50 protein-coding genes, 3 tRNA genes and 1 pseudogene (2 of these 54 running past the window's edge) are annotated in these 57,671 nt (G+C 57.5%); 32 read left to right on the top strand and 22 right to left on the bottom strand.

Annotated elements, in window-relative coordinates; genetic code table 11:
• On the top strand, positions 1 to 557 hold the 3' portion of the coding sequence (locus MED193_RS08565) for a SulP family inorganic anion transporter (RefSeq protein WP_009809297.1). It extends 1,159 nt beyond the left edge of the window; 557 of the gene's 1,716 nt are visible here — the last part of the coding sequence; its start codon lies beyond the left edge, outside the window; it ends in the stop codon at positions 555 to 557.
• Between the two features lie 671 nt (positions 558 to 1,228).
• Here the strand turns inward: MED193_RS08565 and MED193_RS08560 are convergent.
• Together MED193_RS08560 and MED193_RS08555 are read right to left on the bottom strand one after the other, a co-directional pair.
• On the bottom strand, positions 1,229 to 1,870 hold the full coding sequence (locus tag MED193_RS08560; protein ID WP_009809296.1) for a CatB-related O-acetyltransferase: 642 nt from the start codon (positions 1,868 to 1,870) through the stop codon (positions 1,229 to 1,231).
• A 9-nt stretch (positions 1,871 to 1,879) separates the two neighbouring features.
• Positions 1,880 to 2,485: a flavin reductase family protein gene (locus MED193_RS08555; protein WP_009809295.1), complete on the bottom strand. Its 606-nt coding sequence runs from the start codon at positions 2,483 to 2,485 to the stop codon at positions 1,880 to 1,882.
• Between the two features lie 92 nt (positions 2,486 to 2,577).
• Between MED193_RS08555 and MED193_RS08550 the strand changes: the two genes are divergently transcribed.
• The 4 genes from MED193_RS08550 (at position 2,578) to MED193_RS08535 (ending at position 5,359) form a co-directional block, all read left to right on the top strand.
• Positions 2,578 to 3,132, top strand: a complete 555-nt coding sequence (locus tag MED193_RS08550) for a GNAT family N-acetyltransferase (protein ID WP_039966048.1) — start codon at positions 2,578 to 2,580, stop codon at positions 3,130 to 3,132.
• Positions 3,133 to 3,180: 48 nt separating this feature from the next.
• Positions 3,181 to 3,954 (top strand): EcsC family protein, encoded by a 774-nt coding sequence (locus MED193_RS08545; RefSeq protein ID WP_009809293.1) that lies wholly within the window; start codon positions 3,181 to 3,183, stop codon positions 3,952 to 3,954.
• 138 nt (positions 3,955 to 4,092) lie between these two features.
• A complete protein-coding gene (locus MED193_RS08540) occupies positions 4,093 to 4,641 on the top strand; it encodes a DUF1178 family protein (protein WP_009809292.1) in 549 nt (182 codons plus the stop codon).
• Positions 4,642 to 4,717: 76 nt separating this feature from the next.
• On the top strand, positions 4,718 to 5,359 hold the full coding sequence (locus MED193_RS08535) for an SDR family oxidoreductase (RefSeq protein WP_009809291.1): 642 nt from the start codon (positions 4,718 to 4,720) through the stop codon (positions 5,357 to 5,359).
• A 129-nt stretch (positions 5,360 to 5,488) separates the two neighbouring features.
• Here the strand turns inward: MED193_RS08535 and MED193_RS08530 are convergent, their stop codons facing one another.
• Entirely contained in the window at positions 5,489 to 7,294 is a 1,806-nt protein-coding gene (locus MED193_RS08530; protein WP_009809290.1) for a trypsin-like peptidase domain-containing protein, read from the bottom strand.
• 349 nt (positions 7,295 to 7,643) lie between these two features.
• Here MED193_RS08530 and MED193_RS08525 point away from each other — a divergent pair, with 349 nt between their 5' ends.
• From MED193_RS08525 to folP, 8 genes and pseudogenes are all read left to right on the top strand, one after another.
• On the top strand, positions 7,644 to 8,579 hold the full coding sequence (locus MED193_RS08525; protein ID WP_039966777.1) for a glycine--tRNA ligase subunit alpha: 936 nt from the start codon (positions 7,644 to 7,646) through the stop codon (positions 8,577 to 8,579).
• 96 nt (positions 8,580 to 8,675) lie between these two features.
• Entirely contained in the window at positions 8,676 to 9,203 is a 528-nt protein-coding gene (locus tag MED193_RS08520) for a DUF6446 family protein (RefSeq protein ID WP_009809287.1), read from the top strand.
• Between the two features lie 82 nt (positions 9,204 to 9,285).
• Positions 9,286 to 10,497 carry a sodium/glutamate symporter gene (gltS, locus tag MED193_RS08515; protein ID WP_009809286.1) on the top strand — a complete coding sequence of 404 codons (1,212 nt, stop codon included), beginning with the start codon at positions 9,286 to 9,288 and terminating at the stop codon, positions 10,495 to 10,497.
• A gap of 9 nt (positions 10,498 to 10,506) precedes the next feature.
• Entirely contained in the window at positions 10,507 to 12,732 is a 2,226-nt protein-coding gene (glyS, locus tag MED193_RS08510; RefSeq protein WP_009809285.1) for a glycine--tRNA ligase subunit beta, read from the top strand.
• Between the two features lie 315 nt (positions 12,733 to 13,047).
• Positions 13,048 to 15,619 (top strand): annotated as a pseudogene (locus MED193_RS08505) (putative PEP-binding protein).
• A 178-nt stretch (positions 15,620 to 15,797) separates the two neighbouring features.
• On the top strand, positions 15,798 to 16,445 hold the full coding sequence (locus MED193_RS08500) for a cell wall hydrolase (RefSeq protein ID WP_009809283.1): 648 nt from the start codon (positions 15,798 to 15,800) through the stop codon (positions 16,443 to 16,445).
• Between the two features lie 225 nt (positions 16,446 to 16,670).
• Positions 16,671 to 17,591 carry a dihydroneopterin aldolase gene (locus tag MED193_RS08495; protein ID WP_009809282.1) on the top strand — a complete coding sequence of 307 codons (921 nt, stop codon included), beginning with the start codon at positions 16,671 to 16,673 and terminating at the stop codon, positions 17,589 to 17,591.
• Positions 17,588 to 18,583, top strand: a complete 996-nt coding sequence (gene folP, locus MED193_RS08490; protein ID WP_039966044.1) for a dihydropteroate synthase — start codon at positions 17,588 to 17,590, stop codon at positions 18,581 to 18,583. Before MED193_RS08495 ends, folP begins: the two co-directional genes overlap by 4 nt.
• A 15-nt stretch (positions 18,584 to 18,598) precedes the next feature.
• On the opposite strand, the gene MED193_RS08485 is transcribed toward folP, so the two are convergent.
• The 4 genes from MED193_RS08485 to ilvC form a co-directional block, all read right to left on the bottom strand.
• Positions 18,599 to 19,504 carry a DMT family transporter gene (locus MED193_RS08485; protein ID WP_039966042.1) on the bottom strand — a complete coding sequence of 302 codons (906 nt, stop codon included), beginning with the start codon at positions 19,502 to 19,504 and terminating at the stop codon, positions 18,599 to 18,601.
• Positions 19,505 to 19,587: 83 nt separating this feature from the next.
• Entirely contained in the window at positions 19,588 to 20,499 is a 912-nt protein-coding gene (locus MED193_RS08480) for a DMT family transporter (protein ID WP_009809279.1), read from the bottom strand.
• A 20-nt stretch (positions 20,500 to 20,519) separates the two neighbouring features.
• Positions 20,520 to 21,155: a GNAT family N-acetyltransferase gene (locus tag MED193_RS08475; RefSeq protein ID WP_009809278.1), complete on the bottom strand. Its 636-nt coding sequence runs from the start codon at positions 21,153 to 21,155 to the stop codon at positions 20,520 to 20,522.
• A 94-nt stretch (positions 21,156 to 21,249) separates the two neighbouring features.
• Positions 21,250 to 22,272 (bottom strand): ketol-acid reductoisomerase, encoded by a 1,023-nt coding sequence (gene ilvC / locus MED193_RS08470; RefSeq protein WP_009809277.1) that lies wholly within the window; start codon positions 22,270 to 22,272, stop codon positions 21,250 to 21,252.
• Positions 22,273 to 22,404: 132 nt separating this feature from the next.
• Here ilvC and MED193_RS08465 point away from each other — a divergent pair, with 132 nt between their 5' ends.
• The 3 genes from MED193_RS08465 to MED193_RS08455 all read left to right on the top strand — a co-directional run bounded on the left by MED193_RS08465 (position 22,405) and on the right by MED193_RS08455 (position 24,614).
• A complete protein-coding gene (locus MED193_RS08465) occupies positions 22,405 to 22,860 on the top strand; it encodes an Lrp/AsnC family transcriptional regulator (protein WP_039966040.1) in 456 nt (151 codons plus the stop codon).
• Positions 22,857 to 23,333 carry an Lrp/AsnC family transcriptional regulator gene (locus MED193_RS08460; RefSeq protein ID WP_009809275.1) on the top strand — a complete coding sequence of 159 codons (477 nt, stop codon included), beginning with the start codon at positions 22,857 to 22,859 and terminating at the stop codon, positions 23,331 to 23,333. Before MED193_RS08465 ends, MED193_RS08460 begins: the two co-directional genes overlap by 4 nt.
• Positions 23,334 to 23,489: 156 nt before the next feature.
• On the top strand, positions 23,490 to 24,614 hold the full coding sequence (locus tag MED193_RS08455) for an aminotransferase class V-fold PLP-dependent enzyme (RefSeq protein WP_009809274.1): 1,125 nt from the start codon (positions 23,490 to 23,492) through the stop codon (positions 24,612 to 24,614).
• Between the two features lie 104 nt (positions 24,615 to 24,718).
• Here the strand turns inward: MED193_RS08455 and MED193_RS08450 are convergent, their stop codons facing one another.
• The 3 genes from MED193_RS08450 to MED193_RS08440 form a co-directional block, all read right to left on the bottom strand.
• Positions 24,719 to 25,915: a UbiH/UbiF family hydroxylase gene (locus MED193_RS08450; protein ID WP_009809273.1), complete on the bottom strand. Its 1,197-nt coding sequence runs from the start codon at positions 25,913 to 25,915 to the stop codon at positions 24,719 to 24,721.
• 98 nt (positions 25,916 to 26,013) lie between these two features.
• Complete coding sequence (locus MED193_RS08445) at positions 26,014 to 26,265, bottom strand: hypothetical protein (RefSeq protein WP_009809272.1); 252 nt, start codon at positions 26,263 to 26,265, stop codon at positions 26,014 to 26,016.
• Between the two features lie 133 nt (positions 26,266 to 26,398).
• Positions 26,399 to 27,055: a pyrimidine 5'-nucleotidase gene (locus MED193_RS08440; RefSeq protein ID WP_009809271.1), complete on the bottom strand. Its 657-nt coding sequence runs from the start codon at positions 27,053 to 27,055 to the stop codon at positions 26,399 to 26,401.
• Between the two features lie 168 nt (positions 27,056 to 27,223).
• Here MED193_RS08440 and MED193_RS08435 point away from each other — a divergent pair, with 168 nt between their 5' ends.
• On the top strand, positions 27,224 to 27,868 hold the full coding sequence (locus MED193_RS08435) for a GntR family transcriptional regulator (protein ID WP_039966037.1): 645 nt from the start codon (positions 27,224 to 27,226) through the stop codon (positions 27,866 to 27,868).
• Between the two features lie 57 nt (positions 27,869 to 27,925).
• Here the strand turns inward: MED193_RS08435 and MED193_RS08430 are convergent, their stop codons facing one another.
• Positions 27,926 to 29,809: a glycosyltransferase gene (locus MED193_RS08430; RefSeq protein ID WP_009809269.1), complete on the bottom strand. Its 1,884-nt coding sequence runs from the start codon at positions 29,807 to 29,809 to the stop codon at positions 27,926 to 27,928.
• 332 nt (positions 29,810 to 30,141) lie between these two features.
• Positions 30,142 to 31,305: a glutamine-hydrolyzing carbamoyl-phosphate synthase small subunit gene (gene carA / locus MED193_RS08425; RefSeq protein ID WP_009809268.1), complete on the bottom strand. Its 1,164-nt coding sequence runs from the start codon at positions 31,303 to 31,305 to the stop codon at positions 30,142 to 30,144.
• A 233-nt stretch (positions 31,306 to 31,538) separates the two neighbouring features.
• On the opposite strand from carA, the gene MED193_RS08420 reads away from it, so the two are divergent.
• Positions 31,539 to 32,012, top strand: a complete 474-nt coding sequence (locus tag MED193_RS08420) for a GatB/YqeY domain-containing protein (protein WP_009809267.1) — start codon at positions 31,539 to 31,541, stop codon at positions 32,010 to 32,012.
• A 63-nt stretch (positions 32,013 to 32,075) separates the two neighbouring features.
• On the opposite strand, the gene MED193_RS08415 is transcribed toward MED193_RS08420, so the two are convergent.
• The 3 genes from MED193_RS08415 to ctaD all read right to left on the bottom strand — a co-directional run bounded on the left by MED193_RS08415 (position 32,076) and on the right by ctaD (position 35,158).
• A complete protein-coding gene (locus MED193_RS08415) occupies positions 32,076 to 32,699 on the bottom strand; it encodes a tetratricopeptide repeat protein (RefSeq protein ID WP_009809266.1) in 624 nt (207 codons plus the stop codon).
• Positions 32,700 to 32,831: 132 nt separating this feature from the next.
• Positions 32,832 to 33,326, bottom strand: coding sequence for a DUF2244 domain-containing protein (locus MED193_RS08410; protein WP_009809265.1), 495 nt, complete (start codon positions 33,324 to 33,326; stop codon positions 32,832 to 32,834).
• A gap of 158 nt (positions 33,327 to 33,484) precedes the next feature.
• Entirely contained in the window at positions 33,485 to 35,158 is a 1,674-nt protein-coding gene (gene ctaD / locus MED193_RS08405; protein ID WP_009809264.1) for a cytochrome c oxidase subunit I, read from the bottom strand.
• 350 nt (positions 35,159 to 35,508) lie between these two features.
• On the opposite strand from ctaD, the gene MED193_RS08400 reads away from it, so the two are divergent.
• Positions 35,509 to 35,940, top strand: coding sequence for an HIT family protein (locus MED193_RS08400; protein ID WP_009809263.1), 432 nt, complete (start codon positions 35,509 to 35,511; stop codon positions 35,938 to 35,940).
• Between the two features lie 518 nt (positions 35,941 to 36,458).
• The gene (locus tag MED193_RS08395; RefSeq protein ID WP_009809261.1) at positions 36,459 to 38,216 is read left to right on the top strand and encodes an alpha/beta fold hydrolase; all 1,758 of its coding nucleotides are present in this window, start codon (positions 36,459 to 36,461) and stop codon (positions 38,214 to 38,216) included.
• A gap of 62 nt (positions 38,217 to 38,278) precedes the next feature.
• On the opposite strand, the gene lipB is transcribed toward MED193_RS08395, so the two are convergent.
• A complete protein-coding gene (gene lipB / locus MED193_RS08390) occupies positions 38,279 to 38,983 on the bottom strand; it encodes a lipoyl(octanoyl) transferase LipB (RefSeq protein ID WP_302621675.1) in 705 nt (234 codons plus the stop codon).
• 81 nt (positions 38,984 to 39,064) lie between these two features.
• On the opposite strand from lipB, the gene MED193_RS08385 reads away from it, so the two are divergent.
• The 7 genes from MED193_RS08385 (at position 39,065) to MED193_RS22915 (ending at position 46,030) form a co-directional block, all read left to right on the top strand.
• Positions 39,065 to 40,843, top strand: a complete 1,779-nt coding sequence (locus tag MED193_RS08385) for a caspase family protein (RefSeq protein WP_009809259.1) — start codon at positions 39,065 to 39,067, stop codon at positions 40,841 to 40,843.
• A gap of 189 nt (positions 40,844 to 41,032) precedes the next feature.
• Positions 41,033 to 41,119 (top strand) — tRNA-Leu (locus MED193_RS08380).
• 141 nt (positions 41,120 to 41,260) lie between these two features.
• Positions 41,261 to 42,223 carry a site-specific integrase gene (locus MED193_RS08375; RefSeq protein WP_009809258.1) on the top strand — a complete coding sequence of 321 codons (963 nt, stop codon included), beginning with the start codon at positions 41,261 to 41,263 and terminating at the stop codon, positions 42,221 to 42,223.
• A 219-nt stretch (positions 42,224 to 42,442) separates the two neighbouring features.
• A protein-coding gene (locus MED193_RS08365; protein ID WP_085978289.1) for an IS3-like element ISRosp1 family transposase occupies positions 42,443 to 43,572 on the top strand; the annotation gives its coding sequence in 2 pieces (ribosomal slippage) (positions 42,443 to 42,674 and positions 42,674 to 43,572; 1,131 coding nt in all).
• Positions 43,573 to 43,634: 62 nt separating this feature from the next.
• On the top strand, positions 43,635 to 45,578 hold the full coding sequence (locus tag MED193_RS08360) for a DUF4781 domain-containing protein (RefSeq protein WP_039966034.1): 1,944 nt from the start codon (positions 43,635 to 43,637) through the stop codon (positions 45,576 to 45,578).
• Positions 45,579 to 45,587: 9 nt separating this feature from the next.
• On the top strand, positions 45,588 to 45,857 hold the full coding sequence (locus tag MED193_RS08355) for a deaminase (protein ID WP_009809256.1): 270 nt from the start codon (positions 45,588 to 45,590) through the stop codon (positions 45,855 to 45,857).
• Positions 45,857 to 46,030, top strand: coding sequence for a hypothetical protein (locus tag MED193_RS22915; RefSeq protein WP_009809255.1), 174 nt, complete (start codon positions 45,857 to 45,859; stop codon positions 46,028 to 46,030). Before MED193_RS08355 ends, MED193_RS22915 begins: the two co-directional genes overlap by 1 nt.
• 130 nt (positions 46,031 to 46,160) lie before the next feature.
• Here MED193_RS22915 and MED193_RS08350 read toward each other — a convergent pair whose 3' ends face one another.
• Positions 46,161 to 47,615, bottom strand: coding sequence for a diguanylate cyclase (locus MED193_RS08350; protein WP_009809254.1), 1,455 nt, complete (start codon positions 47,613 to 47,615; stop codon positions 46,161 to 46,163).
• Between the two features lie 115 nt (positions 47,616 to 47,730).
• On the opposite strand from MED193_RS08350, the gene MED193_RS08345 reads away from it, so the two are divergent.
• From MED193_RS08345 to MED193_RS08325, 5 genes are all read left to right on the top strand, one after another.
• The gene (locus tag MED193_RS08345; protein ID WP_009809253.1) at positions 47,731 to 48,015 is read left to right on the top strand and encodes a DUF3572 domain-containing protein; all 285 of its coding nucleotides are present in this window, start codon (positions 47,731 to 47,733) and stop codon (positions 48,013 to 48,015) included.
• Between the two features lie 83 nt (positions 48,016 to 48,098).
• Positions 48,099 to 48,788, top strand: coding sequence for an HAD family hydrolase (locus tag MED193_RS08340; protein WP_009809252.1), 690 nt, complete (start codon positions 48,099 to 48,101; stop codon positions 48,786 to 48,788).
• A 280-nt stretch (positions 48,789 to 49,068) separates the two neighbouring features.
• Complete coding sequence (locus tag MED193_RS08335; RefSeq protein ID WP_009809251.1) at positions 49,069 to 50,622, top strand: trimethylamine methyltransferase family protein; 1,554 nt, start codon at positions 49,069 to 49,071, stop codon at positions 50,620 to 50,622.
• A 556-nt stretch (positions 50,623 to 51,178) separates the two neighbouring features.
• On the top strand, positions 51,179 to 51,766 hold the full coding sequence (locus tag MED193_RS08330; protein WP_009809250.1) for a heme NO-binding domain-containing protein: 588 nt from the start codon (positions 51,179 to 51,181) through the stop codon (positions 51,764 to 51,766).
• Positions 51,763 to 52,785 carry a GGDEF domain-containing protein gene (locus MED193_RS08325; protein WP_009809249.1) on the top strand — a complete coding sequence of 341 codons (1,023 nt, stop codon included), beginning with the start codon at positions 51,763 to 51,765 and terminating at the stop codon, positions 52,783 to 52,785. The genes MED193_RS08330 and MED193_RS08325 overlap by 4 nt, the downstream gene beginning before the upstream one ends.
• Before the next feature lie 251 nt (positions 52,786 to 53,036).
• On the opposite strand, the gene MED193_RS08320 is transcribed toward MED193_RS08325, so the two are convergent.
• The 5 genes from MED193_RS08320 to MED193_RS08300 all read right to left on the bottom strand — a co-directional run.
• Positions 53,037 to 53,111 (bottom strand) — tRNA-Glu (locus MED193_RS08320).
• Positions 53,112 to 53,299: 188 nt separating this feature from the next.
• A tRNA-Glu gene (locus MED193_RS08315) sits at positions 53,300 to 53,374 on the bottom strand.
• Positions 53,375 to 53,494: 120 nt separating this feature from the next.
• On the bottom strand, positions 53,495 to 55,240 hold the full coding sequence (recJ, locus tag MED193_RS08310; RefSeq protein WP_009809248.1) for a single-stranded-DNA-specific exonuclease RecJ: 1,746 nt from the start codon (positions 55,238 to 55,240) through the stop codon (positions 53,495 to 53,497).
• A 125-nt stretch (positions 55,241 to 55,365) separates the two neighbouring features.
• Positions 55,366 to 56,337 (bottom strand): class II fructose-bisphosphatase, encoded by a 972-nt coding sequence (gene glpX, locus MED193_RS08305; protein WP_083790470.1) that lies wholly within the window; start codon positions 56,335 to 56,337, stop codon positions 55,366 to 55,368.
• A 150-nt stretch (positions 56,338 to 56,487) separates the two neighbouring features.
• A protein-coding gene (locus tag MED193_RS08300) for a homoserine dehydrogenase (RefSeq protein WP_009809246.1) crosses the window boundary here: on the bottom strand, positions 56,488 to 57,671 show its 3' portion. 103 nt of this gene lie beyond the right edge of the window; 1,184 of the gene's 1,287 nt are visible here — the last part of the coding sequence; the start codon falls outside the window, past its right edge; its stop codon occupies positions 56,488 to 56,490.

The following is a 57,671-nucleotide window of genomic DNA, read 5'->3' as shown; positions in this document are numbered from 1 at the left end:
TGGACGCCTTTGTCATTGTTCTGGTCACTGTGGTCACCGTGATGAGCGATCTGGCGATCGCGGTTGTGGTTGGGGTGATTGTCTCGGCCCTGGCCTATGCCTGGAGCAATGCGCGCCGCATCCATGCGATCACCCGCGAGTCCGAGAGTGAGCAGGGGGCCAAGGTCTATGAGATCGAAGGGCCGCTGTTCTTTGGCTCCACCGACGGGTTCATCGAGCTGTTCGACGTGGAGAATGATCCTGAAAAGGTCATCGTTGAGTTTGGCCGTAGCCGGGTGGTGGATCAGTCCGCCTTGCAGGCGATCGAAGCTATCGCTGGCAAATATGAGGCTGCGGGCAAGACCTTGATGCTGCGCCACCTCAGTCGCGATTGTCACCAGCTACTGACCAAAGCAGGGCATCTGGTGATCGATAGCGATGATGACCCTGAATATCACGTTGCGGCGGATTATTCAGTCAAAACAGGATACTGGGCGGCCATTGAGCCAAACCCCAGCCGCTGTTGTAAAACGGTCGCGCCCCTGACGGGGCGCGGCTGTTTTCTTTTAATGGGCTAGTGGGGTTTACCCAATCAACATCTGATGCCCCCGAGCCGCCCTCTGGCCATTGATCAAGGGTTTTCTAACGCTTTTTATGGCTTTATGGCTTTATGGCTTTATGGCTTTATGGCTTTATGGCTTTATGGCGTAAAGCACGTGGTTGATGAACTACCCTGTTTGAATGGGGAAAACGTCGCGGTCCCGCTTCTCCCATCAGAAAGGGTGGCCGTGGCATCCAATGGAATGAGGAAATCTCCCTTCGGCAAGCGCTTGGTTATGTATTCACCTGTGGTGCCGTCCGAACATGAGAATGAACCCGAAATTCGCCGACTGATGTTTGCGGAGTATTTGCCGGAGCATACCAAGTCACCGGCCTGGAGGCAGAAATTTCCACGGGTATTACCTATGGTAAGCCAGCTTTTCCCACTCACGGTTGTACCATCTGAGAGCTCTCCGGTTATATCATTATAAAAGGTCGAAAATGATGCTTCCTGAACTATGGGTTCTGCTTGTTCTATAGTGGTACAGCCGGTCAAGCCGATGGCGATAGCAACGCTTACCAGGATAGAGTGAGGGTTCAGCCGGATCATAAATCTAAATTCCTTTTGTAAATGAAATTTCTGAAAGGCCAGAGTACTGGAGTAGGCGATAAGACCACCTGGTCAAAGCAGCGGAGCGTGTTGATTTTGTTAATCAGGGGCGAGGCTTTCCAGCATGTCGAGATCCCCGGTCAGAAGTGCCGGTTCGGCGCGGGCCAGAAGCTCCTGCGGCCAGTGCCACCATTTCAAGGACAGCAGGCGGGCGATCTGAGGTTTGGGAAAGCGATACCGCGTCACGCTTGCCGGGTTTCCGGTGACGATTGCATAGGGAGGCACGCTGCCACGGACGACGGCTCCTGCGCCGATAATGGCCCCATCTCCAATGCGGGCACCGGGCAGGATCAGGGCGCCATAGCCGATCCAGACATCATGTCCGATCACGGTATCGCGGGTGTCTGGCTGGAAACCTGCCATCTGGGCGGGATCAAATACCGGAAAGGGATAGCAGCTGATCCCATCTTGGGCATGGTTGGCGGAGGCGGTGATAAAACGCACCCCATGGGCGATCTGGCAGAACCGTCCAATCACCAGGCGCTCGCGGGCGCCAGCAAAGAGATAGGGGGCCAGATGCGCTGCCCAATCTGAGGGGGGCTCAAAATCAGACGCATAGGTGAAGGCGCCAACCTGGAAGTTGGGGTGATCAAGGGCTTGTGACAGCATCACGGTGCCTGCATGGGCCTGACCATCGGGGAGCACAATTGGATTGCGTAAACTCGGGTTTGGCAGGGGCATCAGCGGGGCTCAATCGTCTGGGCGCGCCAGCGAGAAGGTCTCGCGGACCACCGTGTAATCGCGATAGCCCATACGGGCGAGCGGTTGAAAACGGGTCACATCAAAGATTCCATCCCGCAGGCAGTCATCGCGCAGGTGAATACCGGTGACCTCTCCAAATGCAACGCGGTTTGCGGCACCGGGTAAAGTGACGATCTGGGTCAGCTTGCATTCCAGCGCGGCAGGCGCGCCCTCAATGCGGGCACAGTTGATTGTGTCACATTCCACTGGCGTGAGACCGGCATGGGAGAACTCATCCACTTCTTTGGGTAACATTTCAGAGCTGGTATTCATTGCATCCCGCATTTCAAAGGCGACGATATTGACGCAGAAGACGCCGGTTTCTTCGATATTTGCAAGGCTGTCCTTGGTGCCTGGCTGGTCGTCCTTGGTGCCGGTGGAGGCAAACATCACCTGGGGTGGCGTATAGGCCACGCCATTAAAAAAGGAATAGGGCGCCAGATTGTTGTTGCCATCCGCTGCGCGGGAGGAAATCCAACCGATGGGGCGTGGGGTAATTAGGGCGTTAAAGGGGTTGTGCGGCAACCCATGGCCGTCCTCTGGGCGATAGAACATATGGCATCTCCAATTGTTTGCCCCAGGCTTACGCGCGTGTTAGGGCGATTTCCAGCCCCTTGAGGTGAGGGCAGGGACGGAGGTCGCAAGGCGTGATCGAACTTATGGCAGAACAGCCCGGCGATCGCTGGGAGGTGGAAGCGCTTTATGATTTGTGTTTTGCGCCGGGGCGTGAGGCCCTGTCGTCATACCGTTTGCGCGATGATGTGCCGCCGGTTCCTGGTTTGAGCCAGGTGGCCCGAGACGAGCTGGGCATACTGGCCGGTGCTATTCGATTTTGGCCAGTTCATATTGTGAGCCCTGAGGGGGCTGCCGGGGGGGGCAGTAAAGACTCGCTTCGGGTGACGGCCTTGTTGTTGGGGCCGGTAGCGGTTCATCCCACCCACCAAGGTGAGGGGTTGGGGGGCTCGCTAATCCGTGACAGTCTGGCCAAGGCGGCGGAGCAGGGCTGGCACCGGGTCATGTTGGTTGGGGATGCGCCTTACTATCGCCGCTTTGGCTTTGAACGGCTGGAGAAGGTGGAGATGCCGCCCCCGACCAACCCGGAGCGCGTTCTGGGACTGGCCTCGGATCGTGGTGCCTGGGCGGGAGTCGAGGGGCGGGTCACCCGATGGCAAGGGGCTGATCTGGATGTAGGTAAACCTTGAAACTGCTGCGATCATGGCCATCTTTTTGTCAGAGGGAGGCGAAGGGGCATGATTGAAATTCTGCAAGAACGGCGCAGCCTGTCATCGGTTGAGATCGATGCAGAGCTGGATGCGTTGGCGCGGCGCTATCAGGCGGCGAGCGGTTTGGGAGTGAATCTGCTCAACCTAATTGGCGGGCAGGTGGAGAACTTGCTGGCGCAACTCCCTTCAGGGCCGCGTGGGCAGCTCAGCCAGGCGACCGAACAGGCGCTGCATCTGGCGATGCAGGCGGCCCGCCACTCACGACGGCTGGTGCCAGGACAGTCACCCCGGATGAATCGTCTGGTCAGCACCGCGATGGGGGCGGCTGGGGGCGCGGGCGGATTGCCGGGAGCCTTGGTTGAATTGCCCGCTACCACTGCGTTTTTGCTGCGCACGATACAGGATGCGGCGTCGGCCGAAGGGTTTGATCCCAATACCGAGAGCGTGATGTTCGATTGTCTGCGTGTCTTTGCCTCTGCCGGCCCATTGGCGCGGGATGATGGCAGCGACACTGCGTTTGTTTCTTTGCGGTTTAGCCTGTCGGGCCAGGCGCTGAATCAGATCATCACCACCGTAGCCCCCCGCCTGGCCACAGCGATGGGGCACAAGCTGGCGGCGCAGTCCGTCCCCATCCTAGGAGCGGCGGCTGGGGCAACGGTGAACTACGTCTATTCGGGTTACTACCATGAGGTTGCTCTGGTGCATTTTGGCCTTCGCCGTCTGGCGATAGACGCGGACAAATCAGAAGCAGAGCTGCTGGCGGAATTTGTCGCGCGCCTTCCGCTGCAGCCTAGCCTCTAGGTTTGGCCTTGTGGCTCTTCCCTGGCAGCGGCAGCCTGTGGCTCCAGGAGGGAACCTTTCAGGGCGGAGAGAGAAATTCACCCCTTGATCTTGTATTTGTTGCCCCGTTAATCAGCAAAGCCTGCTACGAGTAAGAGAATGATAAACTACAGCCTAAAATGCGCCCAGGGCCATAGCTTTGATAGCTGGTTCCAATCCGCTTCTGCTTTTGACAAATTGTCGGCGGCGGGCATGGTGGCCTGTGCCTATTGTGGCAGCACCGAGGTGGAAAAAGCCATCATGGCGCCACGGGTGCGGACTGGGCGCAAAGCGGTGTCCGGTATTGGTGAGCCTGAGAGCAAAACACCAGAACCACAAGGCGTGCCGTCTCCTGCAGCCCCGACTGATGGCTCTGTTCCTGCGGTCGCCGCTGAGGCCCCTGGCGCTGGTCCGGGGGCGTTGAGTGGGCCTCAGAGCGGGCAGGCCGCAGAGATGGCAAAAGCCCTGGGAGAATTACGTCGTCAGGTGGAAGCCAACTCTGACTACGTTGGTAAGGATTTTGCCGATGAGGCTCGCGCTATGCATCTGGGGGATACCCCAGAACGCGCAATCTACGGGGAAGCCAAACCGGAAGAGGCCAAGGCCTTGATTGAAGACGGGATCCCAGTATTGCCCTTGCCATTTGGGCGGGGCCGGAAAACGAACTAGAGACCTGAACGGATTGGTTCGCTACAAAGCAAGCAGACAGTTGTAAGTTTTCCGACCTAGTAAGGGGCAAAGTCTGATGCATGTTGTGATTACCGGCGCTAACCGTGGGATTGGGCGCGAAATGGCCACCCAATTGACGGCAGAGGGCCATGAGGTCTCAGGAACCGCACGTGATGGGTCCTGTGATGTGGCGCTGGATGTGACAGACCCGGCGCAACAGGCGCAGTTTGCCGCCCAGCTGGGGGATCGACCCATTGACCTGCTGGTCTGCAATGCGGGTGTTTACCTTGATAAAGGTTTGCCTCTTGAGGAATACACAGCCGAGATCTGGAGCCAGAGCCTCGCTGCAAATGTGACCGGTGTCTTTCTCACCATCCAGGCACTGCTCCCCAATGTGCGTTTAGGCTCCACGCCGAAGATCGCCATCATCTCATCGCAAATGGCCAGTCATGCACGTGCGCCCGGAGGCAGCTATGCCTATCGGGCGTCAAAAGCCGCTGTGCTAAATCTCGGTCGCAATCTCTCTACCGACTTGCGGCCTGAAGGTATTGCTGTTGGCATCTATCACCCCGGTTGGGTGCGGACCGAAATGGGGGGCGATGAGGGTGACATCAGCGTGGACGAATCCGCCAGCGGTTTGATCCGGGAGTTTGATGCGCTGACGATCGAGACCACCGGTTGCTTTCACACTTGGGATGGCCGCATCCACGCCTATTGAGGGGCTTGGTCCTTCGGGGCTGCACGAAAAAGACGCTGGCGGATCTTACCGCCAGCGTCTTTTTCGTTTGTGGGCCTTCTCGCCCGTGGCTGCCAGCCAGCAGTTTTCCTGGGCCCAAGGCCTGCGCGCTTATTCCCAGCAGCTGACCAGAACGGTCATGCCAGTTGCCTGGATTACCAGGGCCTGGTTTGGCAGTGCCCCGCCTGTAGGCAGGGACGACTGAACAGCCAGTCCGGCAGCATCCATGGCGTTGCGAATGGTCTCGGCATTGACTGCAAAACTTACATCAGCTGGAAGCTGGCGCCCCTGTGCCGACTGGGGCAGCAACATACCAAGCACCGCACCTGACGTATCGACCACTGGCCCGCCCGCATCGCCGGGTTGCGCCGTAAGTGCTAGACGCGCAACACGGGTGTCGCCCTCTAGGCTTTTGACATCAGCCAGCTTGCCCCAGGTGAGGCTAGGGGCCCCAAGGACACCTTCATAAGAAAAGCCGGAAACGGCGACCTCAGATTGCAGGCGCGGGCTTTGCGGGCTCAACGCAGCCACGGCCATCGGAGCCAGAGACTGGGTTGGACGCAGCAGCGCCATACCGGACTGGCTGTCATTGGTCAGAACCTCAGCTGGGTAGCCGTGGTCCAGTGTGACCCTGGTGCAGCCTTGCACAACATCTGCGGTTGTCACAACGACGCCATCCGCGCTGACAAAAAAGCCTGACCGGGACATCCTGGGCTTGCGAATTTCCAATCCAGATAGCAGATCAATATCCTGCTGAATATCGGCACCAGCAGCATCATCAAGGACTCCATCAGTGCGCTCAAAGCTGGCCTGCATGGCGCCTAGAACGCGGGTGCGACGGGCCTCGTCTCCGGCGGGCCAAAGCAGGGTGAAGCCTTTGATCTCACCGTTTTTGACGCTGGCCTGAGTAAAGGAAACAAATCGGCTGTTGCGGCCCTCCAGGGTGAAGCTGGTATCGGCGCGCTCACGCGGGCCTTCCAACGGCACAATCTCCAGGGTCTGCATGATGTCATAAAGGCCATAGAGCGTGCTCTTGTCGCCGCGCTGACTGATCAACAACACCCGGACACCCAGATCGCCGGTGCTGTCGTAATGGGCAAAGGGAGGCTCATATCTATTAAAAGCCACCTCGCCAGCGGGGATTTCCAGCGAAATACCAGCCTGTTGATCGGTGATCCGGCGCATGCCGACCGAAATCAGCGGCGCGTTATAGTCATCCAACAGGACCTGACGCTGGGCTGTGGTCAGAACGCCGGTGATGTCAAAACCCTTGGCGGCTTGCCAGTCTGACATGGAGCGACGGGTGCCGCGGCCAAAGGCGCCATCAATGGCTGAAGCATAGAACCCGGCGGCCTTGAGGGCGATTTGCAGGTCTTTGCGTTCATCACGGCTCAAAGCCCGCTCACTGCGCCGGGCCTCGGCGGGGCTTTCATCGGGCAGGGTCGGGGTGGGGGGCACAATCACCACAGGTTCTGCCGTCACTGTTTCAACAGCAGCTTCGGCGGTTTCCGTCGCAGCGGGGACTGTAGCCTGTGGGGCCTGTGCCGGCTGAGTTGCCTGTGCTGCGTCGTCACCCAAGGGGTAGAACTGATTGCGCAGGTTATTGGGAAGGGCGATAAAGCTGTCGCGCGGGATTTGCCCTTCAGAGCGATAGACTTGCAACACCCGATTCGCATCTTCGCGGGTATAGGGACCGATCAGGACGCCGTACCAGCCACCGCCAAGGGAAAAACCGGCAACATCCGGGATCTTGGCCGCAAAAACCTGTGCCTCTTGATTGGCGGAAGCGAGGGTGGGACGCGCCGCCACCTGAATCCAGACCGTATCCTGTGGATTTTGCTGCGCCTGCGCCGGTGCAATGAGGAGAATGGTAAGCGCATTGAGCGACAGGACCAATGCGGCAATCAATTTTTTCATTATCAGGACCCTATCCCGGTAGACCAAATTATTGCCGCGCAGATAAGCATTTTACGGCAGCAAAGGAAACGCCCCTTGCAGGGGGGAATTCCCCACTTGATGCAGCAATCTGGTGATTATGACCTTAATGCCACGGCAAAATGTCATGTTGAGACGCCCATTCTTCCGCCAAGCGGGCCGCTTGACCCTTATTGCCAAAGAACTGACCCTGGTTCTGCGCTTCTAGCCGTTGACCCTGCCGGGGGGCTTGCATAGGAAGAAACCCGCATTTGCTGCTTATACGAGGGATTTGGACATGACCGAAACCGCCACTAAGACCGACGGTCAGACCGTGGGGCAGACACCCGCGATGACAGCTGGTGAGACCAGATCCACTCCGCGCTCTTTCCAAGAGATCATTTTGCGACTGCAAAGTTATTGGGCCTCCAAGGGCTGCGCCATCATGCAGCCCTATGATATGGAGGTTGGGGCCGGCACTTTCCACCCAGCGACCACGCTACGCTCGCTTGGCAGCAAGCCCTGGGCGGCGGCCTATGTGCAGCCCTCGCGCCGCCCGACTGATGGGCGTTACGGCGAAAACCCCAACCGGTTGCAGCACTATTACCAGTTCCAGGCGCTGATCAAACCCAGCCCGCCCAATCTTCAAGAGCTCTACCTCGGTAGTCTTGAGGCTATCGGTGTAGACATGGCTCTGCATGATATCCGTTTTGTTGAGGACGACTGGGAAAGCCCGACACTGGGCGCTTGGGGGCTGGGCTGGGAAGTCTGGTGTGACGGTATGGAAGTCAGCCAGTTCACCTATTTCCAGCAGGTTGGTGGCCATGACTGTCACCCGGTCTCGGGTGAGCTGACCTATGGTCTGGAGCGTCTGGCCATGTATGTGCTAGGGGTCGATCACGTGATGGACATGCCCTTTAATGACCCGAATGCGCCCATCCCGCTGACCTATGGCGATGTCTTCAAACAGACCGAAGAAGAATATGCCCGTTGGAACTTTGATGTGGCCAACACGGATGTTTTGCTGCGCCACTTTGAGGAGGCCGAGGCCGAATGTGCCACTATTCTGGCGCAAGAGCACGACGACCCCAAGACCGGCAAGCGTATCATCATGGCGCATCCCGCCTATGATCAATGTATCAAGGCCAGCCATATCTTCAATCTGCTGGACGCGCGCGGGGTGATCTCGGTGACAGAACGCCAGGCCTATATCGGCCGCGTGCGCAATCTGGCCAAACAATGTGCAGACGCCTTTGTACAAACCAGTGCCGGCGGTTCTGTCGGCTAAACTGCTGTTTTTAAGCGTAACGACCTACCAATTCAGCGGTTTGCCCGAAACGGGGCGTTGGATATCGGGCTGGCTAGAAAAAGAGGGCTATTGCCAATGTTGGGTAAGTTTCTTGCAATTGTACTGGTGGTTTCTGGCCTCGCGGCGGGCGGTGCCATGTATTACCTACAGGTCTATGGCTACTATGATGAAGTGGCCCTGCAACCGGGAGAGGACGTGGTTTTGCTGCCTCTTGGAGCGCAGACGCCCAAACCGATTGCCTATGGGGACTTTCAAGCGATTGATGCGGGCAGTTCCCCTATTCGGTATCGTGCTTGTTTCACCACATCGCTGAAACCAGAGGCATTGGCTCAACTGTTTCAGGTGTCAGACCAAAAAAACCCGCGCAACGCCCCGGGTTGGTTTGACTGTTTCGATGCCGAGGCCATCGGCGAGTCCTTAAAGGCGGGAACCGCGACGGCCTTTATCTCAGTCAAGAATATCTCTTATGGGGTCGACCGCATCGTTGCAGTGACTGACCAGGGGCTGGGATTTGTTTGGCATGAGCTGAACGCCTGCGGTGAAAAAGCCTACGACGGCACCGTTGTCGGGGAAACCTGTCCTCCGCGCCCGCAGGAAAACTGACTGATCCACAATCTGACGCAAAGTCAGTACTGCCCAAGCAAAGGCAAGGGAAGCGCAGTGCAATTGGCAAGAGAAGAAGGCCATGACGGAAACTGTAATCACTATTCCTGATTTCATCTCAGTGACGCTTGGCTTTGCTGTTTTTCTTCTTGGCGCTCAGCTCAACAGTCGTCTGCAGATCCTGCGGCGCTATAGTATTCCGGAGGCCGTAACCGGTGGTTTGCTCACAGCCGCGGCTGTGATGTTTATCTATGATTTTTCGGGATGGAAAATCAGCTTTGAGATGGGAAGCCGGGATTTGTTTCTGGTGCTTTTCTTTGCGGCAATCGGACTGAATGCACGGCTGTCGGATCTCTTGGCGGGGGGGAAACCACTGGCCATTTTGCTGGTTCTGACCTTTCTGACAATCCTGGCGCAAAATGTGATTGGCGCGGCGGGAGCTGTTGCCTTTGGCTACCCTGCTCAGGCGGGTGTGCTGATGGGCTCTGCGGCGCTGATTGGCGGCCATGGCACCGCGATTGCCTGGGCACCGGAGGTGGCAATGGTTACCGGGCTGGCCGGTGCGCCCGAACTTGGCGTGGCGGTGGCTACTTTAGGTTTGGTGCTGGCAGCCTTAGTTGGCGGGCCAATTGCTCGGCGATTGATCACGCGCCATGGATTGACCCCCAACCGTCCAGAAGAAGAACACACCATCGGGGTTGCCGATGATGAGACGGGGAGCGCGGTGATCGATCACCTGGCCTTGATCCGGGTGATGCTCTACCTCAATTTGGCAATTATCCTTGGCTACGCCCTGCATGCGTTGACGCAGGTGGCGGGGCTGAAGCTGCCGCTCTTTGTCCCCTGTCTGGTGTCTGGAATTGTTCTGGCCAATCTGCGGGCGCTCATAGCGCCAAAGGCTCCACCTGTGGCGCGCACCCCCGCGTTGGCCCTGGTGTCTGAATTCTCGCTCGGGACGTTTCTGGCCATGTCCTTGATGAGTCTGCAACTTTGGACGATTGCCGATCTTGGTTTGGTAATCATGGCGATTTTGGTTGCACAGACCCTTTTTGCGGTGGCTTTTGTGCTTTTTGTTCTGTTCCCCCTGCTGGGCCGCAATTATCGCGCAGCTGTGCTTTCAGCAGGATTTGGCGGTTTTGCCCTTGGGGCAACCCCCACAGCCATTGCAAATATGACCGCAGTAACCAAACGCTATGGACCCTCTCCTATTGCTTTTGTAGTACTGCCCCTGGTTTCCGCCTTTTTCGTGGATATCGCCAATGCCATCGTCATCCAGGCGATTGTGAACTTCTGAGGACCCCAGATGCCCGACCTGCTGATTGAACTGTTTTCCGAGGAAATCCCGGCCCGCATGCAGGCGCGTGCGGCGGAGGATCTGAAAAAGCGCATGACCGATGGTCTGGTCGAAGCGGGGCTCACCTATGCGGGGGCTGCGGCTTTCTCGACCCCGCGCCGCTTGACCCTGGCGCTGGAAGGCCTGCTGGCCGAAAGCCCTACCGTGCGCGAAGAGCGAAAGGGGCCCAAAGTCGGCGCGCCGGACAAGGCAATCGAGGGCTTTTTGCGCGGCGCTGGGCTGACGCGCGATCAGCTGGAAGAACGTGAGACCCCCAAAGGTGCTGTCTATTTTGCTTTGATCGAAAAGCCAGGTCGCCCTGCTGCCGAGATCATTGCTGAGGTTCTGGAAGCCACCATTCGAAATTTCCCCTGGCCCAAATCCATGCGTTGGGGCGCGGGATCTTTGCGCTGGGTACGCCCATTGCATTCGATCCTGTGCCAGCTCAGCGATGAAAATGGATCCGAGGTGGTACCGCTGGAGATCGACGGGATCAAAGCGGGCACTGTGACACAGGGCCATCGCTTTATGGCGCCGGGTGAGATCACAGTGAGTGGGTTTGAGGACTACGCCGCCAAACTGAAGCGTGCCAATGTGGTACTGGACCCTGTCGAGCGCCAAGAGGCGATCTGGCAGGAGGCCGGCAATCAGGCCTTTGCCCGTGGGCTGGAACTGGTCGAGGACAAGGGGCTTCTGGCTGAGGTTGCCGGGCTGGTGGAATGGCCGGTGGTACTGCTGGGAGATATCGACGCGGAATTTCTAGAGCTGCCGCCTGAGGTGCTGCAGACTTCGATGAAGGAACACCAGAAGTTTTTCTCGGTGAAAAACCCCAAGACCGGGCGGATCGAGGGCTTTTTCACTGTTGCCAACCGCGAAACTGCGGATCAGGGGGCGACCATTCTGGCGGGCAATCAAAAGGTCCTGTCGGCGCGTCTGGCCGATGCCAAGTTCTTTTGGGAGAATGACCTGCGCGTTGCCAAATCGGAAACCGGCATGGAGGCCTGGACTGGGCAGCTGAGCAATGTGACTTTCCACAATAAGCTGGGCACGCAGGCCGAACGCATTGACCGCATTGCCGCCCTGGCACGCGAGATTGCACCGGTCGTTGGCGCCGATGCCGATCTGGCTGAACAGGCGGCACGGGTGGCTAAGGCGGATCTCAGCTCCGAGATGGTCTATGAATTCCCCGAGCTGCAGGGGCTGATGGGGCGGTATTACGCCGAGGCCGCAGGTCTGCCGCAGGAGGTCGCCAATGCCTGCGAAATGCACTATTCCCCCTTAGGCCCATCGGATGATGTTCCAACCGAGCCGGTTTCGGTCGCCGTAGCGCTGGCGGATAAGCTGGATACATTGACTGGGTTCTGGGCTATTGACGAAAAACCCACGGGCTCCAAAGACCCCTTTGCCCTACGCCGCGCCGCGCTGGGCGTGATCCGGCTGGTGTTGGAAAATAACGCGCGGATGTCTCTTGATCGGTTTTTTGACGGGCAATTGCTCCGGATTGAAAGTGCGTTGGATGCCTCTTTGCCTGATGCGGGGATTGCCTCCCTGCTGAAGGAGATTGCAGAGCACGGTGTCTTTGGCGCCGCCTTCCGGGTGGTTCGTGACCGTCTTGGTGAGAACGCAGAGCGGGCCTTTTTGGATCTTGAAACAAAGGTGCCGGATCTGTCGGATGATCTTCTGTCCTTCTTCCATGATCGCCTGAAAGTCTTCCTGCGCGATCAGGGCATTCGTCATGATGTGATTGACGCCTGCATTGCCATGGCGGGCAATGACGATCTGACCCTTCTGGTGAAACGCGCGCGTGCGCTGGAGGATTTCCTCAATTCCGAGGATGGCACAAACCTGTTGCAGGGCTTTAAGCGGGCCAACAATATCCTGACCCAGGCGGAAGAGAAAGACGGGGTGGAATATTCCTACGGGGCGGATGTGAAATTTGCCGAGGACGACAGCGAAAAGGCGCTGTTTGCGGCGCTTGAGGCGAGCGAGGGAGCGATCTCCGCGGCCATCGAGGCCGAGGATTTCGCGGCCGCAATGGGCGGCATGGCGGCGTTGCGTGGCCCTGTAGATGCATTCTTTGAAGCGGTGCAGGTGAATTCGGACAAAGAGGTTGTCCGCCGCAACCGGTTGAACCTGCTGAGCCAAATCCGCAAGGTCTGTGGGCAGGTCGCAGATCTGAGCCGTATCGAGGCCTGATTTTGATCTGATGTAAAATTTGCGGGGCTGCGCTTAGGCGCGGCCCTTTTTCTTTTGCTGGGGAAGCGTTTCAGGGTCAGATCTGCCCCTGAAAGCGCCTGAGCAATTATGGGAGGGCCAAAGCCCGCCTCAAGGCTGACCCCTGCCCGGGGCAGGGCCGCTTTCGCGGGCCTTGACCCGTTCTTTGGCCCGAGGGACAGCGGCATATGCTGTGGTATCGAAGAGATCCTGAGGGAATTTCCTCTTTGGCTTAGGGCTTGGGCCTTGCGATGTTGCTGCCCGTGCTTATGCTGCAGGCAACTAAAAGGTGCCGCAGTGCAGAAAAACCATGTCTGATACCCCGCTTGCTTCGTTGATCACCGCCACAGCACCGATTGAGGCGGCAAAGCACGGTGGCCGCGCCAAGTGTCTGCAGCGCCTGGTGCGGTTGGACCTGCCTGTTCCCTGTACTGTGGCTCTGTCTTTTGCTGCGGTGCAGAGGGCAGCGGCGGGAGATCTGCCAGATATCCGCGCCATCCTATCTGAGTTTTCTGAGGATGCGCTGCTCTGTGTGAGACCCTCCTCTGAGGTGCCAGATTGGGGCGGACCTAGTGCGATTCTGAATATCGGTATGAATGATGCACGCTATGTGTCGTTGAGCGAGACCCTGGGGGCCGCAGCTGCGTCCTCACTGTATTTGCGGTTTGTGCAGTCCTATGCGGTGCATGTGGCCCGGCTGGACCCAGATGTTTTTGACGATGTCGAGGATGGCGGGCCGGATGCGCTGCGCGAAATCTTGCAGGCCTATGAGGCAGAGACCGACGAGGTTTTCCCGCAGGATCCCGGGGAACAACTGGCGGCTGTCTTGCGATCTATGGCCCGGGCCTGGGAGGGGACTTCGGCACGCCTGCTGCGGCAGGCCAAGGGGGCGCCAGCGGATGCAGGCCTGGGGCTGGTGGTGCAGGAGATGATTCCTGGCTTGGGCCAGGGGGAATGTGGCTCTGGCGTCTTGCAGCTGGTGGATTCAGATACTGGGCTGCCGCAGTTGACTGGTCGTTATCTGAGCCAGAGCCAGGGCCGCGAGGCCCTGGGCGCAGGCACAGAGGCGTTGTTTCTGGAAAAAGACGCACGCGGTCCCTCGCTAGAGGAACAGGCGCCAGAGGCCTTTGCCTCGCTCAAGGCGGATGCGGCGTTGATGCGGGAACGGCTGCGTGAAGAGATGCAGGTAGAATTTGTGATCCAGAATGGCGATGTGCATATTCTGGATGGGGTACGGGTGCTGCGCTCATCGCGGGCGGCGGTGCGGATTGCCGTGGCTCTAGCGCAGGACGGGATCATTCCGCCGCATGAGGCGGTGATGCGGGTGGATGCCCATGTGTTGAATGAGCTGCTACACCGTCAGGTGGCGCCAGGGGCTCAGCGGGACGTCATTGGCTCGGGTATCGCGGCCAGCCCCGGCGCGGCGACAGGGCAACTGGTGTTTACGGCGGCAGATGCTCAGGCGAGTGCTGCCCGTGGCGAACCCTGCATCTTGGTGCGGCGCGAGACCTCGCCAGAGGATGTGCGCGGCATGCATGCCTCTGTGGCGGTTTTGACCGGGAAGGGCGGCATGACCAGCCATGCGGCGGTGATCGGCCGTGGGCTTGGCCTGCCGAGTATCGTCGGCGCCTCTGATATGAAATTTGATTCTCGTAAGAAACAGCTGGTTAGCGCCCAAGGCCGGGTCTTTCGTTCAGGCGACATTGTGACCATCGATGGCAGCAGTGGCGAAGTTCTGGCAGGAGAGCCAGAAATGTTGGAGGCTGCACAAGACGATGCCTTTCAGGCACTATTGGCCTGGGCGGACGAGGCGCGCGACATTGGAATTCGGGCCAATGCTGATACCCCCGCAGATGCGCAGACCGCGCGAAATTTCAATGCGCAGGGCATCGGGCTGTGCCGGACCGAACATATGTTTTTTGATCCTGGTCGCCTAACCGTGATGCGCGAGATGATCTTTGCCGATACCTCCAGCGGTCGCGCGGCTGTTTTGGCGCGGCTTTTGCCGATGCAGCGCGAAGATTTTCTTGAGCTGTTTCGTATTATGGAGGGGCTGCCTGTCTGCATTCGCTTGTTTGACCCGCCATTGCATGAATTCCTGCCAACCTCCAAATCGGGCCAACGCGAACTCTCGGAGGCACTCGACATCCCCGTGAGCGATGTCACCCGGCGGGTGGAAGAAATGGCGGAATATAATCCGATGTTGGGCCTACGCGGGGTGCGACTAGGCGTCACCGTGCCTGAGATCTACGATATGCAGGCGCGGGCGATCTTTGAAGCCACTGTTTTGGCCTCCAAAGATGGGGCCCCCGTGGTGCCTGAGGTGATGATCCCACTGGTCTCTGCCAAGCGTGAGGTGGAATTGGTGAAGGCGCGGATTGATGCCGTTGCCGCAGCCGTCGCTGCCGAACAGGGGCAAAGCTTTGAATACCGTCTGGGGGTCATGGTTGAGACCCCCAGAGCGGCCCTGCGTGCCGACGAGATTGCTCAACACACGTCGTTTCTGAGCTTTGGGACCAACGATCTTACGCAGATGACCTATGGGTTGTCGCGCGATGATGCGGGTCGGTTTATGTCCAACTATGTGCAACAGGGGGTCTTTGCAGAAGATCCCTTCCATGTGCTGGATGTGGACGGTGTTGGCGAGCTGCTGAAGCTGGGCGTTCAGCGGGGCCGCGGGGCAAATCCGGAGGTCACCCTGTCGATCTGTGGAGAGCACGGCGGCAACCCCGAATCGATTGCCTTTTGCCGTGAGGCTGGCTTTGACTACGTGTCCTGTTCGCCCTTCCGGGTTCCAGTGGTTAGATTGGCAGCAGCCCAGCTGGCGATTGGCGAAAAAACCGGCACTGTCTCTCCAACATACATATAAAATTAAGAAAAACTTGTTTTTTCCTGTCGCGACACAGCCAGGTCTGTGATCGCCCCTAGCGGCGCGTTTTGCGCTTAGAAGCCCCAGAACTGGACGTTTTGCCAGAATGTGGTTAAAGGGAGCGATCACATCGGACTGGGGAGGCCGTGTGCAAGTGGACAATTTGAGGATCCTTGACATGAAATTCCTGACCTTGGCTGCCCTGCTGGCGGCAACAACATTGACGGGACAAATGGCCAAGGCCGAAACCGGCTTGAGCGCCCTTTTCAAGCGCGAGCAATCGACCCTGAACACAGTTCCTGGCGCGCGCCTGTCCAGCTTCTTGGGGTTTAAAATTCGCCCCAAGACAACCAAACCTGCGGAGATTACTTTCTCTAAGGCCTGGTTGGATGAGCAGCCTGTGGCCACCGGAGACGAAAATTTCGCCTGCCTTGCTGAGGCGCTGTATTTTGAAGCACGTGGCGAGACGGTCAAAGGCCAATTTGCTGTGGCTGAGGTGATAATGAACCGGGTCAATTCCGCGCAGTTTCCCAACTCGCTTTGTGGTGTGATCAATCAGGGAACCGGACGGCGCTATCAGTGCCAGTTCACCTATACCTGTGATGGCCACGAGGAGGTGATACGGGAGAAAAACGCCTATGTTCGGGGTGCCAAAATCGCGCGGATGGTGATCGATGGGGCTGCGCCCGATCTGACCCAGGGGGCAACCTATTATCACACCACGGCAGTCAGCCCGCGCTGGAGCCGCAGCTTCACCAAAACCACCCGCATCGGTGTACATTTGTTTTACCGCGATGATCGCTACCGCACCGCCTCGAGCGAGTGAGGGGCTAAGCTTGCAGTCACAAGGGGTGATCCGCCTTTCGGGGGTGGTGGCTAAACGGTTGGAAAAGCAAGATCGCCATGGCTTAGCAGGGTAAAACACCTGTCACGCCGCATTCTGGGCCTAGTCTGGCGTTAGCGGGCCTGTTAAGGCACGGTCAAATGCGTAGAGTGTGGTCTACGTGTCGAATGACGTCAAAGTTCTTGCCAGCCAAAGGCCCGATTTACCATGTCTTCAGATGTCCGCCTTGCCTTTGAGCATCCCTCTGAACGAGCCGCCGCTACGGCCAAGCCTGGTCCTCTGGACCGGATTTCATTGCGGGATCATCTGGTAGAGGTCGAGATTGGTGCCTTTCAGGCCGAGCGCGGCAATACCCAGCGGATCAGCTTTAACGTTGTTGTAGAGGTGACGCCGCCGCCCGCAGATCTGGATGATGATGTGGATCGTATCCTGTCCTATGACAAGGTGACGGAAGCCATCGCATATGAATTGGCGGCTGAGCGGCTCAACCTGCTGGAAACCCTGGCAGAACGTGTAGCGGAACGCATCCTGCAAGAACCCCAGGCGGTGCGGGTTTTTGTGCGCATTGAAAAACTGGACCGTGGCCCAGGTGCATTGGGGGTGGAGATCGTCCGCTCTACTGATCAAGTCAGCCACTCCGTCGAAGAGGACGAGCCGCCGCATCCGCGCCTGATGTATCTGTCAAACGAGGCGATCGAGAGTGCGAATTTCAAAGCCTGGATCGATCAGATGGAAAGCCGCCAGCGTCCGCTGATTCTCTGCGTCGGTGCGCATCCGCTTGAGGCGCCCCAAACTGGTCACAAGATGACACAGCGTCGAATTGATTTACTTTCTATCGAACAAAATGCCTGGCGCCTGGCCGCCAAGGATGATCGTTGCGTGGTTGTTGCCACCCGCACCGAGCTTGATTGGGCTATGAAAAATGGGCAAATTTGCGTCTGGGCCCCGTCCAAAATTGTTCTGGACGCTGTGGATGGCCCCTCGGCGGCTCCTTCTGAATCGGTTGCATTGGCCGCCTGGTTTGCGGCAACCTTTGAGGCGGGCGAAATGATTGTTATTGGCGCTGAGTCTCCTGATAGCCCGCAGGTGCCGCTGCGCGTCGTCAATGTGGAGCAGACCCAGTTGTGATGTATTACCGGCCACTGGTACGGCATGGCGAGACCCGCCCCGAAGGGGCATTGCCGCTTGCAGGTGGCTCGCTTTGGTTTTCAGAAGTGGAACTGCTGACTCGCGAGGCACCGCCGCGGATTGTGCCGGTTGGGCTGGTTCCGGCTGAGGTTCGCCATAGGCTGACCTTCCGGCGTGCCGCCATCGCGGGCCTGGATATGACCCGCCCCAAAATCATGGGTATTCTGAACGTAACGCCAGATAGTTTTTCCGACGGCGGTCGTCATGCGGGTGTGGATGCGGGGGTCGAAGCGGCGCAACGAATGATGGCGGAAGGGACTGATATTCTCGATATCGGCGGTGAATCCACCCGACCTGGCGCGGCTTTCGTGCCAGAAGACGAAGAAATCGCTCGCACCAGCCCGGTGATTGCCGCTATTCGCACCATATCCGAAGTGCCGATCTCGATTGACACCCGCAAAGCCTCCGTGGCGATGGAGGCATTGGATGCGGGGGCGCAGCTGGTCAATGATGTGTCTGGTTTCACCTTTGATGCCGCGCTGGCCCCGCTGGCGGCCCAGGCCGGTGCCCCGGTATGTGTGATGCATTCGCAGGGTGACCCTGAAACCATGCAGAATGATCCCCGCTATGACCACGTGCTGCTCGATGTCTATGATTACCTGGAACAGCAGGTGGACCGGCTGGAAGCAACGGGGATCCTGCGGGATCAGATCGTGGTTGATCCCGGCATAGGGTTTGGCAAAACTCAGGCGCATAATCTGACCCTTCTCAAGGGGTTGAGCCTGTTTCATGGGCTGGGGTGCCCGATTTTGTTGGGCGTGTCGCGCAAGCGGTTTATTGGTGACATTGGGCAGGAGCCTCAGGCGGACAAACGCGCACCGGGCTCCATCGCGGTGGCCCTGGCCGGGGTGGCCAATGGGGTGCAGATGCTGCGTGTGCATGATGTCGCTGAAACTGCTCAGGCTCTTCGTCTGTGGCAGGCCACGCGGTAGGCCAAGCGCTAAACCCTACGAGGATTTTCCAAATAGCCGGGTCAAGGCGCCCCATTGGCTGATGCAAAGCCCGCTGAGGATCAAAACCATCGCCAAGAGCATTGAACTGGGCAGCGCTTCCTCCAGAAAGACAGCCCCCAGAACAACAGCCCAGACTGGCACCTGGTAGTTGGTCAGGGTCATAAAGGTCGGTCCGGCTTCGCGCACCACGATGACTCGCAGAAAATTGGCTGCCGCTGTTGGGATCAGCCCGAGCAGGGCGATGATTGCGAGGGTTTGTCCATCCGGCATCGCTGGCGGGCCCTCTATGGCCCAGGCGGTGGGCAGGATGATCGCAGCGCCAATCACCAGCAAAACTGCGGCGAGGCCGAGAGGATCCACCGGCGGCAGACGGCGCGTGAGGATGGAGCTGACAGCATAGCAGCCGGCAGCTGAAATGCAGGCAAGACGGCCCCAAAGCTCCAGCCCGGAGCTACTGCTCTCAAAGGCCTTTCCTCCGATCAAGATAGCGACGCCGACAAAGCCGATCACAAACCCAAGGGTGCGGCGCAAGACCATCTGTTCGCCTGGGACAAACAGATGTGCCAAAGGGAGGACGATGAGCGGGATAGCGGCCATGCTGAGGCCAGTAAACCCAGCAGAAACATGCTGCTGCCCCCAATTGATCAGCATAAAGGGCAGGGCGGTACTGAAGGTGCCAATCACGAGCACCGCGCGCCAGCTGGCCTCTCCCTTGAACAGGGTGAAGCCGCGCCAAGCCCAAATCGCGCCAAGCAAGACTGAAGCAAACCCGATACGCCCGGCAGCAAGCCAAAAGGGTGTCATCCCCTCGAGAGCAAATTTGATCAGCGGAAAAGTCCCGCCCCAGACAAACCCGAGCGTGGCGATCATCAGCCAGTATTTTGCCATTCGATCTGGCATAGATTCTGCGCTCCTATTAGGTCTGCACAAGAGGGGCTTGCGACCCTGAGGTCAATGACTTTTGCTTCGCGCTAGGTGAAGCGTCAGGGGCGTTGCCGATGGGCTGGCGCCCGGCTTAGCAACAGCCCGCCAAGGATGAGAACAAGAGCAGCAAAGAGCTGAGGTGGTAGGGTCTCATCGAGCAAGAGTGCGCCAAAAAATACTGACCAGACAGGGACTTGGTAGTTTACCGTTGACAGGAAACTGGGACCAGCACTGCGCGCGACCTGCACCAGCATAACCTGCGCCAAAGCCGTTGGGACCAGTCCAAGATAGAGCACAGCCAATAGTGAGCGCCCCTCTGGTAGGCTTGGCAGTCCTTCCTGCCAGAGCGCGGTTGGGATAATCATCACTGCGCCACAGCTGAGGGCCGCTGCGGAAAGGGAGAGCATATTCACGCTTGGGCAGAGGCGGGTGATGATCGAACCAATGGCATAGCAGAGCGCCGCAGCCAGGCAAGCCAGCCGCGCCAGAGATTCAAAGTCGCTGCCCGCAGAGGCGAAAGCCTTGAGCCCGATGAGAGTCAAGACGCCGCCAAAACCGATGGTAAAGCCCAGAGTGCGGTGCAGGGTCATGCGTTCTCCAGGCACCATGAAATGCGCTAGCGGCAAAACAAACAATGGCACCACGGCCATACAGACCCCGGCAAAGCCGCTGGCCACATAGGTCTGTCCCCAGCTGAGCAATGAGAAGGGCAGCGCATTGGTAAAGAAACCCATCCCCAAGGCACACAGCCAGACCTGACGCCCGATCCGGTTCTGGAGGGAGGGCAGGCGTATCCCCATGAGGGAGATCATGATCAGCAGCGACACCGCCCCCAGGGTGATCCGTGCGGCGGCAATGCTCACCGGTCCCAGTCCGTTGAGTGCGATGGTAACGGCCATAAAGGAAGACCCCCAGATCAGGCCGAGGATGATCAGTTTGATCCAGTTGCTGGCGCCGGGGGCGGTTGTCATTTGGTCTTCCTTTTTGAAAATCAACTTCCGGAAAGAGAGATGCCTAAGGCAACGGCAATTTGAAGGGCCACAATGTATAAAGCGGCCGTTTTGAGGAAAGGCAGGATACGACTTAGGATGCCTCCGTTCTGCGCTGGCGCAGGGGGCAGGTCAATCGCCTGATTTGTCGGTCCGAACCGAAAACAGGTACTTTGTATCGTGAAGCCTTCTTTCTCAAATAATCGGGCTGACGCTTGGTTCGGAGCCCAAACCGTCGCGGTCAAATTGCTCCATCGGTTTTCTATTGCGAGCTGCTTAACATGGCTGAGTAACTGGCTTGCTAGGCCCTGTTTGCGAAACTCGGGCAAGACGAAGATATCTGAAATGACGCAGAGAGGGAGTGTTTGCGGTGTATCAAGGGCAAACCGGCTGAGTTGCACGTAGCCTGCAAAGGTTCCTTTGACCTCTGCGACAAATATGTTTGGGCTCTCCGGCAGGGGGGCACCTCTGTCGTTGACAAACGACTCTTCGATCGAAGGGGCGATCAAAGCTGTATGCATGTTCTCAGGGAAGGCAAATGGTTGGCTAGTTCGGTGTGCTTCGTATGTTGAGAAACTGCACTCTAGGATTTGCTCTTTCATGCCGTAGGCGGCATTCCTGATAGTGGCATGTTCCATTGAGAGCTTCCCAAACCATTAGAGAGAAAAAGGGCGCCCCAATTGCTTGGAGCGCCCCTGCAGAGTAAGGGCTGCAGCCTGCGCTGCGGGCCCCTTAGTTCTTTGCTTTGTCGACCATTTTACCGGCCGAGATCCAAGGCATCATGTCGCGCAGTTTCTGACCAACAACTTCGATCTGGTGCTCGTCATTGGCACGACGCGAGGCTTTGATGGTGGGCTGACCAACGGCGTTTTCCAGCATGAAGTCACGCACGAACTTACCGGACTGGATGTCCTGCAGGCTCTCTTTCATCGCTTTCTTGGTCTGCTCGTATGGCAGGATGCGTGGGCCGGTGACATACTGGCCGTATTCCGCAGTGTTGGAGATCGAGTAGTCCATGTTGGCGATGCCGCCTTCATAGATCAGGTCAACGATCAGCTTGGTTTCGTGCAGGCATTCGAAATAGGCCATCTCTGGCGCGTAGCCAGCTTCAACCAGAGTTTCAAAGCCGCAACGGATCAGTTCAACGATACCGCCACACAGAACCGCCTGCTCGCCGAACAGGTCGGTTTCGCATTCTTCACGGAAGTTGGTCTCGATGATGCCGGAGCGGCCGCCACCGATGGCGGAGCAATAGGACAGGCCGATTTCCAGGGCTTTACCGGTGGCGTCGGTGTTCACAGCAACCAGGCAGGGCACGCCGCCGCCTTTGGTGTATTCGCCACGCACGGTGTGACCTGGGCCTTTGGGCGCCATCATGATGACGTCGATGCCTTCTTTGGGCTCAATCAGGCCAAAGTGCACGTTCAGGCCGTGGGCGAATGCAATAGCAGCACCTGGCTTGATGTTGTCGTGAACGTATTTCTTGTAGGTTTCGGCCTGCAGCTCGTCGGGCATGGTGAACATGATCACGTCACACCAGGCTGCGGCTTCAGCGATACCCATAACCTTCAGGCCTTCGCCTTCGGCTTTTTTCGCAGAGGCAGAGCCTTCGCGCAGCGCAACCACGAGGTTCTTTGCACCGGAATCGCGGAGGTTCAGCGCATGGGCGTGGCCCTGGCTGCCGTAGCCCAGGATGGCCACTTTTTTGTCTTTGATCAGGTTAACGTCGCAATCGCGGTCATAATATACGCGCATATCAGAGATCCTCTTGGGTTGTCGTTTGCTGGCATCATAGATTGCCTGTCAGGAAAAGCACCGCTGATTTCCGCAGTTCTTTTACAACTTTTGCAACTATCATTCGTCAATTTGATGATTTATGAGGTAAACATGCTAGATGATCTGGATCGGCGCATATTGCGTCACATGCAAAGCGACCCGGAACAATCGATTCCGGATTTGGCGGAACGCCTCGGTCTCACGCCATCGCGCCTGTCGCGGCGGTTGGACAAGCTGCGCGAGGCGGGTATTCTTCTCGGCCAACGTGCGGTGATCGACTGGCGCGCTCTTGGCTATGCGGTAGAGGTCTCTTTGCGCTTTACTCTGGACAAGACCAACCCGCGGGCCTTTGACGAATTTATCACCCAGGCCCGGGAGATCCCCGAGGTGCTGGAGATCCAGACATTTCTTGGCCAGGTGGATGTGCGCCTTTCGGTGATTGCCCGCGATATGGCGCATTATCAGCAGATCTATCGCAGCGCCATTCTCACCCTGCCGCATATCGCCGACATCGAAGCGCTGATGCATGTGGCGCGGATCAAAAGCAACGAAAGCCTGCCGCTATGAGCGACCTGGATGAGATCGATTTTGCCCTGCTGCGAGCGCTGAGCCAGGATGCCAGCCAATCGGCCGGGGCCCTGGGGCGAGAACTTGGCCTCAGCCAACCTGCCACTTGGCGCCGGATCAAACGCTTGCAGGATCTTAAGATCCTTGTCGGGCGGCAGCTGGATCTTGACCGCGAGAAACTGGGCTTTGGTGTCACCGTGTTTTTGGGGGTCAAATTGGGGACAAAGGGCCGTGTCAGCCTAGAGGACTTTGAACGCGCCGTGTCCGCCATTCCCGAGGTGCAGACGGTAGAACATGTGCTGGGGCTCTATGACTATCGTCTGCGGGTTACTGCCCGTGATATTGCTGATTTCGAACGCGTACTGCGCCGCCGGATCATGCTCTTGCCAGGCGTAGGCTCGGTGGATGCCAATGTTCTGCTCAGCGAAGAGCGCCGGCCAGGGCCACTTGGTCCACTGAACAGGGCGCGCTGATCCTGGGCCGTTGCCTATGGGCTCCGAAACAGTGCTGATCGGATCATTCCTCGCGATTTTTAGACAGTCTTGTTGCGGGAAGCGGGCTAACCCGGCGAGGCTGACCGATATAGGCTGGGCCCAGATACCAGCGTGCACAGATTTAGGGAGAGTTAGATGGCACTATTGGACAGCGTAGACCCGCAGGGGCTGGATGAATTCTCGGTGGTTTTCACCGACCGCTCACTCAACCATATGTCCAAGGCCTTTCAGCAGGTGATGCTCGACATCAATGCGATGTTGAAAGAGGTCTATCAGGCCCAGGCTGTGGCGCTGGTCCCCGGTGGCGGCACCTATGCGATGGAGGCCGTGGCCCGGCAATTTGCCAAGGGGCAGGATGTCTTGGTGGTGCGCAATGGCTGGTTCTCCTATCGCTGGAGCCAGATTATCGAGGCCGGTGGCGTGGCCGCCTCAACCACGGTGCTGAAGGCCCGCCAAAGCGGCAATACGGCGCAGTCGCCCTTTGCGCCCGCCCCCATCGACGAGGTCACCGCCGCAATCCGCGCGCAAAAGCCAGGCATCGTCTTCGCGCCACATGTGGAAACCGCCGCTGGGGTTATCCTGCCCGATGACTATGTCACCGCCATGGCTTCTGCGGCTCATGAGGTTGGCGCACTGATGGTGTTGGATTGCATTGCCTCGGGTTGCGCCTGGGTGGATATGCAGGCCAATGGTGTGGATGTGCTGATCTCGGCGCCTCAAAAGGGCTGGAGCGCCTCTCCCAGCGCAGGGCTGGTGATGTTCTCGGACAAGGCACTGGCGCGGCTTGAGGAAACCACCTCTGACAGTTTTGCCCTGAACCTCAAACAATGGCGCGCTATCATGCAGGCCTACGAGGACGGCGGCCATGCCTACCACGCCACCATGCCCACGGATGCGCTGCGCGCCTTCCGTGATACCATGTTGGAAACCAAAGAATTCGGTTTTGAGAAACTGCGCGATGCGCAATGGGCGCTTGGGAATGGGGTGCGCGCCTTGCTTCAGGAGAAAGGCGTGACCTCGGTTTCGGCCGATGGCTTTGGCGCGCCGGGTGTGGTGGTGAGCTATACCAGTGACCCAGAGATCCAGACCGGCAAGAAATTCGCCGCCCTGGGCATGCAGATCGCCGCCGGTGTGCCGCTGCAATGCGATGAGCCTGCCGAATTCCGAACCTTCCGCTTGGGTCTTTTTGGCCTCGACAAACTCTATGACGTCGAAGCGACGCTGCAGCGCTTGAGGAACGTCCTAGATAAAGTGCTCTAGGCGCATCATCTTTCCTAAAATATTCCCGCCGGAGGCCCCAGCTTTCCCGGCGGGAAAGCTGGTTCCCTTAACTTGATCTCGGGGGAAATGAAGGGGGGCTCGGTTTACTTAACCCCAAGTCCCATCTGCATCAGAGTGCGGCGTACCGGGGCGAGAGAGTAGAGCGCGTTGAGACCCATTGCCCGCAGATCCCGCAAGGGGCGGGCCTCGATCATTGAGCTGCGGTTGAGCAGATCAATGCCCTTCACCCGCAGCATGATCTCATTGTGTCGGGCCTTGTGATAGGCGCTGAGCATCTGTGCATCCCCTAGGCCTTCGAGGCGGGCTTCGGCCAGTTCCAGCAGCACCCGCAGATCACCCAAAGACATATTCAGCCCCTGAGCACCGATCGGGGGCACCACATGGGCAGCCTCGGCCATCAAGGCCAGGCGCTGGCCGTCCATCCGTTCAGCAGATTGGCTGATGATCGGCCAGATGCTGCGGCGCGACGCCAGGGAGAGATCGCCAAACAGCCCACAACTGCGCTGGGTCATCTCCGCCTCAAAGGCTGTGGCCTGCATTCTCTGCAGAGCGTCAGCCCGCGGGCCCCGTTCCATCCAAACCACGGCAGAGGAGGGTTTGCCCTGATAATCTGGCAGCGGCACCAGGGTGAAAGGCCCGCCAGATCGGTGGATTTCGGTTGAGACATTGTCATGCGGCACAGGGTGGGTCACCGCAAAGGCCAGGGCTTTTTGTCCGTAGCGTGTGGTTTTTACCCCAATGCCTGCGGCTTGGCGCATGGGCGAGTCCCGGCCATCACAGGCGACAACCAGTTTGGCCTGGATCTGCGCGCCATCGCTTAGGGTGACACGGGCTTCATTTGTGCGCGTAAACAGCGATTTGGTACCGGTGCCTGGGCGAAACTCCACATTCGGCAGGGCCTCGATCCGGGCGAGGATCTCGCGTCGCAGCAACCAGTTGGGCAGGTTCCAGCCAAAGGGTTTTTCCGAAATGTCGGCTGCGTTGAAATCCTTGATCACGCGGGGTTCAGGCTTATCGCCCCCAGCATCCACAATCCGCATGATCTGCAAGGGGGCGGCATGGTCGGCCAGCCGCTCCCACAAGCCAAAGCGCTGCAACAGCTCCTGGGCGGGTTGCAAAAAGGCTGTGGTGCGCAGGTCAGAGCCATGGGCATCGCGCTGGATCACCGGCGGGGTCGGATCAACACAGATGACCTTGAACCCAGCCGCGCCAAAGGTGGCCGCCGCTGTCAGCCCGGCGACGCCGCCACCGGAAACCAGAATATCACATGTCTCTGCCATTGCCGTGCCTTTCGTCTTTCTGTTCCAGATAGGCCCGCGGACAGGGCAAAGACAAGCGGCATGTCGCCCCACCACGGGGTATGAGCCAAAGTCGGCCTTTAGCCGCGTGAAATTGCGATGAGCAGGGTAAACATCACTGGCACCAGCGCCACGGCAGGAAGATAGAGACCTGGGATGCCAAACAGCAGTATGGAACTTCCCCAGAGGCAGACCAGGATGCCAAGGGCATAGTAGAAATTCTCTGCGTCACCATAGGCGACCTCTTTGGAGATCCGCCCTAACAGGGGAACAGCAAAGAGAATGCGTTGCCAGAGTGGGAGACGGTCAGGGAGGGTATAGGCAAGGGCCATGCGCGCGATCCTTATGGAGTGTTAGGCCCAAGTAATATGGGTCTATAAAGATGCGTTTTTGAGGTCTCTTTGTTGCCTTTTTCGCGGGCTTACCTGCGGCAAAGCGTCCAAAGGCAGCGTTGTTGGTGAACGCCTAGAGAATTTTGGCAAGGAACCCGGCCAGATCATCGGTATGGTGATGGATGTGGCGGGTCTCTGTATCGCACTCAAGCGCCTCAGGGGCCACATGCACGGTGCGCATCCCCATGGCATATGGGGCGGTCAGGTTGCGGGGATCATCCTCGAACATGGCGGCGGTTTCCGCGTGAATGCCGGCCTTGTCAAATACCATATCAAAGGCCGCGCGCTCGGGCTTGGGGCGAAATTCGGCGTGTTCAACGCCGTAGATCCCGTCAAACAACCCGTCCAGCCCCCGGGCTGCGAGAACCCGTTTGGCATAGGGTGCGCTGCCATTGGTATAGACAATGCGCTTACCGGGCAGGGCCTTAATACAGGCCGCCAGGTCGGGGTCCTTGGGCAGGTGGTCCATGGAGATATCATGCACCGCCTCCAGGTAGGGAAGCGGATCCATTTTATGTTCCCGCATCAGACCGGCCAGGGTCGTCCCATGGTCGCGCCAATAGCTGCTGCGCAGATGATCCGCCTCTGCCTGATCGACGCCCAGCTCCGCCATCACATAGTTGGTCATCTTGACCTCGATCTGATCGAACAGCCGGGCGGACGGATGATAGAGCGTATTGTCCAGATCAAAGACCCAGTGACGCACGTGAGAGAATGCTTTCTTGACCATAGGGAGGCTGTAGGCAGGCTGGCTTTGTTTTGCAATGGGGTTTGGTTGCCGAAAGGATCAAATTGCAGCTGCTTCTTTCGTGGCTTTCTTGCGCTAAGTCTCGGCAAAGGCTTGATTGCCCAGTCGTGAGCTGTAGGAATACAAACCTACCATTTGAATGGAAACCTGATGAACCAGAACCGCAGTAGCCAGAAAGACGCCTATTCCCTTATTCTGGAAGCCATTGACGTAGGGGTTTACAAACCAGGGGACCGCTTGGTCGAAAGTGACCTTGCGGATCGACTTGGGGTGTCGCGTACACCGATCCGCGAGGCCCTGCAGCGGTTGGAGACCCAGTCCTTGTTGGAGCGAGACGGGCGTTCGCTGATCGTAGCTTCACTGGATCACAACCAGATGGCTGAGCTGTATATGGTGCGCCGCGAGCTGGAAGGCCTTGCCGCTAGCCTGGCCGCGCGTCACGCCACAGAAGAAGAAGTACGCGTGCTGCAAGACATGGTGCGCGAAGACGATGCACTGGTTGGTAAGCCGACAGATCTCGCCAAGGCAAACCGACGGTTCCATGAACAGATCCATCTGGCCTCGCATAACCGCTATCTGGTGCAACAGCTCAACCTTGTGCATCGCTCCATGGCATTGATGGCTACGACCTCGCTGGCGGCGGAGGGACGTGGCGAGATTGCCCAGGCGGAACACAAAAAGATTGTTGCGGCGATTGAGGCCCGCGACGAAGAGGCCGCAGGGCAGGCCTTGAAAGACCACATTTCAGTGGCCTTTATGACCCGGTTGAAACAAGACGCTGGGGAGCGCGGCTAACGATTCCAGGGACCTTAGGTCTGGTGTCCCGTCCGGCAAGCAAGCCGCGGGCGCGTTTTACTGGTCTGGTTGCGACAGGGAGCAAACCCCGCCCAAATGCTCGTGTTCCGTATGGTCTGGTGGGTGCATGCCATGGCTGGTTTTGTCCCAGAAGAACGGATCATACAGCAATTCATATAGCGCTTTGTAAACGGCAATGGGCCCCATCAAATAATAGAGCGGCAAAAACGGCGCACAGAGTGCCAATTTGGGGCGCCCAGAAGCAAAGGCGCCGAAAACGGCTATGCCCATGCCCAGTGCTTCAAAAAAGAGCAGCGAAGAGACGCCAAGAAGGAGCAGCAGATCCGGCAAGACGGATGCGCTGGGATGTGGAAGGCCAAGGAACACCAGCCAGTAGGTCCACAAAAAAGGGGCTAAGAGAAACTGACCAATGGTGCCGAGGAAAAAGGCCTGAAATCCCAGGAAACCACCCCAACCCAGCTGACGGGCAAGGCAGAGGGGGCGCCGCATATGGACCAAATAGGTTGCCATAAACCCCTTTAACCAGCGCGAGCGCTGCCGGATCCAGGCCGATAGATGGCAGCTGGCCTCCTCATAGGTGGCGGTGGGGAGCATTCTTGTGCGATACCCAGAGCGGTAAAGGCGCACCCCCAGGTCGGCGTCCTCGGTAACGTTATGGGCATCCCACCCGCCCAGTCGGTCCAGCACAGAGCGGCGTACAAACATGGTTGTCCCGCCTAAGGGGACGACCAGATTTAGCCGGGCAATGCCCTGTAGAACAATGCGGAACCAACTGGCGTATTCCAGGGTGAAACAGCGCGAAATCCAATTGGCACGCGGGTTGTAATAGTCCAAAACTCCCTGGAAACAGGCGACTTCAGGTGGAGCCGTGGCAAAACCTGCGGCGACTTTTTGCAGCTGATCCGGTTGTGGCGCATCTTCCGCGTCCCAGACACCAATGATGTCGCCACTGCAGAAATTCAGTGCATAATTCATTGCCCGTGGTTTGGTGCGTAGCGCCCCCCAAGCGGGGACCTCAATGGCGGAAATCCAGTGTGGGAGTGTGGCCTCCGAGAGGGTGTCCCGGGTGAGTTGATCGCCCTCTTCCAGAACCAAAAGAACCTCCATCCGATCCTGAGGATAGGTAAGGCGTGCCAGACGTTTTAGAAGTGCCGAGCTGATCTCAGCTTCCTTGTAAAGCGGTACCAGCATCGAGATTTTGGGCAGCTTGTTTGTTCCAAGCTGATCGGTATGCAGCGGGCTTGGCTTTGTTTTGCCAAAGAGATGGGCTAGGAGGCCGCAGAGCTTTAGCGCAGTGAACATTACAAGCAATAAAAGCGCGGCGCCGCAGCAAACAGAAAAAACCTCAAGCGGAAATAGAACCGACAGGGACAAGATAAGGCTGACCGGCAGCCACTGTTTAAGCCGCTTAGAATTCTGAAACAGCGTTTTGCTGCTTAGTTCAGGGGCGATGCTGTTGCTTGCACGTCTTGCCATGGCGGTTCTGAAATGTGCCACGAGCAAAGAGATGATCTGCGCTTTTGGGGCGAGGACTGGGATGAAGGGGCCAAAACACTCGGTCAGGATCTCTTCTTGGCGGCTGGCCTCTTCAGAAGAGGCAAAAGCGATTGCGATGGTATCGCCCAGTTGCACCCAGGGAATTGCGCGATGGCGTAGCCAGAAACTGGCGGGCATACGCTTCAGCAAAGCCGCGCTGGGTTGGTGTTTGCTGAGATCGACAAACCGCAGGGCAAGCGCATCTGCGCGGTAGATCCCGCTGTCGCCAAAAGGTGCTGGGGAGCGTGGCGGAGAAAGCGCCGCCGCCGCGCTCCATCGCTGGGATCTGTTGTTTCCGCTTTCTTTGTGGTGCTTGGCGCTTGGCGCTTCTTTTACGCTTTGCTGCCCCCGCTGAACGCAGGTGCCCGTAGGGTCTGACCGCAAGTCCGCCGTCGTTTGATCGTCCAGACCGTTAGGCTGCGCCAGCTGTCTGTGGTTATGAGCCTTGAGATAGACTTGGAGCGCACTTTCTGTTGCTGGATCTTTGTGTGATGTGGAATCGACGGAAACCGTCCTGGGTAGTGGTGCCCAGACAGGACGGCGCAGGCGCTTGAAGCCGCGAGACTGTAAACCACGCATACGATCACTCAAAACGAAACCGGTCACTCAAAACAAAACCCCAGATGCATTGCGCATCTGAGGCTGAAGAGGGTGGCTTAACAGTGTGTTAACCACAATGTATGCGGGATGGATTTAACTGGGTATTGATCGGTGCTTTATGATGCTTTGCGCTCGGCCATGGCCTCGGCAAAGCGTTCAAACAGGTAAAAGCTGTCTTGCGGTCCTGGGCTGGCTTCTGGGTGATGCTGAACTGAGTAGACCGGGCGGCCAACCATGCGAATGCCGCAGTTGGAGCCGTCAAACAGCGAGATGTGGGTCTCTTCGACGCCCTCTGGCAGGGTCTGCGCGTCCACCGCGAAACCGTGGTTCATCGAGGTGATTTCAACCTTCCCAGTGGACTTTTCTTTGACCGGATGGTTGGCACCATGGTGGCCGTGGTTCATCTTTACGGTCTTGCCGCCAAGTGCCAGCGCCAACATCTGATGCCCCAGGCAAATCCCAAAGACCGGGAGATCGGTGTCGCTCAGAATGCTTTTGATCATCGGCACAGCATATTCGCCAGTGGCGGCCGGATCACCGGGACCGTTGGAAAGAAACACGCCGTCAGGACCATGGGCCAAGACTTCTTCTGCGGTGGCAGTGGCGGGCAAAACGGTGACGTCGCACCCGGCCGAAGCCAGGCAGCGCAATATGTTGCGCTTCGCACCATAGTCGATTGCCACAACCTTATGCACCGGGTTTTCCTGGCGGGTGTAGCCCTCTGGCCAGGCCCAACGCATTTCGTCCCAGCGATAGCTCTGGGCGCAGGAGACCTCTTTGGCCAGATCCATTCCTTCAAGCCCAGCCCAGGCGCGGGCTTCGGCAACGAGGGCCTCAATGTCGAAGTTCCCCTCTGGATCGTGGGACAGGGCGACATGAGGGGCGCCCAGCTGGCGGATGGCGCGGGTCAGGCGACGGGTGTCAATCCCGCCAATCGCGATGCGACCTGTCCGGGTGAGCCAGGCGCCCAGCTCTTCGGTGGCACGCCAGTTGGACGACTGGGTGGGATCCCATTTCACCACCATCCCGGCGGCAACGGGATCAGCGGTTTCGTCATCCTCTGGGGTGACCCCGGTATTTCCGATATGCGGGAAAGTGAAGGTGACAATCTGCCCTGCGTAGGAGGGGTCTGTCATGATCTCCTGATAGCCTGTCATTGCTGTGTTGAAACACAGCTCGGCGACGCAGCGACCTGTGGCGCCAAACCCGGCTCCATAAAAGACGGTGCCATCGGCTAACGCCAGACATGCGGTTGGCTTGGACGGTACTGTATCGGCCATGACAGAGACTCTCCTGAGGGTGAAATTCATCGGCTTTTAGGGCCGGGCGGGCATGGGGTCAAGCCTAGCAGGTAAGGCGGCGCCACAAGAATTGTGCTGCAAACTTCCTCTTGGTTGACCTTTGAGTGGGCGGTTCACTGCCCTTGCGTCGCCTGAGGTGGCCTGTGGCTTGAAATGAGCCGGGCGATTAGATAGAGGTGCCAATTCCGGTTTCCTCTGGATGGATAAGAACGATGGATACGCGAACTCAGGTCAACCAGGCTCTGAAACAGGCGATGAAAGACAAGGCTGCACAGCGAATTAGTACGCTTCGCCTGATCAACGCCGCAATTAAAGACAAAGAAATCGCGGCCAGGGCAGGGGATGGCGAGATTGCCATTGGCGATAGCGAAGTCCTGGCGATTCTTGGTAAAATGACCAAGCAACGCAATGAGAGCGCGCGTGCCTATGAAGAAGGCAGCCGTCTGGACCTGGCCGAACGGGAACTGGAAGAAATTGCGATTATCGAAGAGTTCTTGCCCAAGCAGCTCGACGCAGATGAGGTCCGCGCAGCGGTAAAGGCCGCAGTGACTGAAAGCGGTGCAGCCTCGATTCGCGACATGGGCAAGGTAATGGGTGCCCTGAAGGCAAAATTCACCGGCCAAATGGATTTTGGCAAGGTTGGCCCCATGGTCAAGGATGAGCTCTGTAAGGATGGCGGCTGCTGAGATAGGGCGCCGCTATTAGTGCGGCGTTGCGAAGAGCCTCCCCAATCGAAACCTCCTTGTCTTTTAGTTGCGCTTGGCCTCGTCCAGTATGTGAGCTCGGATTTCGGCAGCATGGGCATTCCGGGGAGCTAACCTCAGTGCATGTTCCGCTGAAACTAGCGCGGCTTTGTTGTCTCCCATTTCAAGAAGAGAAAATGCACGTCCAATGTAGGGGAAAATATAGTTAGGCTCTAGATCTGTTGCTCTGTCATAGTCTGCGATCGACCGTGTGTACTTATTCATTCCAAAATAAACATTACCGCGATTGTAATAAGCTTTTGCGAACCGAGGGTCGATTTCTAGAGCTTTGTTGTAGTGCTCCAGAGCTAGTTTGTAGTTTTTGCGGTTCTTGCTGATAATTCCAAGCTCGATGTAAGGATGTTTATAAGACGGGTTGATTTCCACTGATCGATGTAAGTCCTTCAAAGCACGGCGTGTGTTCCCGAGCCGACGATGGGCATTGCCTCGAAAGTAATAGGTCACTTCAAGTTTTTCTGGAAGTAAATTTGACTCGATGACCTTCGAGCAAGCTCTGACTGAAAGTCTCAGATCATTTTCTTGAGAACAGTCTTCGATCGGGCCTGCGTAGGCGAAGGACGTGGCTACGACGGTGCAGAAAAGGCCGACGATACAGCGGACAAAAATCATAGATCGATAACTCCCAAGTGCTCTTGCCTTAAACAAACGGTATCAATGAAAGGTTGTAAAGAGCGGTTGGGAATGTAGGCTGGAGTGGTGCCCTGCAAACAGCAGGGGCAGAGCTGACGATGGTGTGTTCCCTCACTGAATGGTTTTCTGCAACTCATCATACAGTGCCTTGCGCTCATCCTCAGAAAGGAAGGCGCCGATCTCTACCTCTCGACCACCTCCACGCAGGGTGACGTAGTTGGGCACAGGGCCATCCATGGGGTGGAGCTCGACGTTGACCCAATACCGATTGCACTGCCAGCTCTGCTGCGTGCCATTTGCATTGCGCCGCTCCAGTCGGGCCTCGTTGGCGTCAAGGGTCAGAACTTCGATCACCTGCGCATCGCGGCGGTTTCGGTCCAGCGCGTATTTCAGACCAAAAAGCGCCAGCAGCAGAAACGGAAGCAGCCCCCAGAACACCACTGACCCTGCAAAAGACAGCAGCGGCAGGGCGATCAGCAGGGCTGTCACCCCAATAAAGCGTGCGTAGCCCTGGGGTGGCAGCGATTGGTGCGGCCAGAGGTGCATTTCGCAGCGGGCCTCAGTGTCCGCCGCAGCTGGGGGAGGGGTGATCCAGGAATAGGGCATGAAGGGTCTTTGGCAGTGGCATGGTTTGAGCGGATGGTTCGGCCATTAATGTATTTCGCAGGCAGGTTTTCAAGCGGGCATTTGCGCGCGGAGCTCCGCAAAAGAAAAGGGCCCCGAAGCAGATGCTTCGGGGCCCTTTGTTAGTCTGTCACGTCACCTTAGTGCGCGTGGGGTTTATCCCAGTCTTCCTGCTTTGGCAGGATCTCGAAGGTGTGCTCTGGTGGTGGGCAGGGCAGGGTCCATTCGAGTGTATCGGCATATTCATTCCAGTAGTTGTTCTGGGTGATACGTGCGCCGCGCAGCAGCGAGTAGATCACAACACCAAAGAACAGCAGGAAGGATGCGAAGGACAGGAAAGCGCCATAGGACGAGATCTTGTTCCAGTAGGCAAAGCCTTCGGGATAGTCGATGTAACGACGGGGCATGCCCTGACGACCCAGGAAGTGCTGGGGGAAGAAGGTCAGGTTGGCGCCGATGAAGAACATCCAGAAATGGATCTGTGCGCCCAGCTCGTTGTACTGACGACCGGTCATCTTCCCAAAGTAGAAGTAGACGCCGGAGAAGATCGCGAACACGGCACCCAGGCTCATCACATAGTGGAAGTGCGCAACCACATAGTAGGTGTCGTGATAGGCGCGGTCGATGGAGGCCTGGGACAGAACCACCCCTGTGACACCACCAACGGTGAACAGGAAGAGGAAGCCAAAGGCAAACATCATTGGGGCTTTGAACTCGATGGAGCCGCCCCACATGGTGGCAATCCAAGAGAAGACCTTAACGCCTGTGGGCACCGCGATGACCATGGTGGCCAGCATGAAATAGGCCTGTTGGTTGAGCGACATGCCGACTGTGTACATGTGGTGTGCCCAGACAACGAAGCCCAGAACACCAATGGCGATGATCGCCCAGACCATGGGCAGATAGCCAAACACCGGCTTACGGGCGAAGGTGGCAATCACGTGAGAGATGATACCAAAGCCTGGCAGAATCACGATGTAGACTTCGGGGTGACCAAAGAACCACAGGATGTGCTGGTACAGGATTGGATCGCCGCCACCGGCAGGATCAAAGAAGGTGAAGCCAAAGTTGCGGTCCATCAGCAGCATGGTGATGGCGCCGGCCAGAACAGGCAGCGACAGCAGGATCAGCCAGGACGTCACAAAGATCGACCAGCTGAACAGCGGCACCTTGAACAGGGTCATGCCGGGGGCACGCATGTTCAGGAAGGTGGTGATCATGTTGATCGCACCCAGGATCGAAGAGGCACCTGAGACGTGTACCGCAAAGATCGCCAGATCCATCGAATAGCCGCCTTCATTGACCGACAGAGGCGGATACAGGACCCAGCCAACACCAGAGCCAAGCAGGTCGTTGCCGCCAGGCGTCAGAACCGAGGCTACCGCCAGCGAAGTACCGGCCACATAGAGCCAGAAGCTGAGGTTGTTCATCCGCGGGAAGGCCATGTCAGGCGCGCCGATCTGCAATGGCATGAAGTAGTTGCCAAAGCCGCCGAACAGCGCCGGGATCACCACGAAGAACATCATCAAGATGCCGTGGGCGGTGATCAACACGTTCCAGAGGTGACCGTTCGGGGTACATTCGCTGGAAGGATCCGCAAAGAAGCGGGCGCCTTCTGCACACATGTACTGAACGCCTGGATCCATCAGTTCAAGCCGCATATAAACGGTGAACGCGACGGAGATGAAACCTACAAGCGCCGAAACGATGAGGTAGAGAATGCCGATATCCTTATGGTTCGTGCTCATGAACCAGCGGGTAAAAAATCCGCGCTCGTCTTCGTGGCCGTGACCATGAATGGCTGCGTCTGCCATTAGGTGCCTCCTGTTGCATAACTTTTGGCCCCAGGAAACGCTCCGGGTGGCCATAGACTCATATGCGGTTTTAGTGTGCCGTGTGATGGCCTTCAATGGCGGAGTTTGATCTGGATCAAGATTAATTGTCGCGGGCACTTGTTTTTTAGTGAGTTTTTCCGGTTTCTCGCCGCCTTTGCGCCGATCGGGGCGATTTGCTCCGGAGCTTTACACCCTGAGCGACAGAGTGCAGGACGCCCGCAGCGAAGAGGCCGAGCACTTGCCCCTGTCTTGACGGTGGCTGCCAGGGATCGCAAAACCCTATGGTCGATCAATGTGAAATAGATCAGTGTCCCAAGGAGGCCAGCTAAATGACTGCCTATGACCCCGAAAACATCTTTGCGAAACTGTTGCGCGGCGAAATACCGGCAGCGCGCGTATATGAAGATGAGCATACTCTGGCCTTTATGGATATCATGCCACGCGCCGATGGGCATCTTCTGGTGATTCCGAAAACGCCTTGTCGCAACGTGCTGGATGCCAGCCCTGAACAGCTGTCTGCTGTGATGCAGACGGTTCAAAGGTTGAGCAGGGCCGTTATGCAGGCCTTTTCTGCTGATGGGGTCACGCTTCAGCAGTTCAATGAAGCGGCAGGCGGGCAGGAGGTGTTTCACCTGCATTTCCACATCCTGCCACGCCAGGAGGGGGACAAGCTGCGTCCGCCGGGAAAGATGGCAGAGCGCGAAGTCGTTGAAGCCCATGCTGCGCAGATACGAGATGCGATCGCTGCGCTGAAGCTTTAGAGGTCCGCTTTGCTACCAGGGCGGTTTCTTTACGAGAGAGTGCGGTGCTATGCGGCTGGTCAACGGTGGGTTTTGGAGCCGGGCTGTGGTGGTCCGGCCCAGAAAAGAAGAGGTATGGCCAGACGGCCCTGCTAGGGGCAGCTGCTGTTGATGAGGCCGAAAAAATGAAGCAAGAGGCCCAGACAGCGATCTGAAAATTCTGGCTACGCGATAAATTTGAAATAGAGCGCACCGCAGAGTTGATTTTATTTTGTTGCTGCGTAGTATTTCTCAAATTGAAACTACAGTTTCTTGAAATTTGTAGCCTGTGAGGACAGGCCTTGAACTCTGATTGGCTATGTCGCTTTGGAGCTTTTGCTCTGCGTCACGTCGGGTCTGCGTCATGAAGACGCTTGCATGGTTTTGGGGGCACCCGCTGTAGTATTTCAAGAAGGGGACGCGCCAGGTCGCGTTTGCCTGCACCTGCCTCGGCAGGGGTGGGGTGTGCATTAAGAGTGGGATTTGGTTGAGAGGTGCCCGTGACAGATTTGCAGCGAAAACTCCTGCCATCCAGGGAGCAGATTGTTGCGGCAATTTATGAAACGGTCTTGCGCCCCGAGCTTTTTGACAGGTTTTGCCTGGCACAGAATGTCAGCTCTTTCATCGGGGAAAAACCCTTTGCAGGTGGGCTCAACCCGGTGTTTGAGGCGCCAGAGCTACAGGCGCATTTTGCCCGAGCTCTGGAGATTCTGGAACAGCAGTGGGAGCAGATGAACCGGCCCAATCCAATCAGGATTTGGGCGGACCCCCCGAGCCTCGGCCTGGAGGAAAAAGCCGCCCAGCAAGAGGGCCGTTGGATTTTGGTAACGCCTGAAGGGAGGCTGGTGCAGCGGCGCGATCACTCCGCCCCTGCGGCCCTCACCAATGAAGCTACCACCCAGGAGTTGTTGTCTTGGCTGGCGAATGCACGGGCCGCCGATGACACTTGGCAGAGATTTGTAGAGCGCATGGCTTCACGGGATTTTTCCTGGCGGGACATTTTGGTTCTTGAAACATTGTCGCCAAGTAAAAGACTCCTCTGCCGCCCGATCTGGCTGGGAAAAGAGGAGGGGGGGGACGATCTGCCCATGGCGATATCTGTAGAGCTATTGGAGATCAGCTGGCCTGTCGGTTGCAATGACTTCATCGCCGAGACCTTTGGGCTAGGTCTGACCGAAACCCGCGCTCTTCGTGCCTTGGCGCTTGGCCAACAGCGGGACATTTCACAGTTGCACGAATTGGCAAGAATTGCGGCCAAAGCTGGTGCGCCCGGTATCGCCGAATTGGTCCGCCTGGTCAGTCTGCTGTTGAAGGAACGGGTTAGTGATTTGGCAATTTCCCGCGGTGAGACCCTGCCGCTAAGCATGCAAATTCGGGACCGGGAGGGGCGAAAAACCCAGTGTTTCCGTTTAGGGGCAGAGACCGGCCAGCCTGTGATTTTTATCCACGGAATGATGGACGGTATTGCCGGAGTGCAGCAGTTGCAACCTCTTCTACGCAATGGCGGATTTCGCGTCTACGCCCCAATGCGTGGGGGGTATGGGGGCTCTGAACCCGCCCCAGAGAAGCACCAGCAGCTAGAGGCATGTCTGGCGCAGATCGACGCTTTGATCGAGCAAGAAAATCTGCGCCGACCAATTCTATTGGGGCATCGAAGTGGCGTCATTTTTGCCCGTGCGGCAGCGCTAAGGTTCCGTGACAGGATTGGCGGTCTGGTGGGGGTTGCGCCGACTGCCCCACTGCAACAGACTCGCCGTCTCCGAAAGCTGCATCGAAACAATCGGCTCCTCGCGCTTTGTGCCCGGTTTGCACCGGGTCTTGCTCCGGTGGTTCTCAGTGCCTGGTGCAGATCCATTCAGCGCCAGGGGGCTGCGGCTCTGGTGCGCAGTCAGGCGCGATCTGGCAGCAAAGGCGGCAAACAGATTGAGGAGATGGAGCTTGATAACCTGCTATCATTGAGCCTGTCGTTAATGATGCAACAGGCGGGAGCGGGGGTGCTTGCCGATTTGAGCATGACTCCAGAGGACTGGCGTGAGCAGATGATTGGCCATGCAGGGCAAACTGTCTATTTATGTGGGGAAGAGGATGCTCTGGTACGGCGACAAGGGCTTTACCCGCAAATCGTGGCGGCTGAGAGAGTTCAGCTGCGGATGTGCTCTGGGGCGGGAGATGTCCTGCTATATGTCGCTCCGGATCTGGTGCTTACCGCCCTTGCGGAAATGTCATTGGACCGGGTGGGACAGTTAGCGCAGACGTAATAGGATGCGGTGGTATTGCAGCGCTCTCAGTTGTCGGATCTGGATTGTAAACGGCTTGCAGCTCAGTCGATTTCAGCTGCAAAGACGTGGGAGAAGCTGCGCTTGAGGGCGACATCCACGTCCGACAGGGTAACGGGAAGGCCAAGATCGACCAGGCTGGTCACGCCATGGTCCTGAATGCCACATGGGACAATGCCGCCAAAATGCTCTAGGTTCGGCTCAACATTGATCGAAATGCCGTGGAAACTCACCCATTTGCGTAGCCTGATGCCAATGGCCGCGATCTTGTCTTCTGCAAGACGCCCGTCAGCCAGCCTGGGTTTGTCGGGGCGTTCCACCCAGACGCCCACGCGTCCCTCGCGGATGTGGCCGGTGAGATTGAACTCGCCCAAGGCTGATATCACCCAGGTCTCCAGATCTTGCACGAAACGGCGCACATCATGGCCCCGTTTGGCCACATTCAGCATGACATAGACGACTCGCTGACCAGGGCCATGGTAAGTATATTGGCCGCCACGCTTGGAGGGGTAGACCGCAAAGCGATCCGGGTCTGTCAGATCCTCGATCTTGGCAGAGGTTCCGGCAGTGTAGAGGGGTGGATGTTCCAAGAGCCAGATACATTCATCCGCCTCGCCAGCTGCGATGGCCGCGGCACGGGTTTCCATAAAGGAAACAGCACTCTCATAATCCACGAGATTGTCGGACGTGACCCATTCTACCATTAAAGATCTCGCCGATTTGCTAGGACATGTTGCCTTAGAGGTGATTTTTTGTCGAAATAACTCGTGCAATGCGCGCGAGCTGCGTTAGTCTGATTCCATAGTGCTAGTTTTATAAAGGGGAGTGACATGTTTTCAAAGTCACTAAAGTCTGCTTTGGCAGCGGCAATGATAACCACATCATCTGCAGCGCCAGTGTTCGCAGACAATTTGGGCGCCGCCCTTATCGGCGGTCTGATCGGTGGCGCCATTGTAAGCGGTGCCAATCGGAACAAGCGCACGACAACACGGCGCACTGGCAATTCCGCAGCCCGGACACAGAACCGAGAAACGCAGACTTCACTAAACTATTTTGGCTTCCCAGCCGGATCGCCTGATGGCGTTATGGGGCGTAAATCCCGCGCTGCTATTAGCCAGTATCAGGCCTATATGGGCTACCCGGCCACAGGCCAATTGACGGAATATGAGCGGGGTTTTTTGAACTCGGCGCGTCAACGGGCACTGGCCAGCGGATTTCAGGCGACCCAACAGGCAAATTCCCATCCCGATGGGTCTAAAATTCTGCTCAAGATCTATTTGAATGAACAGCTGCAACAGCAGCAGGTGCCGCAGCAACCGATTCCGGCCCAGCAGATGCCAGGTGTGCCAACAACCACGATGGTGGGCGTTCCTCAGCAATACGGCCAGCAGGTCCCCCAGCAAAGAAACTACGTGGGCCAGGCGCCTGTCACTGTTCAGACCTATGGTGTGCAGCCACAGGTGAATGGCCAGCAAATGCTGGGGCAGGGCCAGCCTGTCCAGGGCTATGGTGCTCAACCCAATCAAGGCCAAGTATACCAGGGTCAACAGGTTTTCCAGGGCCAGCCGCTCCAAGGGCAACAAGTCTACCAGGGGCAGCAGCTTCAGGGGCAACAAGTATTTCAAGGGCAGGTCTATCAGGGACAGCCAGTCCAGGGGCAAACCCTGCAGGGGCAGAGCTTCCAAGGTCAAGCAGTGCCTGTACCCACCCCCCAGGGGCAACAGCTTCAGGGGCAGGTTTTGCAAGGGCAGGTTGCTGCGCAGCCTCCCGCACCTCAGGGCGTCGCAGTCGCAGCGCTCAGCTCACCTGCGGCTGCAGCTGTGACCGCGGCGGTTGCTCAGTCAGAGCCGCGACAGCCAGTCTATATTGCTCCGCAAACCCAGCGCCGTGCACTGGTCATCGGGGTAGACGGATACCAAAACCTGGAGTCATTGCAAAAAGCCCGCAACGATGCCTTGGCAGTCAGCAATGCGCTGGTGGATCTTGGGTTTGATGTCCTGACCCTCTATGATGCCAGCCGTCGAGAGATAAACAGCGCGGTTTCGACCCTAGCTGGCCAGATTGAGCCGGGGGATGAGGTGCTGTTTTATTTTGCTGGGCACGGCATCGAAGTGGATGGGCGAAACTATTTGCTTCCTTCAGATGTGCCGGTGGTAAACTACGGTGATGAGAGTTTTCTGACCGGTGAGAGTATTCCTGCTGGGCGCATTCTAGACACGTTCCAGCGTAAGGGGGCGCGGACCACTGTGATGGTTCTTGATGCCTGCCGCAATAACCCCTTTGCGCAGGATGGAAAGCGGTCCGTTGGCGGCGCCCGTGGCCTGGTGCGTATGGAGCCACCAGAGGGGGCTTTCATCCTTTACTCTGCTGGCGCCGGTCAAACTGCGCTTGACCGTCTATCGGACGATGACAGCAACCCCAATTCGGTCTTTACACGGGCGCTGCTGCCGCGCCTGCAGCAAGAAGGAATGTCCCTGCATGACCTGGCCAAACAGGTCCGTCGGGACGTCCAGCAGCTAGCCGCTTCTGTAAACCATGAGCAATTCCCGGCATATTACGATCAGATGTCCGGCGATATGTTTTTGTCGTCACAGGTGGCAGAGCAATAGCCTTGGCGGTTTGACCGGGACGGCTGATTTACGGGGGAGTGGCAGCAAGCTCATTCCCCCGAACTGTCATTGAAATTGAAAGGTCTGGGGGTATTCTCTGGTGTGGCGATGAAAAGCAATATTCTTTGATTTTGTCTCTTCACATCTCGCTGAGGCTGGTCTAATACCCCCTCACCAAGCCTAGACAGTGCGGTCGTGGCGGAATTGGTAGACGCGCAGCGTTGAGGTCGCTGTGGGGTAACACCCGTGGAAGTTCGAGTCTTCTCGACCGCACCATCATTCAAACCGATTTGTACGTGTTTGAACATTTATCCTTACAAAATAAGAGTGTTACGGGTTTTGTAGAACCGAGTGACTACCCATGATGTGCAAGAATGTGTATTCCTTTACGCATATTTTCCGCAAGGTGCGTAATTTATGGCGTCTATTCGTAAGCTTAAATCGGGATACAGGGCCGAGGTTGCCCGCAGCGGTATCCGAAAGTCAAAAGTATTCCCAACAAAGCAAGAGGCCAAAGATTGGGCTGCTCGGGCGGAATATGAGATCCTGAACCACGATAAGGTGGCGGCCAAGCTCACGCTGGGTGAAGTGTTTGAGCGTTATGCTCGCGAGGTTTCGCCTTCAAAACGCGGGCATCGTTGGGAGGCAATACGGCTGGAAAAGATCGGGCGAGATGCTATCGCCAAGATCCGGCTGGAGGATCTGTCTGCCAAGGATTTCTCAAAGTGGCGAGATGCGCGGCTAAAAGAAGTCGCTCCTGCGAGCGTCATTCGGGAAATGCAGCTCATGTCATCTGTGTTAACTGCTGCACGGCGTGACTGGGAGTTGATTGCGACGAACCCTCTCAGCGATGTGCGTAAACCATCAAAGCCTCCTGCGCGTGATCGTCTGCCGACAGCGGCGGAGATCGAGGCGATGCAATTCAGCGCTGGTGAGGATCTTGATAAGGCTACGGCGCGGGCCTTCCACGCGTTCAAGTTTGCAATGGTCACAGCCATGCGGGCCGGTGAGATCGCGGGTCTGGAGTGGGAGAGGGTGGATTTGGAACGGCGGGTGGCCCTTCTGACGCATACGAAGAACGGTAGACCTCGCGAGGTGCCGTTATCGACCAGGGCTGTAGAGTTGCTAAGAGGGCTGCCGGATCTTGACCCGGTGTTTGGGCTATCATCACGGCAATTGGATGTTTTGTTTCGAAAGCTACGAGATCGGGCCGGTGTGACCGGATTGACGTTTCATGACTCCCGCCATGCGGCGATTACGGCGCTGTCAACAAAGCTGGATGTTCTGGCGCTTGCCAGAATGGTTGGGCATACCGATTTGAGACAGTTGCGAGTATATTATAATGAAAGCGCCGAGGAGCTTGCTAAGCGCCTCGATTAGCCATCCGAACTCCTGTGACAAGGGCAGCTTTGCGCAGTAAGCAGACTTTGCAAAGTCGTGAGAATGGCCCTAAGCCGCGTATACTTAGCCGCACATATACTCAAACTCGTTCTCCTTGCACTTGCGTCTCATTCGTCGACCCTTCATTAATCACCCTGGACCTGTCACGGTTTGATGCCGCTCCTTTGATAGCATTTACTGCAACAAAGGAGATGAACTATGGGACTGAAACGGACAGACGAATTTCGACAAGATGCGGTGCGCATCGCATTAACCAGTGGGCTGACGCGTAAGCAGGTGGCTGACGATCTGGGTGTTGGCATGTCGACGTTGAACAAATGGATCACTGCACACCGAGACACAGACGTGGTTTCCAAAGAGGATTTGAGCCTGGCTCAAGAGAATGATCGACTTCGACGGGAGAACCGGCTCCTGAAGGAGGAGAGGGAGATCTTAAAAAAAGCCACCCAGTTCTTTGCGGGCCTAAAGCAATGAGATTTAGGTTTGTCGAAGAACACAGGGGCAGCTTTCCAGCCGCCCGGTTGTGCGAGGTCGTCGGTGTCAGCGCACGCGGGTTACGCGCATTCCGCAGTCGCCCAGCCAGTCGTAGGCAGCGATCTGATCTGGTCACGCTGGCTCATATCAAAGAGCAGTCGCGGCTTAGTTTGGGGAGCTATGGCCGCCCACGAATGACCGAAGAGTTGAAGGAGATCGGTTTGAACGTGGGCCACCGTCGTGTTGGCAGGTTGATGCGCCAGAACGGGATATCTGTTGTCAGAACACGCAAACACAAGGTCACGACAGACAGTGACCACAAGTTCAATATCGCGCCGAACTTGCTGGATCGAAACTTCTCAGCTGACCTGCCAAATCAAAAGTGGGCGGGGGATATCAGCTATGTCTGGACCCGCGAAGGCTGGCTGTATCTGGCCGTGATCCTCGATCTGCATTCAAGGCGTGTTATCGGCTGGGCCGTGAGCAATCGGATGAAACGCGACTTGGCGATCCGGGCGTTGAATATGGCCATCGCGTTCCGGCAGCCGCCCAAAGGCTGCATCCATCATACGGATCGCGGGTCGCAATATTGTTCCCATGACTACCAGAAAATCCTGCGCCAGAACGGCTTCAAAGTATCGATGAGCGGTAAGGGTAATTGTTACGACAACGCCGCCGTCGAGACGTTCTTCAAGACCATCAAAGCTGAACTGATCTGGCGGCATCCTTGGGAGACCCGTCGGAAGGCTGAAATGGCGATCTTCGAATACATAAACGGGTTCTACAATCCACGCCGCCGTCACTCAGCACTGGGCTGGAAAAGCCCTGTCGCCTTCGAACGAAAGGTGGCTTAAACGAGCACTTGGGGCGGCACTAAAACGCGACAGGTCCAGGACGAGGCGGGGAACCCCATGAGTTGCCAACTTCCGGTGAAGCAGGGGCTTTGCGCAACTCAATTGGCCAGACACTGGGGCAGCCGCTTTCCGCTTCGGGTGAGGAAACAGCCGAACAGGCCGACGCTCGACTAGATGCTGGGATGAGCCACGATTACTACAAAAACAATAAGCGGATCGACAAGATCGCAGCGCTGATTGCGCAGGAAGGCGGGGATCCGGCCAAAATGACCGTGATCCCGGTGGTCGTCACCAACCCCGAACTCGGGGTCATCAATGTGAACGTTTTCCGCCTTGATCAGGGTAAGGCCCCGGATGGAACGCCGAAATCCCCGCGCTTCGTGGATGATTTCGGGTTTCGCTATGATGACTTTGAGCACTGGCTTAGTGACAACCAGTTGCCCCCTGGAAAGATGACCTATCCCGCGCGCAAGGTCAGCGGCCAGGCGGTGGATATGGATCTTGCAGGCGAAATGGTAACGGAAAACACCCCGGTCAAAGTCGATACCATTCTGGAATGGATCGGTGTCGTGGGGGATGTTGCCGCCATGATCGTTGGGGTCGGTGTGGGGGTCGCAGCCATTGTTGGCAGTGGTGGCTTGGCCACGCCTCTCGTTGTGGCAGGCGGCGGGACTGCGCTTTGGCAGGTGGGGCGCGCGGGGGATCGGCTATATGATGATAGCCAGCGTGGCGTTGACATCACCGATGTGACAAATGCCGAAAACCGCAGCAACTGGCTCGAAGTTGGGGCAGGGGCGCTGTCCATTGGTGCCTTGGGGGCGGCGGCGCGTACGGCAAACATGGCTGCAAAAAGCATGCAGATTACCCAAGGGACTGCCCGCGTAACCGCTGGATTGCAGATGGCCTCTAGCACCGTTGACGCGGTTGCGATGGGAGATCAGGCCCACATGATGGCTGACAATTGGGACCAGATGACGGAAACCCAAAAGGCTATGGGGCTTCTGAATATCGGTTTCTTGGGCGGCATGGGCCTGGCTGGCAGGAAAGCGGGAGGTGGCCTATCTACTGATGACACCAGCTTTACCAGGCTGGCGAACCAGGCTGAGTTTGGAACACCCTATGTGGTGACAATGCACCCTGACCTGTCGCCAGGTCAGATCCGTGTCGCCTATGATGCCGCCAACGTGGGGGATGCGCCAACAAATATCAGAATTGAGACCGGTGGCGGTGAAATTGACAAGGATCTCCTTGATCTACACGCCAATGTAGGCCGTCAGATCGAAAATTCCGGTGGCTTGTCGCAAAAGCTCAAGTCGATGCTGGCCGATCAGCCAGACCCGCCCGTCGGTTCAAAGGGCTGGGAAGCCAAAGCCGAGATCGACAAGATCGCCGCAGAAACCGAACTGTTGCGCCTGCGTAGCGAACAGGGGAATTTGAGCCAGCGGGAACTGGACGCAATCGCCTTTCGGCAGCGGGAATTGGAGGATGCGACTGAGTATCATTTCCTGCAACTCAAGAACTTTGACGGGCAGGGGGTCGGATGGATTTCGGCACCCAGTCAAGGGAGCGAACAAGCGGCCAAGCTGGGGTGGCCCGTCGGCGACGATCTTCCAGAGGGGCACCATTGGTTTGCAACGCAGGAGCAGGTTCCGGTGCTTAGACGGGCAGACACCAGTATCACGCGCATGCGCTATGTTCCAAACCACCCACCGGAGGGGCCGAAATTTGTGCCCGACGATCGCCCGGCTGTCGACATTGACGCCATGATACTGGACGCTCAGGCCAGATATGGAGATCAGTCAGTCATCCCTGACACCGAGCTTACCTCGACAGATGCCTTCCGCTCCATCCAGGCCCTGAGGGGGAGCCGAAAAATTACCGATAGCCGTGGTGGAGACGGCACGGTTTCCATCACTACTGTGAAGATTGGCGAGCGCGAGGAAGTGGTTATTGGGGGGAACTCCAGCAATTTCTCAGATGCCGATCATGCGCTGGTCAAGCATTAGGAAGAGCGGATGGAGGTGCCAAAGGGCAAAAAGGGTACCTTTGAACGGCAGGCCATGTATCATGCTGAGGCCCATACGCTGATGCAAATCTACACCAAGACGGGCGGCAATATGCCGCCGGTTTTGACGATCTACGTTGACCGGGTCGCCTGCAGTTCCTGTCAGGCGGTGCTTCCGGACCTTGTCAAAAATATGGGGATTGATACTCTCAAGATTGTGCTGTCTGACAGGCGTCAGCCTGTTGTCACCAAGGATGGATTTTTTGGAGATTGGCAGTAATGAGCGTCGGACGCTATGTGTTGAATTTTCTGGGACAGAAAACGCGGACGCTCCCTGATCCTGATGCCTTTCGTGGGTATTTTACGCACTATACGCCTGAAAAGTGGAGGGCAGGTGTCGCAGGTGGTTCTTTTAAGTATATCGAAGAGACAGACTGGCCCGAGATGTTTTGATACACCCGGTCAGAAATAGCCCGGCGGGCCCGAAAGTTGTGCCAGAAAGGCGGGGGTGGGCATTGCCGAAAAGATACCTGCCCTGCGTTGCACTGATCGGCCCAAAACGCTGTCAGAGCGGGCTGTCTGGTTAGGCAGCCGCAGTCGAGTTTTTACCCAAAGTGACTTGGTTGCGGCCCGCATCCTTTGCGTCATACAGCGCACGATCTGCGAGTGAGATCAGCTCGGTGACATTGGTGGCTCCCCTGTCTTGGCCGCGCTTTTCACCCATCTCTGCCCAGTCCCCCCGGTCTTCTTTGCGAGTGAGATCGCGACCGATCACAGCGCCGATGCTGATGGTGACTTCAATTGGCTGGGCGATGCCGGGAACGGTAAAAGGCTTGCTGTTGATGGCGTTGCAAAGCTCCACGGCGGCGATGCCAGCACTGATCTCATCTGCGCCAGGCAGCACCATCATGAATTCTTCGCCGCCAACGCGGGCTATCAGGTCGACAGGCCGCATATGTGCTTGCAACCGGCGGGCCGCCTCAATCAGTACCGCATCCCCTGCAGGGTGGCCATATTGGTCATTGATCTGCTTAAAGTGATCGAGATCGGCCAGCATCAGGGCAAAGCTGTCACCGCTTTCGGCGGCGCGTTTGGCGGTGCGATCCAGGAAGGGTTTGGCATAGCGGCGATTATACAGCCCTGTCATCGGATCCTGGACGGCGGCGCGCAGCCCGTTGCGGACGCTGTCACGTAGGCGGTCGTTGCGGGATTTATACTGCAGCTGTGTGGTCAGGCGCAGGGCCAGCTCATCGACGTCAAATCCCGCCTGCAACACATCATGGGCCCCACGGTCTAGGGCCTCGGCCGCGATCATCGGATCAGCTGGATTGGGCACCGCGATTACAACGGACTGGCGGGTCGCTGCACGGGCGCGCAGATCCGCGAGCAAGCGCAGGCCGGGGCCAGCAGACAATTCGTTCAGCTCAATGATAAAGACATCAGCCACCGGTGCGCTCATCATCAGTTTGATGTCGTCCAGATCGTGGCAGCGCAGCTCGTAGGGGACATGGTCGCTCAGCCGCTTGGCCCAGGCCTGGGCGGTTTGGGTGTCCTGGGCAACCAGTGCTACGCTTGCACCGTTACATTCGTTGTGCCCAGCCCGGTCAGAAAGCGGGAGGACAAAGCCATGGGAGGCATCGCGTTGCATATGCAACTCTTCGTTGGCACTGCGGGCGCGCAGCAAGCTGCGGATGCGCGCCTGGAGGATGACATCATCCACCGGCTGTGGCAGCACATCATCAATCCCTGCTGACAGAGCATGCAGGCGGCGTTCCGGGGCATTAGACTGGGTGATGGCAATGACAGGAATATCAGCGAGCATCTCATCCTGGCGCAGGGCATTCTTTACATCTGCGGCGGTGCCATCGGGCAGGCTCATGGCGGTGAGCACCAGATCAGGACGACAGTAGCGAGCGGCCTCAAGAACATCGGCGACGCAATCGGCCTGTTCCACACCGTAGCAGGCCCCCGCCAGCTGAACCTTCAGCATGATGCGGTTGGTGGAGATACCATCTATGACCAGGATCGTTCCTTGCACTCAAATCGCCTTTCAAACCTTTTGCTCGCTACACTGGAAGTTTCCGTCAGACTGGTTAATAAACTGTTTCGGGTTTTTACTAATTTGTCCGCAACATGTCAGGAATAGGTCCGCTATGCAGGTTTCCGCCGATCAGGCCGAGGTGATTGCTCTAAAGGCGCTTGCCTGGCTCATGACAAATGATGAGTTGTTACCAGTATTTATGGGGGCAACAGGGGTGGCGGAGGCGGATCTGCGCGAAAACGCTTCTGATCCGGCCTTTTTGGCCTCTTTGCTCGATTTCTTAACGATGGACGACGCCTGGGTGGTGCAGTTTTGCGATCAGGCTGGAATCGCCTATGAGATGCCAATGCAGGCGCGGATGGCATTGCCAGGGGGCGCGCAGGTACATTGGACCTAAGGATTGGGCGGCGCGAGAAAGCCCTTGCACGACCGCAATTTACCGATACGGTTCGCGCCAGACGCTTAGGCCAAGGACACGCGATGCCGGTAGATGCATTTCTCTTCGATAAAGACGGAACTCTGTTTGATTTTTCCGAAACTTGGAACACTTGGGCGGCGGATATGCTTGCGCAGCTCAGTCAGGGAGATGCCGCGCGGGCTGAAGCAATGGCCGAGGCGATCAGTTTCGATCTGGACCAGCAATCCTTCCGGGCGGATAGCATGGTCATTGCCGGTACCAATGGCGAAGTGGCTGCTGTGCTCGCGCCCTTCGTGACACAGATGAAAGAGGCCGAGCTGGAGCGCTTCTTGGCGCAGAGCGCCGCCTCCGCAGCATTGAGTGAAGCGGTGCCACTGGCGGATTTCCTAGATGGGCTGTTGGCGCGCGGGAAGGTGCTGGGGGTGATGACAAATGATGCGGAGGTTTCTGCCATCAGCCAACTCGAGCGCTCTGGTGTGCTGGATCGCTTCGCCTTTGTGGCCGGGTTCGACAGCGGTCACGGCGCCAAGCCTGATGCAGATCCATTGCTGGCCTTTTGCGCGGCGGCCGGTGTTGCGCCAGAGCGTACTGCCATGGTGGGTGACAGTTTGCATGACCTTATTGCAGGTGCAGCTGCGGGTATGACCCGTATCGGCGTATTGACCGGCATGGCTGAACACAGTGATCTTGCGCCACATGCGGATGTGGTGCTGCCGCATATCGGTCATATCCCGGATTGGCTGGATCGCTGAGCCCAGGCCGCGCAACCGTTTCCAACCTGAATTTTTGTGCCCTGTTCACAGGATGTGAGGGGCTGTGCCAACAAGAAATTCTTTGAATCTGTGTGGAACTGGGCACATATGTACAGAAAACGGTGCCTGAGCCATATTGAAGCGAGAAAACGACAAGATATGTCGTGAACTGGCAGACGCCCTCGCGATGGATTGGGCCTTTTGGAACCATAAGCGGGGCAGACCCGGCGGTGCACGATCTTGGTCGGAGCGCCTGCGCAGATCCACCAAGGAGAGGCTCATGGCACGTGACAGAAGCAGACGAGGCGGCGGGCGTGCGGGCGCGGCCGCACGGCGCGGAGCAGCGGCCCTGCAGCAGATGCCTTGGAGCATCCCCCAAAATATTGACCGCCCCATTGAACCTCTGACCGAGGAGGGGGTTGCAGCCATTCACGATGGCGCTATGCGGATCCTGGAAGAGATCGGCATTGTTTTCCTCAACCCTGAGGCGCTGGAATTGCTGGGCCAGGCCGGGTGCCGCGTCGAGGGCGATCTGGTGCGGATGGACCGCGACTTTGTCATGGAGATGGTCGGCAAGGCGCCAGATCAGTTCACCATCACGCCACGCAATCCAGACCGCACAATCCCGATCGGCGGCAACAACCTGCTCTTTGGCAATGTCTCGTCGCCGCCGAACTACTGGGATATGGATCTGGGCAAGAAGGTTGCCGGCAATCGCGAACAATGCCGCAATCTGCTAAAGCTGACCCAGTATTTCAACTGTATCCACTTTGCCGGCGGCTACCCGGTGGAGCCCGTGGATATCCACGCTTCGGTGCGGCACCTAGATGTGCTGTATGATAAGTTGACGCTGACGGATAAGGCGATGCATGCCTATTCATTGGGGAAAGAGCGGGTTGAAGATGTAATGGAAATGGTCCGCATCGCCGGGGGGCTCACCGAGGAAGAATTCCAAGCCACGCCAAGGATGTATACCAATATCAACTCCACCTCACCGCTGAAACATGACTATCCGATGATTGATGGCTGTCTGCGGCTGGTGCGTCGGGGGCAGGCGGTGGTCGTGACGCCCTTTACCCTGGCGGGGGCGATGGCGCCTGTCACAATGGCGGGCGCTGTGGCGCAAAGCCTTGCGGAGGCGCTCTGTGCCATTGCCCTGTTTCAATATGTCCGCCCCGGCACCCCCTGTGCCATTGGTACCTTTACTTCAAATGTGGATATGAAATCTGGCGCCCCGGCTTTTGGCACGCCTGAGTATATGCGGGCGACGCAGATGACAGGGCAGATGGCGCGCTATTATGGTCTGCCGATGCGCTCTTCGGGGGTTTGCGCGGCCAATGTACCAGATGGCCAGGCCATGTGGGAGACCTCAAATTCTCTCTGGGCGGCAGTCCAATCGGGAACCAATATGGTGTACCATGCGGCTGGGTGGCTGGAAGGCGGGCTGATCGCCAGCCCAGAGAAGTTCATCATGGACTGCGAGATCTTGCAGCAAATACAGCGCTATATGCAGCCAGATATCTGCGCCACCGGGCCAGAGGATATCGCTTTTGATGCGGTGCGCGAGGTCGGCAATGAAGGACATTTCTTTGGCATCCAGCACACGCAGGATAGGTATGCGACGGCCTTTTACCAGCCCTATCTGAGCGATTGGCGCAACTATGAAGCCTGGGAGGCTGCTGGCGCGGTTTGGACACCGGAGAGAGCCAACAGGATCTACAAGGAAATTTTGCAGGAATTCACCCCACCGCCGATGGACGACGCCCTGCATGAGGAACTGAAGGATTTTGTTGCACGCCGCAAATCTGAAGGTGGGGCGCCAACTGACTTCTAAACCGACCATGATGGCCAGTCGCGGGGCGCCAGCCTCTGCGGGTGGTCAAAATCTAGGTTATACTTACGTGCTTTTGTGAGATTGTTCTTGTTCCCCCATGAAAAAGGGGGGCAGTCACTTGCACGCGTTCTTCTATCGGTGTTTCGGGGGTTTTTTGTAACCAAAATTAATATGTTACCCGATTTAGTCTTTGGGTGGTGCGGGGTGGTCCCCCCATTTGTGTGAATCTCCAGTGGGATTTCTTGCCACAGTTGAGAGACGGATCAGTAGTTTTTCTTCCCCGGTCTCTTAGAAAGCGCTATGTCCGCACCCGGTAGAGGAGCCATGAATCGCCAGAAGGGCCTACAAAAGGCCATCGGCACCCTAGAGGGACCCCTGCAGTTTTTGCGGGAAGCATCGTTTTAGGAGTGGATGAAAAATGCTACTCTTACCAAGATATATTGCAAGGACGTTTCAGAACAGGGATCTGGACTGAAATTCTGTCAAACTTTAATTGTTCGGCGTATCTTAACGAACCGACGCCAAGTATGGGCAAAGAGTAACAAGGGGCCAATTTATGCATGGTCTGATCAACAGAGCAATTCAAGCATTCGTCGCCAGTACCTACGGGGAAGAGCGGTGGAATGACATTATGAATAATGCAGATCTTGGCTTTGCTCAGTTCGAGGCCATGTTGATCTATACGGATGAGCAGTCCAACAAAATGCTCTCCGCCGTTGAACGGTCCCTAGAGCGTCCGCTTCCTGAAATCCTAGAGGATACAGGTACGTTCTTGGTGTCCAACCCTCAGGTAGAGGCGCTGCGACGCCTGCTGCGCTTTGGCGGCGTTAACTACGTGGAATTTCTACATTCTTTGGATGATTTGCCTGATCGCGCGCGCTTGGCAGTGGCTGATTTACATTTGCCCGCTTTGGAACTTGTTGAGAACTCTCCAGGGCAGTTCGACCTGATTTGCCAGCCGGGCCTGCCCGGCTTTGCCCATGTTATGATGGGTGTTCTGCGTGCGATGGCAGACGACTATGGCGATTTGGTTATTCTTGATCACCGCGGCACACAGGACGGTGCCGAGGTGATTTCAGTAACACTGGTGGAGACCGATTTTGCTGAGGGTCGTACTTTTGATTTGGGAGCTCACGCCCTATGATGACCGCGGATGAGATGACTGGTGTCATCGCCCAAATCTGTCCGATGTATCTTGTAGTGGACTCTGCAGGGCTCTTTCGCTTTGCAGGGCCAACACTGCAAAAGCTCCGCCCTGATATGACGTGGAAGCGGAAGAATTTCTTTGATGTTTTTGACCTGCAGCGGCCGCGCTGGGTCAATTCCATGGATGACCTGCTTAAGACCGCAGGGGCCAAACTGCATTTGCAATTCCGCGAGTCGCCCCAGACCAGCCTAAAAGGCGTCTTGGTTCCCTTGCCCGATGGTCAGGGAGCGCTCATCAACCTGTCCTTTGGTATTTCGGTGCTTGAGGCCGTACGTGACTATGACCTGACCAGCGCTGATTTTTCGCCCACGGATTTGACCATCGAAATGCTGTACTTGGTTGAGGCCAAGTCTGCTGCAATGGAGGCCTCGCGACAGCTGAATCTCCGCTTGCAGGGGGCCAAGATTGCCGCCGAGGAGCAGGCCTTTACTGATACCCTGACGGGTCTCAAGAACCGTCGTGCCATGGATCACATCCTAGAGCGCCTGATTGGCTCTGGTACGGATTTTGCCCTGATGCATGTTGATCTTGATTTCTTCAAAGAGGTGAATGACACACTTGGGCATGCGGCTGGGGATGCGGTATTGCAAAGTGTTGCCAGAGTTATGGTTGAGTGTACTCGTCATAGCGACACCGTAGCCCGCGTCGGTGGCGATGAGTTTGTGATCATTTTTGAGGGCGTTAATGAGCCTAAGGTTCTTGAAGCATTATCAAAACGTTTGATTAGCAACTTGGAAGAACCGGTGCCCTACGGAGGGCAGATGTGCAAAATTTCAGCAAGTGCTGGAACAACCCTGTCGGTCTGGAATGCGCCACCCATAGCGGCGGCGGCAATGCTGCATCAAGCCGACCTCGCGCTTTATGCGGCCAAACGAGCCGGACGTTCACAGCATCTGTTCTTTGAACAGGGCATGCAAAAAGACGAACTGCAGGCCGCGACACAGGGCCAGTCCTAGAGGATAGTCCAGGCTCGGAGCCTAAGAGGTAATCGAAGCAACGAGACCAGGGCGAGGGTGGGCCGTTTGTGCGCGGTTTTCAAACCTCAGGGGGCTGGCAATCCAAGGGGCACAGAGCCCGATTTTGTCTGCTCCAGCCTGCACAGCAATTGACAGTAGCGGCCATCTTCGCGCCAACCCCACGACAACCCGGCAGGGTCTGTGCCATCGCTAAGGCTGGCTAAATCAATCTGTCGCAAGGAAAGGTAAAGTGGCAGCCCGTAGGGGAGTCGAACCCCTCTTTTCAGGTTGAAAACCTGACGTCCTAACCGATAGACGAACGGGCCACTGTTTGTGTCGGTGTATTACTCAGTCATCATCCGTAGTGCAAGGGGCGATTATTGAAAATCCCCAGTTTTCTTTACAGCTTCCTATGACAGGATAAGTCTTTGAACAAATGTGTAGATTTCTCGGAGGATCGCCCGATGCTTCGCTGCCAGGCGCTATCTGTTCAGGGCTGAGGTAAAAGGCACAGTGGCAGCCCGTAGGGGAGTCGAACCCCTCTTTTCAGGTTGAAAACCTGACGTCCTAACCGATAGACGAACGGGCCACTTGCTGTGGAGCGGTGTTTAGTTTCTCTACGCTCAGGCCGCAAGATAAAAATTGCTTTCGGGAGAGATTTTTTTACCTCCTTGAGTATCGGCCATGTTTTGAAGGGGTTGAGTATAGGTCAACTGGCTTCTGCAGCATCTTCAAGGCGCAATTGCGGGCTCTGGCGCCCGCCCCAGCTATTGATTTCCAGGCGACCGGCAAAATGGAATCGCGCACCACCATGTTCCAACAGGCGTGGCCCCAGGGCTGTATCAAAGGCGCCAAAGCAAATGGCATCCAGATTGCCGCCAACCCCATCGGTCAAAGACAGTTTCAAGTGGGTTTCCCCAATACGTTTGGCAAAACGAATGGCCAGATCCGGGAAGCTATAGCGCGGCGCAGCGGCCCCGGCGCCAAAGGGGCCCGCCTGTTCAATCTGTTCGATCAGATCAATATTGGCAGCCCCCGGCATCAGCATACCGTCCAGTTTCAAATCCGCCGGTCCCAGGCTGCCTGCGCCCTGCTTGGCTAAAAGATCGCCGAGGCGCTCCATGGCCGCCTCCAGCTTGTCTTCCGCGACTGTCAGCCCTGCGGCCATCTTGTGGCCTCCGCCTTTGATCAGCAGCCCCTCTGCCGCAGTACGTTGGATGGCAATACCGAGATCGATCCCACTCACCGAACGTCCAGAGCCTTTACCCTCACCGTTGTGCAGACCGATGACCACAGCCGGGCGCCCCGCAGCCTCTTTCAAGCGTGAGGCTACGATACCGACGACGCCTGGGTGCCAGCCCTCACCCGCGGCCCAAACCAAAGGCGCGTCAAACCCGCGGGCTTCCGCCTGTTCCATTGCCGCGGCGCGCACCGCGTTTTCAATATCGCGCCGTTCCGTGTTCAGCTGATCGAGGCGTTCCGCTAGGGCTGCCGCTTCATGGGGGTTCTCTGTTGCCAAGAGCCGGGCACCCAGATCGGCCTTGCCGATGCGCCCGCCCGCATTCACCCGTGGGCCAAGCAAAAAGCCGAGGTGGTAAGTGGAAGGGGCCGCATCCATGCGCGAGACATCTGCCAGGGCAACCAGGCCGGGGCGTTGACGGGCGCCCAGAACTTTCAGCCCCTGGCGCACCAGTGCCCGATTGGCTCCAACCAGCGGGGCGACATCAGCCACAGTCGCCAACGCCACGAGATCCAGCAGCCCCATCAGATCCGGCCCAGTGCTCAATCCCTTCTCTCTGGCCTGGCGTCGCACCTCGACCAACATTAAGAACACCACTCCAGCGGCACAAAAGTAACCGAGCTCGCCATCCTCATCCTGTCGGTTGGGGTTCACCACCGCGACACATTCTGGCAGGGTTTCGCCACCAAGGTGGTGGTCCAGGACGACGACATCGGCGCCCTTGGCTGCGGCAATTGGCCCATGTGAAAGGGTGCCACAGTCGACGCAGACAATCAGATCATGGGCCTGTGCAAGCCCCGCCATGGCCTCTTCGTTGGGCCCGTAGCCCTCGTCGATGCGATCCGGAATATACAGCGTTGCCTGTAGCCCCATGGCCCGCAACCAGACCAATAATAGCGCCGCTGAGCTGCCACCATCCACATCGTAATCAGCAAAGATTGCAATGCGTTGGCGCGTCTGAACCGCCTCCAGAAAACGCGCCGCAGCCAGCTCCATGTCCTTCATGCGGCGCGGATCCGGCAGCAGGTCTTTCAGGTGGGGGGTTAAAAAGCCCTGGGCTTCATGGGCAGGAACACCGCGACGGGCCAGCACCTGACACAGTGGGCTAGGTAGGCCGGTCTGTTGTGCCATATGTTCGGCGGCACGTTCAAGGTCAATGCCAAGCCCCAGCCAGCGGCGTCCTGTCAGCGAGTTTTCAACCCCAAGAAAGCTCATCGCTCTACCTCATCTATGGAAAAAGGCCAGACCCGAATGGATCCAGCCCTTCATTTGGCTGAAAATATCCCCGCCGGAGGCAGCGGCGCAAGCCGCTTATCTTCAGGCAGGCCTGCGCGGGGCGTTTAGACGGGTGTCCGGTAGGACATGCGACGCACAGAACCCGTCTTTGAACGCATCAACAACGTCGTGGTCTCAACCCAGCCGGGCTGACGCTTAATTTCGGGCAGGAGCGAGCCGCCGGTGACGCCGGTTGCTGCAAAGATCACATCCTGAGTCACCATTTCGTCACGGGCATAGATCCGGTCCAGGTCGGTGATGCCCGCCTTTGCCGCGCGGCCCTTTTCATCATCGTTGCGGAACAACAGACGGCCAAAGATCTGCCCGCCCATGCATTTCAACGCGGCAGCGGCCAGAACGCCCTCGGGCGCCCCTCCTTGACCCATATACATGTCAATGCCCGTGGTCGCGGATTCGGCGCAATGCATCACGCCGGCAACGTCGCCATCGGTAATCAGACGGATCGCGGCGCCTGTCTCGCGGACCTCGGCAATCATCGCCTCGTGGCGGGGACGTTCCAGAATGCAAACGGTGATGTCCGAGGCGGCGCAGCCCTTGGCGGAAGCCAGGGCTTCCACCCGTTCACGGGGAGACATGTCCAAGGAGACAACGCCTTCGGGATAGCCCGGACCAATGGCCAGCTTGTCCATATAGGTGTCCGGTGCGTGCAGCATAGATCCGCGTGGCCCCATGGCAATCACTGTCAATGCGTTGGGCATGTCTTTGGCGGTCAGCGTGGTGCCTTCCAGTGGATCAAGCGCGATATCGACGCCAGGACCGTTGCCGGTTCCCACTTCTTCGCCGATATACAACATCGGCGCTTCGTCGCGCTCGCCTTCGCCAATCACCACCACACCTTTGATGTCGAGCAGGTTCAGTTGTTCGCGCATGGCGTTCACAGCCGCCTGGTCGGCGGCTTTTTCGTCGCCACGCCCTATCAGAGAGGCAGAGGCCAGGGCGGCCTGTTCGGCGACTCGGGCCAGGCCCAGAGACAGCATGCGGTCGTGGAAGGGGGCATCAGAGGAGGTCATACTCAATATCCTGTTTAAATCCGGGCGGGTTGCCTGTCGCATAGCCTTTTGGAGGGGGGGCGGGCAAGGGAAGATAGCGCGGGCTTGGCCAGTAAGACAGGCGCTGTGCCCTTAAGGGGGCAGATTTTGCGCGCCTTACTGCCATTTGTTGAAAATCTACAGCTCTTCGATCCGCAGAGCGACCGGGTCGCCATCGACAACCCCAGTTTGTGCAAGGGCCTCAACCGCTACGTCCAGGGCAGCCGAGGTGCATTTGTGGGTAACGATCAGCACCGGCGCTGTGGGGGCCGAGTGTCCGTATTGGCGCATACGGTCAATCGAAATCCCGGCATTGCCCAATGCGCTGGCCACTTTAGCCAAGGCGCCAGGTTTGTCCTGAAGGGCGAGGCGCAGATAGTAGGGCGCGGGTAGGCCGGTTTGGGCAGCAGGGATATCTTGCAGGGCCGCCGCAGGTTGGCCAAAGGTGGCAATGCGCAGACCACGTGCCAGGTCACAGATATCGCCGAGCACGGCGCTGGCGGTGGGGCCTTCGCCGGCACCAGGACCGCGCAACACAACCTGCTCCACAGCGTCGCCCTCGATCACCACCATATTGGTGCCGCCTTCCAGCTGACCCAACGGGGAGTTTGCGGGCACCAAGCAGGGGGTCATCCGCTGCTCTAGCCCGCGGGCGGTGCGCTGTGCCACACCCAGCAATTTGATCCGGTAGCCCATGTCGGCGGCATGGCGAATATCATCGATCGCAATACGCTGGATGCCCTGCAAGACGACATCCGCAAAAGCGGGTTTGCTGCCAAAAGCAATCGAGGACAGCAGTGCCAGTTTATGCCCAGCATCAATGCCGCCCACATCCAGGTTTGGATCTGCTTCGAGATAGCCCAGGCGGCCGCATTCCTCAAATAGGGTGTTGTAGCCGTCGCCAGTGGCCTCCATCCGGGTGAGGATATAATTGCAGGTGCCGTTCATAACGCCCATGATCCGGGTAATTTGATTGCCTGCCAGCCCTTCAGTCAGGGCTTTGACCACGGGGATGCCACCGGCCACGGCTGCTTCAAACCGGATCACCTGGCCTGAGGTCTCGGCCTGTTCGGCCAGGGCCTGACCATGAATGGCAAGCAGCGCCTTATTGGCGGTGACAACATCCTTACCCGCTGCCAAAGCGGCTTCGGTGGCCTCTTTTGCAGCGCCTTCATGGCCCCCCATCAATTCGACAAAAACATCTACATCATCACGTTTGGCCAGAGCGACGGGATCATTTTCCCAAGCATAGCCACTGAGCGCAACGCCGCGGTCTTTGGTTGCGTCGCGCGCAGAAACCGCAGTGATCACCACCGGGCGTC

The organism is Roseobacter sp. MED193 (assembly GCF_000152965.1).
Lineage (GTDB): Bacteria > Pseudomonadota > Alphaproteobacteria > Rhodobacterales > Rhodobacteraceae > Pseudophaeobacter.
This window is presented reverse-complemented; position numbering and strand designations above follow the sequence as displayed.

Bases quoted from the DNA above. Each gene is read 5' to 3' on its own strand.
- MED193_RS08560 (WP_009809296.1), bottom strand. From the start codon at position 1,870: ATGCCCCTGCCAAACCCGAGTTTACGCAATCCAATTGTGCTCCCCGAT.
- MED193_RS08555 (WP_009809295.1), bottom strand. From the start codon at position 2,485: ATGTTCTATCGCCCAGAGGACGGCCATGGGTTGCCGCACAACCCCTTT.
- MED193_RS08545 (WP_009809293.1), top strand. From the start codon at position 3,181: ATGATTGAAATTCTGCAAGAACGGCGCAGCCTGTCATCGGTTGAGATC.
- MED193_RS08540 (WP_009809292.1), top strand. From the start codon at position 4,093: ATGATAAACTACAGCCTAAAATGCGCCCAGGGCCATAGCTTTGATAGC.
- MED193_RS08535 (WP_009809291.1), top strand. From the start codon at position 4,718: ATGCATGTTGTGATTACCGGCGCTAACCGTGGGATTGGGCGCGAAATG.
- MED193_RS08530 (WP_009809290.1), bottom strand. From the start codon at position 7,294: ATGAAAAAATTGATTGCCGCATTGGTCCTGTCGCTCAATGCGCTTACC.
- MED193_RS08525 (WP_039966777.1), top strand. From the start codon at position 7,644: ATGACAGCTGGTGAGACCAGATCCACTCCGCGCTCTTTCCAAGAGATC.
- MED193_RS08520 (WP_009809287.1), top strand. From the start codon at position 8,676: ATGTTGGGTAAGTTTCTTGCAATTGTACTGGTGGTTTCTGGCCTCGCG.
- gltS (WP_009809286.1), top strand. From the start codon at position 9,286: ATGACGGAAACTGTAATCACTATTCCTGATTTCATCTCAGTGACGCTT.
- glyS (WP_009809285.1), top strand. From the start codon at position 10,507: ATGCCCGACCTGCTGATTGAACTGTTTTCCGAGGAAATCCCGGCCCGC.
- MED193_RS08500 (WP_009809283.1), top strand. From the start codon at position 15,798: ATGAAATTCCTGACCTTGGCTGCCCTGCTGGCGGCAACAACATTGACG.
- MED193_RS08495 (WP_009809282.1), top strand. From the start codon at position 16,671: ATGTCTTCAGATGTCCGCCTTGCCTTTGAGCATCCCTCTGAACGAGCC.
- MED193_RS08485 (WP_039966042.1), bottom strand. From the start codon at position 19,504: ATGCCAGATCGAATGGCAAAATACTGGCTGATGATCGCCACGCTCGGG.
- MED193_RS08480 (WP_009809279.1), bottom strand. From the start codon at position 20,499: ATGACAACCGCCCCCGGCGCCAGCAACTGGATCAAACTGATCATCCTC.
- MED193_RS08475 (WP_009809278.1), bottom strand. From the start codon at position 21,155: ATGGAACATGCCACTATCAGGAATGCCGCCTACGGCATGAAAGAGCAA.
- ilvC (WP_009809277.1), bottom strand. From the start codon at position 22,272: ATGCGCGTATATTATGACCGCGATTGCGACGTTAACCTGATCAAAGAC.
- MED193_RS08465 (WP_039966040.1), top strand. From the start codon at position 22,405: ATGCTAGATGATCTGGATCGGCGCATATTGCGTCACATGCAAAGCGAC.
- MED193_RS08460 (WP_009809275.1), top strand. From the start codon at position 22,857: ATGAGCGACCTGGATGAGATCGATTTTGCCCTGCTGCGAGCGCTGAGC.
- MED193_RS08455 (WP_009809274.1), top strand. From the start codon at position 23,490: ATGGCACTATTGGACAGCGTAGACCCGCAGGGGCTGGATGAATTCTCG.
- MED193_RS08450 (WP_009809273.1), bottom strand. From the start codon at position 25,915: ATGGCAGAGACATGTGATATTCTGGTTTCCGGTGGCGGCGTCGCCGGG.
- MED193_RS08445 (WP_009809272.1), bottom strand. From the start codon at position 26,265: ATGGCCCTTGCCTATACCCTCCCTGACCGTCTCCCACTCTGGCAACGC.
- MED193_RS08440 (WP_009809271.1), bottom strand. From the start codon at position 27,055: ATGGTCAAGAAAGCATTCTCTCACGTGCGTCACTGGGTCTTTGATCTG.
- MED193_RS08435 (WP_039966037.1), top strand. From the start codon at position 27,224: ATGAACCAGAACCGCAGTAGCCAGAAAGACGCCTATTCCCTTATTCTG.
- carA (WP_009809268.1), bottom strand. From the start codon at position 31,305: ATGGCCGATACAGTACCGTCCAAGCCAACCGCATGTCTGGCGTTAGCC.
- MED193_RS08420 (WP_009809267.1), top strand. From the start codon at position 31,539: ATGGATACGCGAACTCAGGTCAACCAGGCTCTGAAACAGGCGATGAAA.
- MED193_RS08415 (WP_009809266.1), bottom strand. From the start codon at position 32,699: ATGATTTTTGTCCGCTGTATCGTCGGCCTTTTCTGCACCGTCGTAGCC.
- MED193_RS08410 (WP_009809265.1), bottom strand. From the start codon at position 33,326: ATGCCCTATTCCTGGATCACCCCTCCCCCAGCTGCGGCGGACACTGAG.
- ctaD (WP_009809264.1), bottom strand. From the start codon at position 35,158: ATGGCAGACGCAGCCATTCATGGTCACGGCCACGAAGACGAGCGCGGA.
- MED193_RS08400 (WP_009809263.1), top strand. From the start codon at position 35,509: ATGACTGCCTATGACCCCGAAAACATCTTTGCGAAACTGTTGCGCGGC.
- MED193_RS08385 (WP_009809259.1), top strand. From the start codon at position 39,065: ATGTTTTCAAAGTCACTAAAGTCTGCTTTGGCAGCGGCAATGATAACC.
- MED193_RS08375 (WP_009809258.1), top strand. From the start codon at position 41,261: ATGGCGTCTATTCGTAAGCTTAAATCGGGATACAGGGCCGAGGTTGCC.
- MED193_RS08355 (WP_009809256.1), top strand. From the start codon at position 45,588: ATGGAGGTGCCAAAGGGCAAAAAGGGTACCTTTGAACGGCAGGCCATG.
- MED193_RS22915 (WP_009809255.1), top strand. From the start codon at position 45,857: ATGAGCGTCGGACGCTATGTGTTGAATTTTCTGGGACAGAAAACGCGG.
- MED193_RS08345 (WP_009809253.1), top strand. From the start codon at position 47,731: ATGCAGGTTTCCGCCGATCAGGCCGAGGTGATTGCTCTAAAGGCGCTT.
- MED193_RS08340 (WP_009809252.1), top strand. From the start codon at position 48,099: ATGCCGGTAGATGCATTTCTCTTCGATAAAGACGGAACTCTGTTTGAT.
- MED193_RS08335 (WP_009809251.1), top strand. From the start codon at position 49,069: ATGGCACGTGACAGAAGCAGACGAGGCGGCGGGCGTGCGGGCGCGGCC.
- MED193_RS08330 (WP_009809250.1), top strand. From the start codon at position 51,179: ATGCATGGTCTGATCAACAGAGCAATTCAAGCATTCGTCGCCAGTACC.
- MED193_RS08325 (WP_009809249.1), top strand. From the start codon at position 51,763: ATGATGACCGCGGATGAGATGACTGGTGTCATCGCCCAAATCTGTCCG.
- recJ (WP_009809248.1), bottom strand. From the start codon at position 55,240: ATGAGCTTTCTTGGGGTTGAAAACTCGCTGACAGGACGCCGCTGGCTG.